Annotated in this window: 56 protein-coding genes (2 of these 56 running past the window's edge); 46 read left to right on the top strand and 10 right to left on the bottom strand. The window is 64.5% G+C overall.

Features of this window, described 5'->3' with window-relative positions:
• Together ACX80Z_RS10500 and ACX80Z_RS10495 are read left to right on the top strand one after the other, a co-directional pair.
• Window positions 1–909 carry the 3' portion of an alpha-ketoacid dehydrogenase subunit beta gene (locus ACX80Z_RS10500; RefSeq protein ID WP_019483497.1) on the top strand. 99 nt of this gene lie to the left of the window's left edge, so only the last 909 of its 1,008 coding nucleotides appear in the window; its start codon lies off the left edge, out of view; the stop codon is at window positions 907–909.
• A gap of 8 nt (window positions 910–917) precedes the next feature.
• Window positions 918–2,357: a dihydrolipoamide acetyltransferase family protein gene (locus ACX80Z_RS10495; RefSeq protein WP_459315846.1), complete on the top strand. Its 1,440-nt coding sequence runs from the start codon at window positions 918–920 to the stop codon at window positions 2,355–2,357.
• Between the two features lie 132 nt (window positions 2,358–2,489).
• On the opposite strand, the gene ACX80Z_RS10490 is transcribed toward ACX80Z_RS10495, so the two are convergent.
• On the bottom strand, window positions 2,490–2,957 hold the full coding sequence (locus ACX80Z_RS10490) for a GNAT family N-acetyltransferase (protein ID WP_019483495.1): 468 nt from the start codon (window positions 2,955–2,957) through the stop codon (window positions 2,490–2,492).
• A 50-nt stretch (window positions 2,958–3,007) separates the two neighbouring features.
• Window positions 3,008–3,616, bottom strand: a complete 609-nt coding sequence (locus ACX80Z_RS10485) for a TetR/AcrR family transcriptional regulator (protein ID WP_035748099.1) — start codon at window positions 3,614–3,616, stop codon at window positions 3,008–3,010.
• 161 nt (window positions 3,617–3,777) lie between these two features.
• On the opposite strand from ACX80Z_RS10485, the gene ACX80Z_RS10480 reads away from it, so the two are divergent.
• The 18 genes from ACX80Z_RS10480 to ACX80Z_RS10395 all read left to right on the top strand — a co-directional run bounded on the left by ACX80Z_RS10480 (window position 3,778) and on the right by ACX80Z_RS10395 (window position 22,227).
• Window positions 3,778–5,382 carry a carboxyl transferase domain-containing protein gene (locus ACX80Z_RS10480; RefSeq protein ID WP_459315845.1) on the top strand — a complete coding sequence of 535 codons (1,605 nt, stop codon included), beginning with the start codon at window positions 3,778–3,780 and terminating at the stop codon, window positions 5,380–5,382.
• 5 nt (window positions 5,383–5,387) lie between these two features.
• Window positions 5,388–7,481 carry an acetyl/propionyl/methylcrotonyl-CoA carboxylase subunit alpha gene (locus ACX80Z_RS10475; protein WP_459315879.1) on the top strand — a complete coding sequence of 698 codons (2,094 nt, stop codon included), beginning with the start codon at window positions 5,388–5,390 and terminating at the stop codon, window positions 7,479–7,481.
• 16 nt (window positions 7,482–7,497) lie between these two features.
• Complete coding sequence (locus ACX80Z_RS10470) at window positions 7,498–8,658, top strand: acyl-CoA dehydrogenase family protein (RefSeq protein WP_459315844.1); 1,161 nt, start codon at window positions 7,498–7,500, stop codon at window positions 8,656–8,658.
• 34 nt (window positions 8,659–8,692) lie between these two features.
• Window positions 8,693–9,538, top strand: coding sequence for a CoA transferase subunit A (locus ACX80Z_RS10465; protein ID WP_024477009.1), 846 nt, complete (start codon window positions 8,693–8,695; stop codon window positions 9,536–9,538).
• A gap of 3 nt (window positions 9,539–9,541) precedes the next feature.
• On the top strand, window positions 9,542–10,195 hold the full coding sequence (locus ACX80Z_RS10460; protein ID WP_459315843.1) for a CoA transferase subunit B: 654 nt from the start codon (window positions 9,542–9,544) through the stop codon (window positions 10,193–10,195).
• A complete protein-coding gene (locus tag ACX80Z_RS10455; protein WP_459315842.1) occupies window positions 10,188–10,694 on the top strand; it encodes a MaoC family dehydratase in 507 nt (168 codons plus the stop codon). The genes ACX80Z_RS10460 and ACX80Z_RS10455 overlap by 8 nt, the downstream gene beginning before the upstream one ends.
• Window positions 10,691–11,518, top strand: coding sequence for an HpcH/HpaI aldolase/citrate lyase family protein (locus tag ACX80Z_RS10450; protein WP_459315841.1), 828 nt, complete (start codon window positions 10,691–10,693; stop codon window positions 11,516–11,518). The genes ACX80Z_RS10455 and ACX80Z_RS10450 overlap by 4 nt, the downstream gene beginning before the upstream one ends.
• A 27-nt stretch (window positions 11,519–11,545) precedes the next feature.
• Window positions 11,546–12,217, top strand: a complete 672-nt coding sequence (locus ACX80Z_RS10445) for an NAD(P)-binding oxidoreductase (protein ID WP_024477006.1) — start codon at window positions 11,546–11,548, stop codon at window positions 12,215–12,217.
• A gap of 150 nt (window positions 12,218–12,367) precedes the next feature.
• Window positions 12,368–13,585 carry a 1-deoxy-D-xylulose-5-phosphate reductoisomerase gene (gene dxr, locus ACX80Z_RS10440; protein WP_019483484.1) on the top strand — a complete coding sequence of 406 codons (1,218 nt, stop codon included), beginning with the start codon at window positions 12,368–12,370 and terminating at the stop codon, window positions 13,583–13,585.
• A gap of 15 nt (window positions 13,586–13,600) precedes the next feature.
• On the top strand, window positions 13,601–14,965 hold the full coding sequence (locus ACX80Z_RS10435; RefSeq protein WP_459304189.1) for a M50 family metallopeptidase: 1,365 nt from the start codon (window positions 13,601–13,603) through the stop codon (window positions 14,963–14,965).
• An 87-nt stretch (window positions 14,966–15,052) separates the two neighbouring features.
• Window positions 15,053–15,652 carry a MarR family transcriptional regulator gene (locus ACX80Z_RS10430; protein ID WP_459315840.1) on the top strand — a complete coding sequence of 200 codons (600 nt, stop codon included), beginning with the start codon at window positions 15,053–15,055 and terminating at the stop codon, window positions 15,650–15,652.
• Window positions 15,653–15,757: 105 nt separating this feature from the next.
• Window positions 15,758–16,300: a hypothetical protein gene (locus ACX80Z_RS10425; protein ID WP_459315839.1), complete on the top strand. Its 543-nt coding sequence runs from the start codon at window positions 15,758–15,760 to the stop codon at window positions 16,298–16,300.
• Between the two features lie 19 nt (window positions 16,301–16,319).
• Window positions 16,320–16,610, top strand: coding sequence for a YciI family protein (locus ACX80Z_RS10420; protein WP_019483480.1), 291 nt, complete (start codon window positions 16,320–16,322; stop codon window positions 16,608–16,610).
• Window positions 16,611–16,655: 45 nt separating this feature from the next.
• A complete protein-coding gene (gene ispG / locus ACX80Z_RS10415; RefSeq protein WP_116779093.1) occupies window positions 16,656–17,822 on the top strand; it encodes a flavodoxin-dependent (E)-4-hydroxy-3-methylbut-2-enyl-diphosphate synthase in 1,167 nt (388 codons plus the stop codon).
• Entirely contained in the window at window positions 17,776–18,714 is a 939-nt protein-coding gene (locus tag ACX80Z_RS10410; RefSeq protein WP_459315838.1) for a GNAT family N-acetyltransferase, read from the top strand. Before ispG ends, ACX80Z_RS10410 begins: the two co-directional genes overlap by 47 nt.
• The gene (locus ACX80Z_RS10405; RefSeq protein ID WP_459315837.1) at window positions 18,711–19,508 is read left to right on the top strand and encodes a hypothetical protein; all 798 of its coding nucleotides are present in this window, start codon (window positions 18,711–18,713) and stop codon (window positions 19,506–19,508) included. Before ACX80Z_RS10410 ends, ACX80Z_RS10405 begins: the two co-directional genes overlap by 4 nt.
• Window positions 19,509–19,614: 106 nt before the next feature.
• On the top strand, window positions 19,615–21,414 hold the full coding sequence (locus ACX80Z_RS10400) for a proline--tRNA ligase (RefSeq protein WP_459315836.1): 1,800 nt from the start codon (window positions 19,615–19,617) through the stop codon (window positions 21,412–21,414).
• A gap of 9 nt (window positions 21,415–21,423) precedes the next feature.
• On the top strand, window positions 21,424–22,227 hold the full coding sequence (locus tag ACX80Z_RS10395; RefSeq protein ID WP_459315835.1) for a sulfite exporter TauE/SafE family protein: 804 nt from the start codon (window positions 21,424–21,426) through the stop codon (window positions 22,225–22,227).
• An 18-nt stretch (window positions 22,228–22,245) separates the two neighbouring features.
• On the opposite strand, the gene ACX80Z_RS10390 is transcribed toward ACX80Z_RS10395, so the two are convergent.
• Window positions 22,246–23,283, bottom strand: a complete 1,038-nt coding sequence (locus ACX80Z_RS10390; RefSeq protein WP_459315834.1) for an aminoglycoside phosphotransferase family protein — start codon at window positions 23,281–23,283, stop codon at window positions 22,246–22,248.
• A gap of 79 nt (window positions 23,284–23,362) precedes the next feature.
• Entirely contained in the window at window positions 23,363–24,508 is a 1,146-nt protein-coding gene (locus tag ACX80Z_RS10385; RefSeq protein WP_459315833.1) for a DUF4439 domain-containing protein, read from the bottom strand.
• Between the two features lie 105 nt (window positions 24,509–24,613).
• Here ACX80Z_RS10385 and ACX80Z_RS10380 point away from each other — a divergent pair, with 105 nt between their 5' ends.
• The 5 genes from ACX80Z_RS10380 (at window position 24,614) to rbfA (ending at window position 30,448) form a co-directional block, all read left to right on the top strand.
• The gene (locus ACX80Z_RS10380; RefSeq protein ID WP_459315832.1) at window positions 24,614–25,282 is read left to right on the top strand and encodes a ribosome maturation factor RimP; all 669 of its coding nucleotides are present in this window, start codon (window positions 24,614–24,616) and stop codon (window positions 25,280–25,282) included.
• On the top strand, window positions 25,283–26,254 hold the full coding sequence (nusA, locus tag ACX80Z_RS10375; RefSeq protein ID WP_019483472.1) for a transcription termination factor NusA: 972 nt from the start codon (window positions 25,283–25,285) through the stop codon (window positions 26,252–26,254).
• A gap of 147 nt (window positions 26,255–26,401) precedes the next feature.
• Complete coding sequence (locus tag ACX80Z_RS10370; RefSeq protein WP_237715314.1) at window positions 26,402–26,653, top strand: YlxR family protein; 252 nt, start codon at window positions 26,402–26,404, stop codon at window positions 26,651–26,653.
• A 152-nt stretch (window positions 26,654–26,805) separates the two neighbouring features.
• Window positions 26,806–29,745 (top strand): translation initiation factor IF-2, encoded by a 2,940-nt coding sequence (infB, locus tag ACX80Z_RS10365; protein WP_459315831.1) that lies wholly within the window; start codon window positions 26,806–26,808, stop codon window positions 29,743–29,745.
• Window positions 29,746–29,995: 250 nt separating this feature from the next.
• Window positions 29,996–30,448, top strand: coding sequence for a 30S ribosome-binding factor RbfA (rbfA, locus tag ACX80Z_RS10360; protein WP_459315830.1), 453 nt, complete (start codon window positions 29,996–29,998; stop codon window positions 30,446–30,448).
• A gap of 80 nt (window positions 30,449–30,528) precedes the next feature.
• Here rbfA and ACX80Z_RS10355 read toward each other — a convergent pair whose 3' ends face one another.
• Together ACX80Z_RS10355 and ACX80Z_RS10350 are read right to left on the bottom strand one after the other, a co-directional pair.
• Complete coding sequence (locus ACX80Z_RS10355; RefSeq protein WP_459315829.1) at window positions 30,529–31,716, bottom strand: ScyD/ScyE family protein; 1,188 nt, start codon at window positions 31,714–31,716, stop codon at window positions 30,529–30,531.
• 176 nt (window positions 31,717–31,892) lie between these two features.
• Window positions 31,893–33,062 (bottom strand): pyridoxal phosphate-dependent aminotransferase, encoded by a 1,170-nt coding sequence (locus tag ACX80Z_RS10350; RefSeq protein WP_459315828.1) that lies wholly within the window; start codon window positions 33,060–33,062, stop codon window positions 31,893–31,895.
• Between the two features lie 69 nt (window positions 33,063–33,131).
• On the opposite strand from ACX80Z_RS10350, the gene truB reads away from it, so the two are divergent.
• The 8 genes from truB to ACX80Z_RS10310 all read left to right on the top strand — a co-directional run bounded on the left by truB (window position 33,132) and on the right by ACX80Z_RS10310 (window position 41,053).
• The gene (truB, locus tag ACX80Z_RS10345) at window positions 33,132–34,019 is read left to right on the top strand and encodes a tRNA pseudouridine(55) synthase TruB (RefSeq protein WP_443110860.1); all 888 of its coding nucleotides are present in this window, start codon (window positions 33,132–33,134) and stop codon (window positions 34,017–34,019) included.
• The gene (locus ACX80Z_RS10340; protein WP_019483466.1) at window positions 34,016–34,387 is read left to right on the top strand and encodes a hypothetical protein; all 372 of its coding nucleotides are present in this window, start codon (window positions 34,016–34,018) and stop codon (window positions 34,385–34,387) included. Before truB ends, ACX80Z_RS10340 begins: the two co-directional genes overlap by 4 nt.
• Entirely contained in the window at window positions 34,384–34,863 is a 480-nt protein-coding gene (locus ACX80Z_RS10335) for a hypothetical protein (protein WP_459315827.1), read from the top strand. The genes ACX80Z_RS10340 and ACX80Z_RS10335 overlap by 4 nt, the downstream gene beginning before the upstream one ends.
• A gap of 53 nt (window positions 34,864–34,916) precedes the next feature.
• A complete protein-coding gene (locus ACX80Z_RS10330) occupies window positions 34,917–35,588 on the top strand; it encodes a DUF4345 domain-containing protein (RefSeq protein WP_459315826.1) in 672 nt (223 codons plus the stop codon).
• 60 nt (window positions 35,589–35,648) lie between these two features.
• The gene (locus ACX80Z_RS10325; RefSeq protein WP_459315825.1) at window positions 35,649–36,641 is read left to right on the top strand and encodes a bifunctional riboflavin kinase/FAD synthetase; all 993 of its coding nucleotides are present in this window, start codon (window positions 35,649–35,651) and stop codon (window positions 36,639–36,641) included.
• A 118-nt stretch (window positions 36,642–36,759) separates the two neighbouring features.
• Complete coding sequence (gene rpsO / locus ACX80Z_RS10320; RefSeq protein ID WP_019483462.1) at window positions 36,760–37,029, top strand: 30S ribosomal protein S15; 270 nt, start codon at window positions 36,760–36,762, stop codon at window positions 37,027–37,029.
• Between the two features lie 283 nt (window positions 37,030–37,312).
• Window positions 37,313–39,583 carry a polyribonucleotide nucleotidyltransferase gene (locus tag ACX80Z_RS10315; protein WP_459315824.1) on the top strand — a complete coding sequence of 757 codons (2,271 nt, stop codon included), beginning with the start codon at window positions 37,313–37,315 and terminating at the stop codon, window positions 39,581–39,583.
• A 3-nt stretch (window positions 39,584–39,586) separates the two neighbouring features.
• Window positions 39,587–41,053, top strand: a complete 1,467-nt coding sequence (locus tag ACX80Z_RS10310) for a M16 family metallopeptidase (protein WP_459315823.1) — start codon at window positions 39,587–39,589, stop codon at window positions 41,051–41,053.
• A gap of 101 nt (window positions 41,054–41,154) precedes the next feature.
• On the opposite strand, the gene ACX80Z_RS10305 is transcribed toward ACX80Z_RS10310, so the two are convergent.
• Both ACX80Z_RS10305 and moaA read right to left on the bottom strand, forming a co-directional pair.
• Window positions 41,155–41,418, bottom strand: a complete 264-nt coding sequence (locus ACX80Z_RS10305; RefSeq protein WP_019483459.1) for a MoaD/ThiS family protein — start codon at window positions 41,416–41,418, stop codon at window positions 41,155–41,157.
• Window positions 41,419–42,498 carry a GTP 3',8-cyclase MoaA gene (gene moaA, locus ACX80Z_RS10300; protein WP_019483458.1) on the bottom strand — a complete coding sequence of 360 codons (1,080 nt, stop codon included), beginning with the start codon at window positions 42,496–42,498 and terminating at the stop codon, window positions 41,419–41,421. It abuts the gene before it with no gap.
• Between the two features lie 126 nt (window positions 42,499–42,624).
• Between moaA and ACX80Z_RS10295 the strand changes: the two genes are divergently transcribed.
• The 7 genes from ACX80Z_RS10295 to ACX80Z_RS10265 all read left to right on the top strand — a co-directional run bounded on the left by ACX80Z_RS10295 (window position 42,625) and on the right by ACX80Z_RS10265 (window position 48,351).
• The gene (locus ACX80Z_RS10295; protein WP_459315822.1) at window positions 42,625–44,181 is read left to right on the top strand and encodes a molybdopterin-dependent oxidoreductase; all 1,557 of its coding nucleotides are present in this window, start codon (window positions 42,625–42,627) and stop codon (window positions 44,179–44,181) included.
• Between the two features lie 78 nt (window positions 44,182–44,259).
• A complete protein-coding gene (locus ACX80Z_RS10290; RefSeq protein WP_459315821.1) occupies window positions 44,260–45,627 on the top strand; it encodes a molybdopterin molybdotransferase MoeA in 1,368 nt (455 codons plus the stop codon).
• A 24-nt stretch (window positions 45,628–45,651) separates the two neighbouring features.
• A complete protein-coding gene (gene moaC, locus ACX80Z_RS10285) occupies window positions 45,652–46,137 on the top strand; it encodes a cyclic pyranopterin monophosphate synthase MoaC (protein ID WP_019483454.1) in 486 nt (161 codons plus the stop codon).
• Complete coding sequence (locus ACX80Z_RS10280; RefSeq protein WP_459315820.1) at window positions 46,134–46,616, top strand: MogA/MoaB family molybdenum cofactor biosynthesis protein; 483 nt, start codon at window positions 46,134–46,136, stop codon at window positions 46,614–46,616. Before moaC ends, ACX80Z_RS10280 begins: the two co-directional genes overlap by 4 nt.
• Entirely contained in the window at window positions 46,606–47,058 is a 453-nt protein-coding gene (locus tag ACX80Z_RS10275; RefSeq protein WP_019483452.1) for a molybdenum cofactor biosynthesis protein MoaE, read from the top strand. Before ACX80Z_RS10280 ends, ACX80Z_RS10275 begins: the two co-directional genes overlap by 11 nt.
• A gap of 43 nt (window positions 47,059–47,101) precedes the next feature.
• Complete coding sequence (gene dapB / locus ACX80Z_RS10270; protein WP_459315819.1) at window positions 47,102–47,860, top strand: 4-hydroxy-tetrahydrodipicolinate reductase; 759 nt, start codon at window positions 47,102–47,104, stop codon at window positions 47,858–47,860.
• Window positions 47,861–47,868: 8 nt separating this feature from the next.
• Window positions 47,869–48,351 carry a hypothetical protein gene (locus tag ACX80Z_RS10265; RefSeq protein ID WP_024476252.1) on the top strand — a complete coding sequence of 161 codons (483 nt, stop codon included), beginning with the start codon at window positions 47,869–47,871 and terminating at the stop codon, window positions 48,349–48,351.
• 5 nt (window positions 48,352–48,356) lie between these two features.
• Here the strand turns inward: ACX80Z_RS10265 and ACX80Z_RS10260 are convergent, their stop codons facing one another.
• Window positions 48,357–49,529, bottom strand: a complete 1,173-nt coding sequence (locus ACX80Z_RS10260) for a heparan-alpha-glucosaminide N-acetyltransferase domain-containing protein (protein WP_459315817.1) — start codon at window positions 49,527–49,529, stop codon at window positions 48,357–48,359.
• An 89-nt stretch (window positions 49,530–49,618) separates the two neighbouring features.
• Between ACX80Z_RS10260 and dapA the strand changes: the two genes are divergently transcribed.
• The 6 genes from dapA (at window position 49,619) to ACX80Z_RS10230 (ending at window position 57,058) form a co-directional block, all read left to right on the top strand.
• On the top strand, window positions 49,619–50,566 hold the full coding sequence (dapA, locus tag ACX80Z_RS10255) for a 4-hydroxy-tetrahydrodipicolinate synthase (RefSeq protein ID WP_459315815.1): 948 nt from the start codon (window positions 49,619–49,621) through the stop codon (window positions 50,564–50,566).
• The gene (locus tag ACX80Z_RS10250; RefSeq protein ID WP_459304174.1) at window positions 50,563–52,254 is read left to right on the top strand and encodes a ribonuclease J; all 1,692 of its coding nucleotides are present in this window, start codon (window positions 50,563–50,565) and stop codon (window positions 52,252–52,254) included. The genes dapA and ACX80Z_RS10250 overlap by 4 nt, the downstream gene beginning before the upstream one ends.
• Window positions 52,255–52,421: 167 nt before the next feature.
• Window positions 52,422–55,337 (top strand): FtsK/SpoIIIE family DNA translocase, encoded by a 2,916-nt coding sequence (locus tag ACX80Z_RS10245; RefSeq protein ID WP_459315814.1) that lies wholly within the window; start codon window positions 52,422–52,424, stop codon window positions 55,335–55,337.
• A 9-nt stretch (window positions 55,338–55,346) separates the two neighbouring features.
• A complete protein-coding gene (pgsA, locus tag ACX80Z_RS10240; RefSeq protein ID WP_459315813.1) occupies window positions 55,347–55,973 on the top strand; it encodes a CDP-diacylglycerol--glycerol-3-phosphate 3-phosphatidyltransferase in 627 nt (208 codons plus the stop codon).
• Between the two features lie 11 nt (window positions 55,974–55,984).
• On the top strand, window positions 55,985–56,497 hold the full coding sequence (locus ACX80Z_RS10235; protein WP_459315812.1) for a CinA family protein: 513 nt from the start codon (window positions 55,985–55,987) through the stop codon (window positions 56,495–56,497).
• A 120-nt stretch (window positions 56,498–56,617) separates the two neighbouring features.
• Complete coding sequence (locus tag ACX80Z_RS10230) at window positions 56,618–57,058, top strand: helix-turn-helix domain-containing protein (RefSeq protein WP_024476255.1); 441 nt, start codon at window positions 56,618–56,620, stop codon at window positions 57,056–57,058.
• Between the two features lie 81 nt (window positions 57,059–57,139).
• On the opposite strand, the gene ACX80Z_RS10225 is transcribed toward ACX80Z_RS10230, so the two are convergent.
• Window positions 57,140–57,352: the final stretch of a MarR family winged helix-turn-helix transcriptional regulator gene (locus ACX80Z_RS10225; RefSeq protein ID WP_019483442.1), read on the bottom strand. It continues 261 nt past the right edge of the window; 213 of the gene's 474 nt are visible here — the last part of the coding sequence; its start codon lies beyond the right edge, outside the window; it ends in the stop codon at window positions 57,140–57,142.

Here is a 57,352-nt window from a genome sequence, read left to right as displayed (position 1 = left end):
CTCGGCGGTGTTTTCCGGATTACCGAGGGCCTGCAGAAGGATTTCGGGGAGCACCGTGTTCTGGACACTCCGTTGGCGGAGTCGGCCATCATGGGGACCGCCGTCGGCATGGCATACCGCGGGTACCGGCCGGTGGTGGAGATCCAGTTCGACGGATTCATCTACCCCGCTTTTGACCAGATCGTCTGCCAGGTGGCCAAACTGCATTACCGGACCCAGGGTGCAGTCAAAATGCCGATTACCATCAGGGTGCCTTTCGGCGGCGGCATTGGTTCGCCCGAGCACCACTCGGAGTCGCCCGAAGCCTATTTCACCCACACCTCGGGGTTGCGAGTGGTCAGCGTTTCCAACCCGCAGGACGCCTACACGATGATCCAGCAGGCCATCGCCTGCGACGACCCGGTACTGTACTTCGAGCCGAAACGGCGCTACCACGTCAAGGGCGAGGTGGATGAGTCGATTGAGCTCGCAGCATCATCGATGGAAGACGCCCATGTGGTCGCCGAGGGTGACGAGGTCACTCTGGTGACCTACGGTCCGCTGGTTCCCACCGCCCGTGACGCTGCAATCGCGGCGTCGGATGAAGGTATTTCCGTCGAGGTCATTGACTTGCGGTCGCTGGCTCCCATCGACTTCGCCACCATCGAAGCCTCGGTGCGTAAAACCGGGCGGCTGGTCATCACCCACGAGGCAGCACAGTCGGGTGGGCTGGGTGCGGAAATCGCTGCCAGCATCACTGAACGCTGCTTCAACTATCTCGAGCATGCACCGGTCCGGGTTACCGGCTTCGACATCCCCTACCCGTATTCCAAACTTGAATTCCATCACCTGCCCGATCTGGACCGGATTCTTGACGGCGTTGACCGCGTCATGGGACGAACCAATTCGCTGAGCGGGATCGAAAGGTAGTGGCAACCGTGATTAAGGAATTCAGGCTCCCGGACCTTGGCGAAGGTCTGACCGAGTCGGAAATTGTCAGTTGGCACGTAGCCGAGGGCGACGTCGTCGAACTCAACCAGATCATTGCCGATGTGGAGACCGCCAAGGCAGTGGTCGAGTTGCCGTCCCCCTACGCGGGAGTTGTTGCGCGGCTGCACGAGCAGCCCGGCACGGTGGTGGAGGTCGGCGCCCCGATCATTTCCTTCGACGTTCCAGCCGCTGCGGGTGCGGAGGGCGGCGTCGGGGGACCTGCTGCGGCGGATTCCGAGGGGGCCGTCGCTGTTACGAGCCCCGCCGACGACGTCGCGCCCGCCAAACGCGAACCCAACCTGGTCGGTTACGGCGCAGCAGTAGAGAAGGGGGGCAGGCCAGCCCGGCGTGCCCGCGTCGGATCCGCTGTCAGTCCTGCGGCACCGGCTCCGGCTCCAGCTCCGGACCGGGCGCAGTCGCCCGCGGTCAGTGAGACAGCACCGGCTCCGGCAGTGAATCTATCGGCGTCCGAACGGCCCCGGTCCACTCCGCCGGTGCGGAAACTCGCGCGCGACCTCGGGGTCGAGCTGGAATCAGTGGCCGGGACCGGCCCCGGCGGACTGATCATCCGCGACGATGTGCTTGCAGCCGCCGGAAGCCATGCGGAAGCGTCCTCGGCCTCCGCCGGTGCTCCGGCGACAGCCGCTGCCGTGCCGGTTTCAGCGGCCCACGAACGGTCCGCCGACCAGCGTGAAACCCGGACGCCGATCAAGGGAGTCCGCAAGCACACCGCGGCGGCGATGGTGGCCAGCGCGTTCACCGCGCCGCACGTCACTGAGTTTCTGACCATCGATGTAACTCCGACCGTGGAACTTGTCGCGCGCTTGAAAGCCAGTCGGGCGTTTACCGATGTGAAGATTACACCGCTCACAGTGGTGGCCAAGGCGCTCTGTATCGCGGTGGCCCGAAACCCGACGGTCAACACCCGGTGGGACGACGCCAGTTCTGAGATTGTGCAGCACCATTTTGTGAATCTTGGCATTGCAGCGGCAACACCGCGGGGTCTCATGGTGCCGAACATCAAAGACGCCGATCGGCTCGGCCTGAAAGAGCTCGCCCAGGCGTTGACCGGTCTGGCGGAGACCGCGCGAGCCGGCAAAACAACCCCGGCAGACCTCTCCGGCGGCACCATCTCCATCACCAACGTGGGGGTGTTTGGGATCGATGCGGGGACGCCGATCCTCAATCCGGGGGAGGCAGCCATCCTGGCGATGGGTGCAGTCCGTCGCACCCCGTGGGAGTACCAGGGCGAGATTGCCTTGCGCTCAGTAATGACGCTGAGCCTGTCCTTCGACCATCGGCTGGTGGACGGCGAGCAGGGATCGCGGTTCCTTGCCGATATCGGAACCATCCTGTCCGATCCTGGCATGGTCCTCACCATGATCTAGCGAGGGCGGCGCCCCGGCGGGCTTCGGCGTTGGCGGGCTTCGGCGTTGGCCTGCACCGACGCTGGCCTGCACCGACCTCGGTAGTCGGGCGCCGGCGTCGCAATCACGCGCCACGGAAGCCGGGACGTGGAGCTAGCGGAGCTCGAGGACCAGTTCCTTGACGACCGCGCCGCGGGCGTTGGCGAATCCCTGAACCTCACCAATGTGCTCGAAACCGTAGCGCTCGAGGATCCGGATGGAGTTGACGTTGTCGACGACGGCGCGGGCACGGATCGGCCGATCGGTGAACTCCTCAAGGAATAGCCCGACGGCGTCCGTGGTGATGCCCTGGCCCCAGCTGGCCTTGTCAATCCAGTAGCTGATCTCGGGGGTCTCGTCATTGCGGTAGGCGAGGATGCTGCCCACCACTGCGCCGTCGTGAAGGATGGTGCGCACGGTGATCTGGGGATCGTTCAGGATGTTCTGCCAGTGATGGTTGAACACCCCGCGGTCCGCTGGGTTCTTGGCCGTGAATGCGGCCATGTGGTTGGCACTGGGATCGAGTTGATGGGTGAAAAACTCGTCCAGGTCGGAGGGTTCAACGGCGCGTAGTGAAGTCACATCGAACTTTCGGTTAGATGGCGGGTAGGAACAGGTTACTAGGCAATGAGCTATGCATTAAGCGCCGACCATGCCATTTTCTCCAGCAGGAGCCGCAGGTCGGCAATGTCGCTGCTGCTTTTCCGGCGGGGAGTTGTGTGCGGAGTCGAATTGATCAGTCCGAAGGCCGCGTGAGCCTTCCGTCGAAGTTGGGCGGGGTCGTCGTCGGGCAGGAGTTTGGCCATGACATCCACCCACACTTCCACATATTGACGCTGCAGGAACCGCACGGTGTGCTCATCTTCGGGGGTCAGGCTGTTGAGGTCCCGGTCCTGCACCCTGATCACATTGGCATTACGCAATGCGAAGTCCACCTGGAACTCGATCAGCCCGCGGAGCGCCGACGCCGGGTCCGGAGCATTGGCGACCACCGCGTTGCTGCCATGGAGCAGGTCTTCGCTGACCCCAGCCAGGAGGGCACCAAGCACTGCCGGTTTATTGCTGAAGTGACGGTACACCGCCGGACCGCTGACGCCGGCGGCGGCGCCGAGGTCCTCGATGGAAACGCCGTTGTAGCCGCGATCGGCAAACAACTGGGCCGCGGCATCCAGCAGCGCGGCGCGGCGGGAAGCCTTCGCCATGCTGCGGCCGGTGATCCGGCTCGGAGCAGAAGCTTCCATTGATGCCCCCATCTCGTGCGGCCTAGTGGACCGGTCATCCCATTTTGGTGGACAAGTCGGTTATTAGCTACTAACCTAATCTCAGTTAGTACATACTAACTGAAAATGCTTCCAAACAGACGGTCCGCTCGCCGACGAGCAACCAGTCAGGGAAAGACCCCATGCAGACGCTGACATCCCAGGTAGATCCCACCAGCCCCGGCTTTCGCGAGAACGATACTGCACAGCGCCAACTGGTCACCGAATTGCGCGAACGCCTCGCAGAGGCTTCCCTCGGCGGACCGCAGCGGTCACGGGAACGTCATGTCGCCCGCGGCAAGCTCCTGCCGCGGGAGCGCATTGACCAACTGCTCGACGACGGCAGCCCCTTCCTGGAAGTCGCACCGCTGGCTGCCAATGGACTGTACGACGACGAGTGCCCCGGGGCCGGGGTGATCGCCGGCGTCGGCCTGATCCACGGGCGCCACGTGCTGGTGATTTCCAACGACGCAACCGTCAAGGGCGGTACCTACTACCCCCTGACGGTGAAGAAGCATTTGCGAGCCCAGGAAATTGCGCTGGAAAACAACCTGCCCTGTGTCTACCTGGTGGACTCCGGCGGAGCGTTCCTACCCAAACAGGACGAGGTGTTTCCGGACAAGGAGCACTTCGGCCGGATTTTCTTCAACCAGGCCACCATGTCTTCCCGGAAGATCCCGCAGATTGCTGCGGTCATGGGGTCCTGTACCGCCGGTGGAGCGTATGTTCCGGCCATGAGCGATGAGACGGTCATCGTCCGTAACCAGGGCACCATCTTCCTCGGCGGCCCGCCCCTGGTGAAAGCGGCAATCGGCGAGATCGTCACCGCCGAGGAGCTGGGTGGGGGAGACGTTCATTCGAAAATTTCGGGGGTCACCGATCACCTGGCGGAGAACGATACCCACGCGCTGGAGATCGTGCGTGACATCATCTCGACCCTGCCGCGGAACCCGCAGGCCTGGGAGATTACGGCCTCCACCGAACCAGCTGTCGACCCCGACGAGGTCTACGGAGCGGTTCCCACCGACGTCAACGCCTCCTATGATGCCCGCGAGGTTATTGCCCGGCTCGTCGACGGCAGCCGGTTCCACGAATTCAAGAAAGAATACGGCGCCACCCTGGTCACCGGTTTCGCGACCTTGCACGGCCATCAGGTGGGCATCGTCGCCAACAACGGCGTCCTGTTCAGCGAGTCGGCACTCAAGGGCGCCCACTTTATCGAGCTCTGCGACCAGCGGGGAATCCCGCTGATCTTTCTGCAGAACCTGTCAGGGTTCATGGTTGGCCGCGATTACGAGGCCGGGGGCATTGCCAAGAATGGCGCCAAGATGGTGACGGCGGTCGCCACCTGCCGGGTCCCCAAACTGACGGTCGTTGTCGGCGGGTCCTTCGGTGCTGGAAACTACTCGATGTGCGGGAGGGCCTATTCGCCGCGATTCCTGTGGATGTGGCCTTCCAGCCGGATTTCGGTGATGGGCGGGAACCAGGCCTCGGCGGTGCTGGGCACAGTGAAGCGGGATCAGCTTGAGGGCCGCGGCGACGAGTGGAGCGCCGAGGACGAAGAGGCGTTCAAAGCCCCGATCCGCGACCAGTACGAGGAGCAGGGAAGCCCCTACTACTCGACGGCCCGACTCTGGGATGACGGCATTATTGACCCCGCGGATACCCGCACGGTGCTCGGCCTCGCCTTGGACATTTGTGCCAACGCGCCGGTCCGGGACACCTCCTTCGGCCTTTTCCGGATGTGAGCGAGATGTTACCCATCGAACCAACCACTGACGCTGCCCTGTTCGATACCGTGCTGGTCGCCAACCGCGGGGAAATTGCGTGCCGGGTGATCCGCTCCCTCCGGGCGCTGGGCATTCGCTCTGTCGCGGTCTATAGCGACGCCGACGCCGGTGCCCTCCACGTGCGTGAAGCTGATGTGGCGGTGCGGATCGGGCCCGCGTCGCCAGCGCTGAGCTACCTGTCCATCGACGCGATCCTCGACGCCTGCCGACGCACCGGCGCGCAGGCGGTGCACCCGGGCTACGGGTTCCTCAGCGAAAACCAGGCCTTCGCCCAGGCCCTGAGCGACGCAGGCATCGCCTTCATTGGTCCGTCGGTGCATGCGCTGAATATCATGGGCGACAAGATCAGGTCCAAGAATCATGTGATGGATTATGGTGTGCCGGTGGTGCCCGGCATCGCCCGGCCCGGCCTGACCGATCAGCAACTGCTGAACGCTGCAGCCGACGTCGGATACCCGCTGTTGATCAAACCCTCGGCCGGCGGCGGCGGGAAGGGAATGCATGTCGTTGAACGGGAGGAGGACCTCGCCGGGACCCTGCCGACCGCGCGCCGCGTTGCCGCCTCGGCTTTCGGCGACGACACCCTGTTCCTGGAACGCCTGATCCTCACGCCGCGACACATCGAAGTCCAGATCCTCGCCGACAACCACGGGAACGTGATTCATCTGGGCGAGCGGGAGTGTTCGCTGCAGCGCCGGCACCAGAAGGTCATCGAAGAGGCTCCATCGCCGCTGCTTGACCAGGCGACCCGGGCCCGGATCGGCGAAGCTGCATGCAACGCGGCCCGCAGCGTTGACTACAGCGGAGCGGGAACCGTCGAGTTCCTCGTATCGGCCGATGCGCCCGATGAGTTCTTCTTTATGGAAATGAATACGCGTCTCCAGGTGGAACACCCTGTCACCGAGATGGTTACCGGCGTCGACCTGGTGCAGTGGCAGGTGCGGATCGCTGCCGGTGAGAAACTCACCCTGTCCCAGGACGACGTCGTACTCACCGGCCACGCGGTCGAAGCACGGGTCTACGCCGAGGACCCCGAAGCCGAGTTCCTGCCGTCGACCGGCGTCGTGAGCCAGCTCGCCGAACCGGGCGGCGAAGGGATCCGCGTTGACAGTTCGCTGCTCGGCGGACTGGAAATTTCGGCCAGCTACGACCCGATGCTGTCCAAGATCATCGCCTGGGGGCGCAACCGCACTGAAGCCCTGAACCGTCTCGATCGGGCGCTCGCCGACACCGTGGTGGTGGGGGTCAAGACCAACATTGAGTACCTCAGGCTTCTGATCAACGACGACGACGTCCGCGCCGGCCGGCTCGACACCACCATGATCGAACGCAAGCTGCCCGGGCTGGAGTTCCGCCACATTTCCGATGAGGAAATCGCAGTCCTCGCAGCAGTCGAAGCTGGCAGCTCGACGTCCGAACCGGCGAGTTTCCACCCAGTCGGCTCGCCCTGGGCCCGCCGGGACGGGTGGCGGATGGGGACGCCGCGACCTCGAACGCTGCATCTCGCCGTCGCGCCCGGCGATGTGCGGGAGGTGCTCGTGCAGCCCACCAGTGCGGGGTATGACGTCCGTCTCGGCGACGGTGGCGACGGTCCAGTACGGTCCGTCAGCTATGACCGGGCACGGGGCGCTGCAACGGTGGATGGCATCCGGCGTCGGGCGGTAATCGAACGTTCAGCGTCAACCGACCACCACGGCAGCACCCTCTGGTATTCCGACGCCGGATGGTCGACGTCGGTACGGATCCTGAACCGGACCGAGCGGCTCGAAACCCAGCTTTCGCAGCTTGCTCGCGCTGAGGGGACGACTGACCCCGAAATTCGCTCAACCATGCCGGGAACGGTCACCTCGGTATCTGTTGCCGACGGTGAGACGGTCGAGGCCGGCCAGACGTTGCTCAGCGTCGAGGCCATGAAGATGGAACACCAGCTGACCGCCTCGGTCGCCGGAACCGTATCGATCCACCTCCAACCCGGCGACCTGGTCAAAGCCAACCAGATCGTTGCACGCATCCACGCGACAGAAATTCAGCCCGACGCTGCAGGAACACCCGAATGAAAGAAGAACGCAAGTCATGAACTTTGAACTCAGCGAGGAATACCAGGATCTGGTAGACACCGTCCGCGATTTCGCCGACGAGGTTGTTGCGCCAGTATCGGCCAAGCATGACGAGGAGCACAGCTTCCCGTACGCCGTCGTCGACCAGATGGCCGAGATGGGCCTGTTCGGGTTGCCCTTCCCCGAGGAATACGGCGGCATGGGTGGGGACTACTTCGCCCTCTGCCTCGCCTTGGAGCAGCTCGCCCGGGTCGACCAGTCAGTGGCCATCACCCTCGAGGCCGGCGTGTCACTCGGTGCGATGCCGGTCTACCGGTTTGGCAGCGAGGAGCAGAAGCGTCAATGGCTGCCGCTGCTGGCCAGCGGAAAGGTGCTCGGCGGCTTTGGCCTGACCGAGTCGGAGGCCGGTTCGGATGCGTCAGGGACCAAGACGACGGCGAAGCTCGAGAACGGCGAGTGGGTCATCAACGGCACCAAGGAGTTCATCACCAACTCCGGTACCGATATCACCCAGCTGGTCACCGTCACCGCGGTCACCGACACCACCACGCGCGATGATGGCTCCGTCAAGAAGGAAATCTCGACCATCCTGGTGCCGACCAATACGCCAGGCTTCAAGGCCGAGAAGGCCTACAACAAGGTGGGCTGGAACGCCTCGGACACCCACCCGCTCACCCTCACCGATGTCCACGTTCCCGAAGCGAATCTGCTGGGTACCCGCGGCCGCGGCTATGCGAATTTCCTGCAGATCCTCGATGAGGGACGTATCGCGATTGCGGCGCTCGCCACCGGTGCCGCCCAGGGCTGTGTCGAAGAGTCAATCAAGTACGCCAAGGAGCGTCAGGCCTTCGGCACCAATATCGGATCTTTCCAGTCGATCCAGTTCAAGATTGCGCGGATGCAGGCGCGTGCGCACACCGCGCGGTTGGCCTATTACGACGCCGCCTCGCGCATGCTCGCCGGCAAGCCGTTCAAGACCGAGGCTTCCATCGCTAAGCTGGTGGCTGGTGAGGCTGCCATGGACAACGCCCGCGATGCTACCCAGATTTTCGGTGGATACGGGTTTATCAACGAGTTCACCGTGTCACGTCACTACCGCGACTCGAAGATTCTCGAGGTGGGTGAAGGCACGACCGAGGTTCAGCTGATGCTGATCGCTCGGGAACTCGGTCTATAGCAGCACGCCCCACGCCAGTACCTAAGGAGTTACAGTGATCGACAAAGTTGTTGCGACCGCCGCCGAGGCAGTGGCCGATATCCCCGATGGTGCATCACTGGCCGTGGGCGGGTTTGGGCTCTGCGGGATTCCGGTGGCCCTGATCGACGCGCTGCACCAGCAAGGCACCACCGATCTCGAAACGATCAGCAACAACTGCGGGGTGGACGACTGGGGCCTCGGCGTCCTGCTGTTTGACGGACGGATCCGTCGCACCATCAGCTCCTATGTGGGGGAGAACAAGGAGTTCGCCCGCCAGTACCTTTCGGGTGAACTCGAGGTCGAGTTGACTCCGCAGGGCACGCTGGCCGAGCGGCTGCGCGCCGGCGGCGCCGGGATTCCCGCCTTCTACACTCCTGCTGGCGTTGGCACGCAGGTGAGCGAAGGTGGCTTGCCGCAGAAGTACGACGACGCCGGTAACGTCACCGTCGCCTCAGCGCCAAAAGAGGTGCGCACCTTCGGCGGGCAGGACTATGTGCTTGAGGAGTCGGTCAACCCCGATTTCGCTCTGGTTCATGCCTGGAAGGGTGACCGGCACGGCAACCTTGTCTTCCATGCCACAGCAATGAACTTCAATCCGCTCTGCGCCCAGGCCGGGAAGATCACCATCGCGGAGGTCGAGGAGTTGGTTGAACCCGGCGAACTTGATCCGGCGCAGGTACACATCCCTGGAATCTTTGTCCAGCGGGTGGTGCTTGCTGCTGATCCGGAGAAGCGAGTCGAAAAGCGCACGGTGTCGCTTGCGGCCGAGCAGTCAGAGCCTTCCGGCCCGGCACAGTCTTCCGAGCAGGCGCTGTTCTCCGAAGCATCCGATAGTTCCAACCCGGCGAAGGCGGTCTGAGACATGGCACTGACACGTAACGAACTAGCAGCGCGCGTTGCCCAGGAACTTGAGAACGGGCAGTACGTCAATCTGGGTATCGGCATGCCTACCCTGATTCCCAACTACATCCCCGTGGGCGTCGAGGTGGTGCTCCACTCCGAGAACGGTATTCTCGGCGTCGGGCCCTATCCCACCGAAGCGCAACTTGACCCGGATCTGATCAACGCCGGCAAGGAAACCGTGACCGTGAACGCCGGGGCTGCCTTCTTCGATTCGGCTGCGTCCTTCGGCATGATCAGGGGTGGGCACGTCGACGTGGCTGTGCTCGGCGCCATGGAGGTTGCGGCGAATGGTGACCTCGCGAACTGGATGATTCCCGGAAAGATGGTCAAGGGCATGGGCGGAGCCATGGACCTGGTCTTTGGCGCGAAGCGGGTCATCGTGATGATGGAACACGTCGACCGCAGCGGCAAGCCCAAGATTGTCAGCTCCTGCTCACTTCCGTTGACCGGAAAGGGGTGCGTCAACCGGATCATCACCGATCTCGCGGTGATCGACGTCGACCCCAACCGCAACGGTGGCACCCTGGTGCTGCGTGAAACGGCGCCCGGAGTGAGCGTCGATGAGGTCATCGCCGCCACTGGCGCTCCACTGGAGGTCGACCTGAATGGCTGAGCAGCCGGCGGACCCACAGCGGACCGTCATTGAACAGCGCGGGCTGTACTTCGATGAGCTCGACACCGAAGTGATCTATTCGCACAAGCCGGGGCGGACCCTGACCGAGACTGACAACGTGCTGTTCACGACCATGACAATGAACACCCAGGCCCTCCACCTCGATGCAGCGTGGAGTGAATCCCAGCCTTTTGGCCAGCGTCTGATGAATTCAATGCTGACCCTGGCAACTGTTGTCGGGCAGTCGGTTCCGCAGCTGACTCAGGGGACCATCGTCGCGCAGCTGGGTATGACCAATGTGCGTTTCCCTCACCCGTTGTTTCATGGCGACACCCTGTACACGGAGACTGTGGTGATCGAGAAGCGGCTGTCGTCGTCCAGGCCCGGTCAGGGCATCGTCACGATGGAACATACCGGCCGCAATCAGGAGGGTACCGTCGTCGCGACGCTGACCCGGAGTGTGCTGATGTGGACCAGGGAAGGACACTCGGATTCATGACCAGTTTCACCATGGGACCAGCCCTTTTGTTCTGTCCGGCGGACCGTCCGGAGCGATTTGGCAAAGCGGCCGACCGGGCAAGTGCGGTGATCCTCGATCTTGAGGATGCAGTGGCTCCCGGGGATAAGCCGGCGGCACGAGAAGCGGTGGCCGCGAGCCAGCTGGACCCGAAACGTACCATCGTCCGGGTCAACCCGGCCTCGACAACCGACTTTGCTTTGGACATCGAGATGCTAAAGCACACGGCGTACCGCACGGTGATGTTGGCGAAAACCGAATCTGCGGCCGATCTGTGGGGGTTGAGTGCTTTTTCGGTGATCGCTCTGTGTGAGACGGCTACCGGTGTGCTCAACGCTCAGGCGATTGCAGCCGAACCCAATGTGGTGGCGTTGATGTGGGGTGCCGAGGACCTGGTGGCATCGTTGGGCGGGTCCTCGAGCCGTAACGAGGACGGGTCGTATCGTCAGGTTGCGTTGCATGCCCGGTCCCATGTGCTGCTGTCGGCTGCAGCTGCAGGCAAGGCGGCAATGGATGCGGTCTATATCAACATCGGCGATCTTGACGGGTTGACCGCAGAGTCGCGGGATGCTGTCGCTTCAGGGTTCGGCTCGAAGGCGTGTATCCATCCAAGCCAGGCGCCAATCATCAGCGAGGCTTATCTGCCGTCTTCCGAGGAAGTCGACTATGCCCGGTCCATCCTGGCCGAGGCAGCCAGCAGCGGCGGTGTCTTCCAATTTCGGGGTCGGATGATTGATGGTCCGATTCTCCGTCACGCCGAGCAGACCCTGGCGAGGTCCGGCGACATTCAGGCTCCCGGGAATTAGGCGGGCCCCATTCGCCGTTACCCCAGTATGAGAACAGTGATAGCAGGAGCCCACGGAAAAATTGCCCGCGAACTCACCCGCCAACTTGTTCAACAGGGTCACGAGGTTGTCGGATTGGTGCGCAATCCGGACCACAACAAGGACATTGAGAACGACGGCGGCACGCCAGCAGTGGTCGACCTCGAGTCGAGCACAGCAGACGAGCTCGCCAAAGTGCTATCGGGAGCAGACGCAGTTGTCTTCGCAGCCGGAGCTGGTCCAGGGAGCAGCGCCGAGCGCAAGGACTCAGTCGACCGCGGAGCATCGGTGCTGCTGGCCGATGCAGCTGAAGTCGCAGGGGTCAAACGATTCGTTCAGGTGTCATCGATGGGAGCCGACTCCGTTCGAGACGGTCAACGCCCCGACGGCCTTGACGACATCTTCTACGCCTACCTTCAGGCGAAACTAGCCGCAGAAGAGGATCTGGCGGCACGCTCGTCCTTTAGCTGGACCATCGTCCGGCCCGGCGGACTCACCGACGACGCAGCAACTGGTCGGGTGCGCCTCTCGTCAAAGACCGGGCAGGGATCGGTGCCGCGCAAGGATGTGGCAACCGTCATCGCGGCTCTGCTTGAGACGAAGCTGGGGGACCGGCAAGTACTCGAGGTAATCTCCGGCGAAGAAACCATCGCGGACGCGCTGGCGTCCATCAACCGCTAGGCCAACCGGCCAAGTAGACGCCCGTAGCCAAAGAAACGGCCCGTAGGCTCAGAAACTGCCCTTCCAACGGGCGGTCCTGAGCCTGCGGGCCGTTTCTGCGGCTGAGAGACTCCGCCGGCACGGCACATCCGCGTGCGCGATACTTAAACCATGGAATTCACTGCCCCTGACACAGGACGCCGCCGGATTGTCATCCTCGGATCCACCGGCTCGATCGGAACGCAGGCCATCGACGTCATCCGCCAGGCGCCCGAACGGTTCATCGTCACAGCCCTCGCAGCCGGTGGTGGAAATCTGCCGCTTCTGGCCGAGCAAGCCGTCGCTACCAACGCCCAGGCAGTCGCCTCAGCCACCAGCACCGAAGCTGAACTCAGCGACGCCATCCGCACAGCAGCCGCCAAAACGTCGTCCGCCAAGAACTATTCCCCGGTCCTGTTCACTGGCCCCGATGCCACCACCCACCTCGCCGCCTGGCCCGACGCCGACGTCGTCCTCAACGGCATCACCGGATCCATCGGACTTGCCCCTACGTTGGCGGCGCTAAAGGCCGGACACCTACTCGCCCTTGCCAACAAGGAATCCCTCATTGTCGGCGGTCAGCTGGTCCAGGATGCCGCAGCCGACGGCCAGATCGTCCCAGTGGATTCCGAACACTCGGCCATCGCCCAGTGCCTCCGCTCCGGCGCAGCAGGCGAAGTGGACCGGCTGATCCTGACCGCTTCCGGCGGCCCTTTCCGCGGCAAAGCGAGAAAAGACCTCGAAAATGTCACCCCGCAGCAGGCCCTGGCGCATCCCACCTGGGACATGGGCAAAATGGTCACCACCAACTCCGCCACCATGGTCAACAAGGCGCTTGAGGTTATCGAGGCGCATCTGCTCTTCGGCATCCCGCTGGAGCGGATCGACGTCGTCGTTCATCCCCAATCGATCATTCACTCAATGGTGCAGTTCAGCGACGGGTCAACGATCGCCCAGGCCTCGCCCCCGGATATGCGCCTGCCCATCGCCCTCGGCATCGGCTGGCCACACCGCGTCCCGGGAGCGGCAACCCCCTGCGACTGGACCACGGCCGCGACCTGGACTTTCGAGCCCCTCGACGAAGAAGCGTTCCCCGCCGTTAGGCTCGCCAAAGCGGCCGCGCAGCGGGGCGGAACGGCAATGGCGGTCTACAACGCAGCCAACGAGGAAGCTGTCGAGGCTTTTCACAGCGGAGCAATAGGTTTCACTGAGATTGTGGATACGGTAGAGGCCGTCACCGCCGAGCATGACGACGGCGGGCCGCTCACTCTCGGCAGCGTGCTCGACGCCGAGAAACGGGCACGCACACTCGCCCGAATTCGTTGTGGTGTGCAGGATCAGTACAGCTAAGCCAAAGGAACCACGTTGTCCATTCTGCTCTTCGTTCTGGGAGTGCTTTTCGTCGCAATAGGTATTGCGGCGTCCATCGCGCTCCACGAAGTGGGGCACCTTGTCCCCGCCAAGCTCTTCAAGGTCCGGGTCACCCAGTACATGATCGGGTTCGGTCCAACGCTCTTCTCCCGCCGCCGCGGAGACACCGAGTATGGGCTCAAGGCCATTCCCCTGGGCGGGTACGTCTCGATGGTCGGCATGTTCCCTCCCGCCAGGGTCGACGACGGCGACGGCACCGGCACCGGCACTGCCGTCCGCCCCTCCAGCACGGGAATGTTTCAGCAGCTCACTACTGACGCACGGCAGGCGGCCGCGGAACAGCTCCGTCCTGGCGATGAGGACAGGGTTTTCTACAAGCTGCCGATCTACAAACGCATCATCATCATGCTCGGCGGGCCGGTGATGAACCTGATCATCGGCGTGATCATGTTTGCCATCCTCATCATGGGGTTCGGCTCGCCACAGGCCACCACCACGGTGTCCGAGGTCTACGAGTGCGTGGTGCCAGCCAGCCAGCAGGCCTCCACCGGTCAAACTGCCTGCACCGACGAGGACCCCGCCGCCCCCGCGTTCGACGCGGGCCTGCAACCCGGTGACCGGGTGGTGAGCTACGACGGTCAGGATGTGACGGACTGGACCCAACTGTCCGCCTGGATCCGCGACACGGCGGGCGACGAGACCGCCATCAGCTACCTCCGCGACGGCGAAACCGTCAGCACCACCATCACCCCGCTGCTGACCGAACGGCCCGTCCCCGACATTGACGGACGGCCTAAACTCAACGCCGATGGCACCCAAGTCCTCGAAGCCGTCGGGTTCATCGGCGTCGGCTCACAGCAGGAACTGGCTCCGGGTCCGCCAAGCGACGTGCTTCCCGCGGTGGGGGATAACATCGTCGCAGTAACCGGTGTGGTGATTAATCTCCCGCAGCGTGTTGTCGAGGTGGGGCAGGCAGCGTTCTCCGATGCACCCCGCGACCCGGAAGGCCCCATCAGCGTGGTGGGCGTCGGTCGGATTGCCGGTGAGGTTTCGGCGATGGACGAGATTCCTGTCGAATCCCGCCTGGCAACCCTCGTGGGGCTGGTGGGCGGTGTCAACATTGCGTTGTTTGTCTTCAACCTCATCCCTTTGCTGCCCCTCGACGGCGGACACATCGCCGGGGCGCTCTGGGAAGGCGTCCGCAGGACCGTCGCACGGTTGTTCAAACGTCCGGATCCCGGTCCCTTCGACATGGCCAAGCTCCTGCCGCTCACCTATGTCGTTGCAGTTCTTCTAATGGGAATGGGCGCGTTGCTGATCTACGCGGACATTGTGAAACCGGTGAATCTCTTCGGCTGACGGGCAACGCCGGCCCCAAAGTGGTTGTAAATCAATTTGAGCGCTAAATAGGTTGTTATTTGATTTACACCCGCATAAGGTTGAACCATGTTTGTGATGACAATCGATCAGAAGGGGAGCTCACAGGCCGACGACGGCGTCCCCGGCCTGCTCGACCTGTTGCGCCAGGTCCCATCCGTCGTACCCTTCGAACGCTCCGTGGGCGATGAAGCACAGGGTGTTCTCGACTCTCCAGAGGCAGTGGTCGACGCCACGCTGCTCTGCCTGCGGGCCGGCAACTGGTATGTGGGGATCGGGGTAGGCGACGTCGAACTGCCGCTACCAGCCACCGCGCGGGAGGGGAGGGGCGACGCGTTTGTCGCTGCGCGCGCGGCGGTCGAACGGGCCAAGAAGGCAGGGGATCGTGCCACTGTTGCGGTGGAGGGTGGTTCCGGGACTGCCGAAGCCGAAGGAGTCCTGATGCTGATTGGGCTGCACGTCATGAAACGGACCGCAGCCGAGTGGCGCATCCTGGACCTCCTGGAACCAGGCAAGTGGGGGACCCAAACCGTCGCAGCGCGGCACCTCGGCATCACGTCCCAGGCCGTCAGTAAAGCCGTGGCCCGCTCGGCATGGGTGGAGGAATGGGCAGCCCGACCCGCAGCCGCCGTGCTCCTGCGCCGGGCTGATGCTGCTCTCCGGAAATAGCTCCGGACGTGGAACGTCAGGCATAGCCCCGAAGAGGCTCCGGAAGTGGAATGTCGGACGCGGACTGTAGAGTCCCGGTGTAACGACAGGAAGACGAGGGCCGACATGGAAGTGCTGTGGGTGATACTGACCCTGCTGGTGGCAGCCGGCGTTGGCTGGCCGGTAACCGTAGGCGTGCTGAAGCTCGCTCGCTCAGTCGACGAACACGAGAAGGCGCCGGGTGGCGAGGAAACGGCTGAGCGCCAGGGAACGGTAGATCAGCAGGGGCCTGCAGCGCCTGTCGTGGTTGAAAAGACCCCGGGAATTGTGATTCCCGACCCGCCGGAAAACGACCCAGTGACACCGGCGCCGGCAACACCGGCACCAGCAAGACCGGCACCAGCGACACCGGGGGGCCTGCCGGCACCTCGACCGGGTGTTCTTCGTGGCGGGCTCGTCATCGGCATTCTCGAACGTCTTGGTGTTGCGGGGGCCATCCTCGCCAACGAACCGGTGGCGATCGCGTATGTGGTGGCCATCAAAGGTCTCGGCAGGTACGCAGAGCTGAAAGAAACCCCTGCAGTTGCCGAGCGTTTCATCATCGGGACCCTGACATCGCTGTTATGGGCCGCCGGGGTTGCCGCCTTCGCGGCGGCGTACCTGTTGTAATCACGTATAAGGTGGTTCTATGAGTGTTTTCGCAGTGGAATATGTATACGGCCCTGATAGCTCCGACCTACGCGACGAGCACCGACCGGCTCACCGCGACTGGCTCAATAGCCTGGTGAGCGACGGGCGGGTGCTCTCCGCCGGCGCCTTCACCGACGGAGCAGGAGCCCTTCTGATCTTCACCGCCGACGACGAGCAGTCGCTCAACGACCTCCTCCGCCAGGATCCGTTCGCGCTCGAGGGCGCCATCGCCGCAGTCAAGGCCACCGAGTGGAAGCCCGGCATCGGCCAGTTCTCGCAGTATGCCTGAGCCCACAAAATTCGTTGTACCGATGAACTACACATGGAGGATCCTTTGACCTCGGTCAGTTTAGGAATGCCAGCCGCACCACCGCCCGTCCTTGCCCCCCGCCGGAAAACCCGGCAGATTAAAGTGGGTTCAGTGGGGGTGGGATCGGATTCGCCTATCAGCATCCAGTCCATGACCACCACCCCGACCACTGACATCAACGCGACGCTGCAGCAGATCGCTGAACTGACCGCCACCGGGTGCGACATCGTGCGTGTTGCGTGCCCATCGGCCGACGACGCCGCAGCACTGCCGATTATCGCCAGGAAGTCGCAGATCCCCGTCATCGCCGACATTCACTTCCAGCCGAAGTACGTCTTCGCAGCGATCGACGCCGGCTGCGCGGCGGTTCGGGTCAACCCCGGCAATATCCGCAAGTTCGACGACCAGATCAAAGAGATTGCCGCCGCGGCCAAGGACGCCGGCACCTCGATCCGCATTGGCGTCAACGCCGGCTCGCTCGATCCTCGTCTGATGGAAAAGTACGGCAAGGCAACACCCGAGGCGCTGGTGGAATCCGCGGTCTGGGAAGCGTCCCTCTTCGAGGAACACGACTTCCACGACTTCAAGATCTCCGTCAAGCACAACGACCCGGTGATCATGGTCCGCGCCTACGAGCTGCTTGCCGAACGCGGCGACTGGCCCCTCCACCTCGGCGTCACCGAGGCAGGCCCCGCCTTCCAGGGCACCATCAAATCAGCCACGGCCTTCGGAGCGCTCCTGTCCAAGGGCATCGGCGACACCATCCGTGTGTCCCTGTCGGCCCCTCCAGTCGAGGAAATCAAGGTCGGAAACCAGATTCTGCAGTCGCTGAACCTGCGCCCCCGCAAGCTGGAAATTGTGTCCTGCCCTTCCTGCGGCCGCGCCCAGGTGGACGTGTACACCCTCGCTGAGCAGGTAACGGCGGGCCTTGAGGGAATGGAAATCCCGCTGCGCGTGGCAGTGATGGGCTGCGTCGTGAACGGCCCAGGCGAAGCGCGTGAAGCCGATCTCGGCGTCGCCTCCGGCAACGGAAAAGGCCAGATCTTCGTTAAGGGACAAGTCATCAAGACTGTTCCCGAAGACCAGATTGTTGAGACACTCATTGAAGAAGCAATGAGAATAGCTGAGGAGATGGGGGAAGCCGATGGCGAGACTGCTGGCCAGGGTGGCCCCATGGTTACCGTCAGTTAGGGCACACTCCGGGCAGCTCGACACTTCCGGACGGGTCGGGGCACCTGATGCGGTTGTGCCCGACGGGTTCGTGACGCTCGACAAGGAACACAACGAAGCACTCGGGCGCCTGGTCGACCGTGATCCCACCGCCAACGTGTTCATCGCCTCGCACCTGGAAGCCTCCCGCGGCCTCTCGCCGTCCTACGCCGGCGGCGAGGTGATCGGCGTTTTCAGGAACGGCGACCTGGTTGCAGCGTGTTGGGCGGGCGTCAACCTGGTACCCATCGGGGTTTCCGAGGCCGATGGCGCAGCGTTAGGCACCCACCTGGGCAAGTCAGGGCGGAAGTTCTCCTCCATTTTCGGGCCAGCCGAAGCCGTCCTGGCCATCTGGTCCACGCTGCGCGAGTACAGCCCCGAGCCATTTGATGTACGCCCCTCCCAGCCGTTGCTGGCGATCACTGGGACACCCAAGGTGGAACCCGCCGCGGGCCTCAGATTCACCCGGGATGACGAACTGGACGTCATAGTTCCGGCGTGTGCCGCCATGTTCGAAGAAGAAGTGGGATATTCGCCCTTCACTGGCGGGGGAGAACACTACCGGCGTCGGGTGGCGTCACTGGTCAGACGGCAGGCGTCGCTCGCCGATTTCGACGACGACGGCCAGGTAATCTTCAAAGCCGAACTGGGTACTGTCTCAAGCACCACCGTCCAGATTCAGGGTGTCTGGATGAACCCGGCGTACCGCGGACAGGGCCTCAGCGCCAGCTACCTTGCCGCCGTCGTCCTCGCTGCACAGCAACGCGCCCCGGTGGTGAGCCTGTACGTCAACTCATTCAACAGCCGGGCCCTGGCCGCCTATCAGACGGTTGGGTTCCGCGAAGTGGGGACCTTCGCAACGGTCCTCCTGTGAGCACCGCAGGCCGGCGTTGGCTGACTGTTCTATCCTGCGCCGTCCTGATCGTCGGCACCGGCTGCACCGCGGATGAGGGAACAGATGAGCTGCCCGCCCCTGCCACCCTGCCCGCCGCACCAACCCCAGCAGAGCCGACTGAAGACGCAGACCCGCCGGTCGGCGCCGACCCGGGCAGCGCCCCGACGCCCGGCCAGGACAACGAGTACACGGCAACCGAGCTAGAGATGGCACTGGAAGCGGTCGATGAGCAGGAATCCCTTGCCGGGGTTATCCTTGACGATTCGGCCATTCGGGAGCTCGTCAACGGGGCCGACGATGGAACAAGCGACCTGACCGTGACCCCGGAGGAATGCGACGTGTTCGCCGATCCGAACCTCGCCGGGCAGGCCCTGAGCGCCACCCTCGGCGTGATGACCTTTGCCGGGGCCTCTTCCCTGCAACCGGATTCGGTCAGCCTGACCAGCCAGAAATCGGACGAATCAATCCAGGATCAAATCGAGGCCAACCGGACCCAGCTCGCCGAGTGTTCGGCGTTCGACATGGAGATCAGGGGAGAGGAGGTCTCGGTGGCGGTGACGGAGCTGACGGCCAGCACCAATGCCGATGAAACCTTCGCGGTCAGGACCGTGGTGCAGGTTCCCGGGACAATTCAGGAGACCGTGTCACTGACCGCCTTGATCGGAACCACCACCATCAACGTGACGATCGGCAGTTCGGGTGACGTTGCGCAGGATCTGGCCCGCGGCGAAAGTCTCGTCGACGCGACAATAACCGCACTGCGATCCCTGTAATCGCCTGCGGCGAGGGTGCGTGTCACCGGGCGCTGCCCGAAACGGATAGATTGGTATCTGATTAAGCTGCCTTGGCAGCCAGTGCTGAAGAAACGGATTTAAACGCGTGGTCCTTCGACTCTCAACCCTTTTCCTGCGCACCTTGCGCGAGGACCCCTCCGACGCCGAGGTAGCCAGTCACCGGCTCCTCGTGCGTGCGGGCTACATCCGCAGGGCTGCCCCCGGAATCTACAGCTGGTTGCCGCTCGGCCTGAGGGTGCTCGGCAAGGTGGAGACCATTATCCGTGAGGAAATGGCAGCCATCGGCGCCCAGGAAGTGCATTTCCCTGCGCTGCTCCCCAAAGAGCCCTACGAGGCAACCAACCGTTGGACCGAGTACGGCGACGGCATCTTCCGGTTGCAGGACCGCAAGGGCGCGGATTATCTCCTGGCCCCAACCCATGAAGAGATGTTCACGCTGCTGGTCAAGGACCTGTACAACTCGTACAAGGACCTGCCGGTGAGCCTGTTCCAGATCCAGTCCAAGTACCGGGACGAGGCGCGGCCGCGCGCCGGCCTGCTGCGGGGACGCGAATTCATCATGAAGGACTCCTACTCCTTCGACATCGACGACGCCGGCCTGGAGCGCAGCTACCAGCTGCACCGCAGCGCTTACCTGCGGATTTTCGAGCGGCTCGGGCTGACAGTGGTCCCCGTGGCCGCGACTGCCGGTGCGATGGGTGGATCCAAAAGCGAAGAGTTCCTGCACCCCTCCGAAATCGGCGAGGACACGTTCGTCGCATCCGAAGGCGGTTACACCGCGAACGTTGAGGCCGTCACCACCGTCGTGCCCGAGGACATCGATTTCTCCGACGCGGCCCCGGCAGAAATCAGGGACACACCCGACACCCCAACCATCGACACGCTGGTCAGCCACGCGAACGAGGTCCTGGCGCGGGACGCCGGCCCCTGGACGGCTGCTGACACCCTCAAGAACGTCGTATTGGCAGCAGTCCTGCCCACCGGTGAACGCCGTCTGGTTATTATCGGGCTGCCCGGTGATCGCACCGTCGATCTGAAGCGCGTCGAAGCGAATCTCGCGCCGCACCTCGAGGTCGGTGGCGAAGTGATGGTGGAGCCGGCCTCCGATGAGGACCTGCGGAAACACCCGGGCCTGGTCAAGGGTTACATCGGGCCGGGCCTGAGCCTTGATGCTCCGGTACTCGGCGCGGACGGGCTCACCGGGATCCCCTATCTGGTGGACCCACGGGTGGTCTCCGGCACGTCCTGGATCACCGGTGCCAACGTCTTCGGCAAACATGTGTTCGGCCTGGTCGCGTCCCGCGATTTCGCCTGGGATGGGGTCATCGAGTCAGTCGAGGTTCGCGACGGCGACGAAGCGCCCGACGGCTCCGGACCGCTGAAGGCCGCCCGCGGCATCGAAATGGGCCACATCTTCCAGCTCGGCCGCAAATACGCTGAAGCGCTAGGACTGAAGGTCCTGGACCAGAACGGCAAACTTGCCACCGTGACCATGGGCTCCTATGGGGTGGGGGTGACCCGTGCGATTGCGGCGCTTGCCGAATCCAACCGGGATGACAAGGGCATCATCTGGCCTCGAAACGTAGCCCCGGCCGATATCCACCTGGTCGCTACGGGCAAGGGCGAGGAAATCTTCGCAGCAGCCAATCAGCTCGCCGAAGACCTGACGGCCGCCGGTCTTGACGTCATGTACGACGACCGCCCCAAGGTGTCCCCGGGGGTAAAGTTCGGTGATGCCGAGCTGATCGGCGTACCGACCATCGTCGTCGTCGGGCGCGGTCTGGCGGATGGAGTGGTGGAGGTCAAGGACCGCCGCAGTGGCGAGGCAGAGAACGTAGCAGTGGCTGAGGTAGTGGAATACCTTCGCCGCCTCGTCAGCGCCTAGCAGGACAGCTTGAATTCCGGGCTGGAGGAGATCCAGCTCGCGACGATCCTGCTGGTGGTGGTTGCAGGGTTCGCTGCGGGCTGGGTCGACGCGGTGGTCGGCGGTGGGGGGCTGCTGCAACTCCCCGCCCTCCTTTTAGTACCCGGGATTACCCCGGTGCAGGCGTTGGCCACCAACAAGATGGGTTCGCTTTTCGGCACCACCACCAGCGCAATCACCTACTATCGACGGGCCAGACCCGATCTCAAGACTGCGTTACCGATGGCAGGAATCGCCCTGGTCGGTGGGTTCGGTGGCGCGATCATCGCGACGTCACTGCCGTCGTCGGTCTTCAAGCCCATCATCGTCGCCGCTCTCATCGCCGTCGCGGTGTTCACCGCGTTCCGTCCAACCGTCGGCACCCTGACAAAGTTGCGCCACACCGGCGGGCGACACTATGGAACAGCCGCGGCGATCGGGCTGGTCATTGGCTTCTATGACGGGCTGATCGGCCCCGGTACCGGATCATTCCTGATCATCGCGATGGTCACCCTGCTCGGCTACAGCTTCCTGGACGCCAGCGCCAAATCCAAGATCGTGAACCTGGCCACCAACTTTGGTGCGCTGATGTTTTTCCTGCCCAACGGGTCGCTGCTCTGGGGTCTCGGGCTGGTACTCGGCCTGGCCAACATGGCCGGCGGCTATCTCGGATCGAGGATGGCCATCACCCAGGGCAGCAAATTCATCAGGATCGTCTTCCTCGTGGTGGTCGCGGCGCTGATCGCCAAACTCGGTTACGACGTCTGGGTCGAGAACATCCGACCGGCACTGTAGATCCAGTCCGGATGCGGGCTAGGGGCTGACCAGGTCCGCTGGCGACGGCAGTTCGGGCAGGGGCCGACGCAGCAGCGTACTTGCCACCCAGAGGGAACGCTGCGCGTCGTCACGGTTCCCCGACTCCACGGCCGAAAGTGCGTTTTGCACCTCACGGACCACCGACCAGTCCCTCGCCAACAGCGGGTCAAGATCAGCGGCGAAAGCCAGATCGGAGCACCGCTCCCGCAGATGGCCCGCAGGATCACCCGGAAACAGGTCTCCAGTCCGGTTCCATAGCATCGGTGCGACGGCGAACTCCGCGTCCCCGACAACCGGCTTCGGATCGATGGCCACGTAGCTGGGAGCAGGCGCCGGGGCATCCGCCACACCGACCGGAACGATCGCGCCGGCGGGGAAAGGGCGGGCCCGGATATTGAGGTAGTGGAGGTCGGAGTGCAGCAGTACGTCCCGCTCAGAGCGTCGTCCAACAGCTCCGCGCACCTGGCAGACCTCCAGGGCACACTCAAGAAGCCAGCGTTCAAACGGACGGCCCAGCCGGTCCCAGTCTGCCGGGAGAGTGTCCGTCCACATTTCCGCTTGGGCGGCCACCGATGGAATGTCCTGCCAGAGCTCACCGCTACCCGGAGCCAACGCCAGATCCTTCACCAGGCCACCCCAGATCCCGGCTGTCTCTGCCAGCGGCACCCCTGCGAGAGATTGGTCCCCGTCGAGTCGCTCCAGCAACAGAACGTAGTCCTCCCGGCTGGCTTCCAGCAGTTTGACGGCCCCGCAGCCAGCCCAAAGCTTCAGAGCGTCGGGCTCGGGGAGTGCTTCATCGTGGGGGACTGTGACCTTCAGGACCGCCCGGCTACCGTCAGCCCGGTGCACGGGCAGCACGACGGCGGCGCTGCCGAACCACGGGCGTCTCCCGCCGGGTAGATCGAGGGTCAGCTCCCACTCAGCCAGCGCGCTGTGAACCAGGTCCTGCCACCGGCTCAGCCAGGCGCGCCCGCCGGGCAGCCGTGAGGCGTTGCGAACCAAGGCCGCCGGGAGTTCAATTCCAGGGAGTTCCACGAGGCCAAGTCTAGGCTTCAGGTGTTGCCCGGTGCGGCATTGCCCAAGGCTGGTCGCACCGCGGGTTGCCCTTGGCAGGTCAGTTGCGAATGCCGGGAAACGCTTCAACAGCGTCGGTGGCCAGGTGTTGATGGTGGGCAAGATCACTGAATCGTTGGACGGCCCAGCGCCGGGCGGGGCCGTCGGTCAAACCGACCATGTCGACGTACATGGTCATGAGCTCAGTGTTCAGGGCGGCGAGCGTCGCCTCAGGGTCGTCGAAGAACGCCGCGTCGAGGGCAAATGCCGGCGCCTGGGGGCCGGGTTGAGGGCAGGTGATGGTCCGCAGCAGGGTCTCGCCGGCGCCGGCAGCGCTGGCGTGCTCGGCCGCGAACTCGACCAGGGTCGACGGCTCAGCCCCACGGGCCGCAGCGACCTCGTACGCATAGGCGGACCGGTGTTCGGCGGCAACCGCCTCGCCAAGCAGATCAGCCTCCGGATGATCTTCGGGGCTAGTTCCAGCGCGCGGGGTGGAGCCGCCCGCAGTCCCGTTTCGAGGTATCGGGGCAGGGCAGGTGGGCGACGGCCCAGCGGCGACGCTCGGCAACGGTCCCGGTGGCGGCGATTTCAGGCCCTGCAGGTCGGCGAGTGCTAACGCCTGGCGTCGTTGACTGGCGCCAACCGACGCGAGTAGCCGTGCGATCCCTGGTTCCGCCGTCACAGCAGCGTTGAGGTTCTGCTGTGCGGAGCTGAACAGGTCTGCCACGAAACCGGCCGGTGTGGGTGTCGGGGTGGGAGCTGCCGTTGACTCGGCTGCGACGGTGGGTTCCGACAAACCTGCGGCAGTGGGAGCGGAGGTGACGGGCGGGTCCGAAAGTACCGGGTGCCAGAGGGCATCGGCTTGCTCCTGAAGGATGCCAGCCGTTTCGGCATAGGTGCCGCTCAGTTCGGATTCGGCACCGTCTGAAGAGGCTCCGTCTGAAGCGGCACCGCCCGAAGAAACAGCGACCGAAAGCGCTGTCGCAGCAGCAGCCAGGTCCGCTGCCCGGGATTCTGCACCCAATTGCGCTTCTTCAGTGAAGGACAGCGGTGGCGGACCATCAGCGGGGGGACCATCCAGGTTCAATCCCAGTGCAACCACCAGAGTGAAGGCGAGAAGGAGCGCGACCGTCCGTAGGGTTCGCCGTGCGAGAGTACGCAGGGTGCCGCGGAAGCCGGAACGCCGGGTGTCAGCAGAATCCTTCACAACTCTTGATGATGTCATGATCCCCGGTCGTTCTCCGGCTGATACACCGTACGCGCCGGAAAGTCGGTACCCTAGAGCTACAACATCATCGAGTGGGAGGCAGTAATGGCGGTTCGGCCGGGCAATGACAGTCCGCCTGCGGCAAACACGCTGCAGCAACAAGCTCCTGACGCGGACGTCGAGGCGGAATCGGTGAGGCTCACAGCGCTGCTGCTGCCCACGGTCGAGGGGCACGGGCTCTTTCTGGAGGCCGTAGAGATCAAATCCGCGGGATCGGACCGTATCGTCAACGTGGTGGTAGACCTGCCGGAGAATCAGACTGGGTCAGTCAACCTGGACCTGATCTCGGATGTGGCCCACGACGTCTCACTCGCGATGGACGCCGACCCACACGACCATGGGCGTCCGTACAGCCTCGAGGTGTCTTCCCCGGGAGTCTCCCGCCCCCTCTCGCAGCCCCGGCACTGGCGGCGCAACAAGGGACGCATGGTCACGGTCCGCCGGCTCAAGGGCGACGACGTGACCGGCCGGCTGCTGGAAGTTGACGACGACGGCATCCGGTTGTCCCCACAGATACCAGTGAAAAAGGGGATGAAGCCCAAAACCGGCGACCCCCTGACGCTCTTGTTCACCGAGATCCGTAAGGGCACCGTCCAGGTCGAGTTCACGCATCTTGACGACACGCATCTTGACGACACGCATCTTGACGACACCGGGGACGAAGGCATCCAGCACGATGCCCGCCCCACCAAAAATACAGCTTCGGAGGCCTAAATGGATATTGATATGAGTGCGCTAAGGCTGCTGGAACGAGAACGGGAAATTCCGCTTGAGCTCCTGATTCCGACCATCGAGCAGGCCCTCCTGGTGGCCTATCACAAGACCCCCGGATCGCAGGATACCGCGCGGGCGGAACTGGACCGCAAGAGCGGCCACGTCACCATCTGGGCAACTGAGACCGACGACGACGGCGCCGCCGTCGGCGAGTTCGACGACACGCCCACCGGTTTCGGCAGGATCGCTGCGAGCACCGCCCGCCAGATCATCCTGCAGCGGCTCCGGGACGCCGAGGACGACAACATCCTTGGTGAATTCCGCGGCAAGGAGGGCGAACTGGTTGCCGGCATGATCCAGCAGGGCACCAACCCCCACATGATCCAGGTCAACCTCGGATCGGTCGAGGCGTTGCTGCCGCCGCCGGAACAGGTGCCAGGCGAGAAATATCTGCACGGTTCGCGGCTGCGAGCCTTCGTCGTCGACGTTCACCGCGGTATGAAGGGCCCCTCGATTACCCTGTCACGCTCGCACCCGGGGCTCGTCCGCAAGTTGTTCGAACTGGAAGTGCCGGAGATCGCCGACCACACGGTCGAGATTGTGGCGCTGGCCCGCGAAGCAGGACACCGCACAAAGATTGCTGTGAAGGCTCAGGTGCCTGGGGTCAACGCCAAGGGGGCATGCATCGGCGAGATGGGCTCACGCGTGCGGGCAGTCATGAACGAACTCAATGATGAGAAGATCGACATCGTTGACTACAGCGACGATCCGGCCACCTTCATTGCCAGTTCCCTCTCCCCGTCCAGGGTGTCGTCGGTGACGATCACAGATGAGAGCACCAGGTCGGCACGCGTTGTTGTTCCCGACTATCAGCTCTCCCTGGCCATCGGCAAAGAGGGGCAGAATGCGCGGCTGGCAGCCAAGCTGACCGGGTGGCGGATCGACATCGTGTCCGACGCCGCCAAGGCCTGAACAACCCGGTAGTGCCGCAGATGCGGCCTTGCCAGCTGAAAAGCGCTAGAATGGAAGAGGCTTAGGTCATTGCCATCCCAACAAACCGCCATTAGAACGTGCGTAGGTTGCCGGAAGCGTGATGACCAGGCTGTTTTGCTGCGGTTGGTGAAAGGAAATCTGGACGGCTCCAATGCCGTTGTGATTGACGATCGCCGCCGACTCTCCGGTAGAGGTGCGTGGTTGCACCCCCAGCCGGCGTGCATGGAGCAGGCCCTCAAACGCGGTGCGTTCAACCGTGCCTTCCGGGGCCAGGTTGAAACTCGCGACGTTGAGGATCGACTTCACGCACTCAAGGAAGCTTCACTAGGAAGCCACCCTAAACAAACCGTCCTCCCTGAAAGCGGGTCAGAAAACTGATGGATTCCCGATGAGTACCCAGCGATGAGTGCCCAACGATGAAAAATCTGTTGAGCTTTGCAAATGGCTTTTCGGTTGCCCCGGCAACTGTGGTCTGCAGTAGGAATTAGACGGTTCGTGCCTGACTCGGTGCGGACCGAGACAGGAGAAATGTGGCTAAGGTCCGCGTACACGAGCTCGCCAAAGAGCTCGGAATTACTTCAAAAGATGCAGTAGCCAAACTGCAGGAACTGGGCGAATTCGTCCGTTCCGCCTCATCAACGATTGAGGCGCCCGTCGTGAAGAAACTTCGCGGCGCTTTCCCAGCAGCGGCACCGGCAGCAGCTCCAGCCGCACCGGCACCAGCCAAGTCTGCGGCCGACCCAGCGCCCGAAAAGGCAGCTTCGGCACCCGCAGCAACCCCGGCGTCCTCCACCCCCGCCGCACCGAAGGCTGCCACACCGAAGGCAGCAACATCGGCCACTCCAGGGCCGAAGGCACCGGCGAAGGATCGCCAGGAGACCCCAGCAGCGGCGCCCGAGCCAGCGGCTACGGCACCAGCGGCTGCGGCACCAGCGGCACCGCAGGCTCCGGCAGCGGAACCAGCAGCCCAGCCAGCGGCCAAGGAAGAATCGTCGGCAGCCAAGCCGGGCGCTCGCCCGGCACCGAAGCCAGCCGAGGCGCAGGCTCCAGCCGCGCGTCCCGGTGCGGCTCGCCCCGGTGCACCGCGGCCAGGCAACAACCCGTTCGCACCCTCACAGGGCATGCCCCGTTCAGGGCGCGGCGACGGCGATCGTTCAGGCGGACCCCGGCCAGGCAACAACCCGTTCGCACCATCACAGGGCATGCCTCGCCCAGGACGTCGCGACGACGAGCGTGGCCAGCGCCCAGCAGCGGGTGCAGGTGGCCCACGCCCAGCGGCCGGTGCAGGTGGCCCACGCCCCGCAGCGGGAGCAGCCCGTCCGGGCGGTCCCCGCCCAGCAGCCGGTGCAGCAGGTTCACGCCCCACACCGGGGATGATGCCGAACCGCACCGAACGCCCAGCAGCACCCGGTCGCGGTGGCGCAGCCCGTCCAGGCGGCGGACCGGGCCGTGGCGCCCCAGGTGGCGCCCCCGGTGCAGGTGGAGGTGCACCCGCAGGCGGTGGCTTCGGTAAGGGCGGTCGCGGACGCGGCGGCACTGCCGGCGCTTTCGGTAAGGGCGGTGCAGGACGCGGCAAGCAGCGCAAGTCGAAGCGCGCGAAGCGTCAGGAACTGGAGCAGATGTCAGCTCCGTCCCTGGGCGGCGTCAGCGTACCCCGCGGCGACGGCAACACCATTGTTCGGTTGCGTCGCGGCTCATCACTCTCCGAATTCGCCGAGAAGATAGATGCGAACCCGGCGGCACTGGTCACGGTCCTGTTCCACCTCGGTGAAATGGCTACCGCTACCCAGTCCCTCGACGAAGGTACCTTCGAGGTGCTCGGCACCGAACTGGGCTACAAGATCCAGGTCGTTTCGCCGGAGGACGAGGAGCGGGAACTCCTGGGCAACTTCGACATCGATATCGACGCCGAACTCGAAGCCGAGGGCGACACCCAGCTCGAGGCCCGGCCACCAGTGGTCACCGTCATGGGTCACGTTGACCACGGTAAGACCCGACTGCTGGACGCGATCCGTAAGTCGAACGTCGTCGAAGGCGAACACGGCGGGATCACCCAGCACATCGGTGCCTACCAGATCGACCACGAGCATGAGGGCACCGAAAGGGCCATCACGTTCATTGACACCCCCGGTCACGAGGCGTTCACCGCTATGCGTGCCCGAGGTGCCAAGGTCACCGACATCGCGGTTCTCGTTGTCGCAGCCGACGACGGCGTCATGCCTCAGACGGTTGAGGCGCTGAACCACGCTCAGGCAGCCAATGTGCCGATCGTTGTCGCGGTGAACAAGATGGACCGTGAAGGAGCGAACCCTGACAAGGTCAAGGGCCAGCTCACCGAATACGGTCTGGTTCCCGAAGAATACGGTGGCGACACCATGTTCGTTCATGTGTCGGCGCTTCAGGGCGACGGCATCGACGAACTGCTCGAAGCGGTCCTGCTGACCGCCGATGCGGCACTGGACATGCGAGCCAATCCGAACAAGGACGCCCGCGGTATCGCTATCGAAGCGAACCTGGACAAGGGTCGCGGCGCTGTCGCAACGGTTCTGGTTCAGTCCGGAACGTTGCGCGTCGGCGACACGATCGTTGCGGGTGTGGCTCACGGACGCGTCCGTGCCATGTTCAACGAAGACGGCGACAACGTTATGGTGGCTGGCCCGTCCCGCCCCGTGCAGGTGTTGGGTCTTTCCACGGTGCCTCGTGCCGGTGACACCTTCCTGGTGACGCCTGACGAGCGGACCGGTCGCCAGATCGCTGAGAAGCGTGAAGCAGCCGACCGCAACGCAGCCCTGGCGAAGCGCCGCAAGCGCATCAGCCTCGAGGACTTCGATCAGGCCGTTGCAGACGGCAAGGTCGACACCCTCAACCTCATCCTCAAGGGCGACGTCTCGGGTGCTGTCGAAGCACTCGAAGACTCACTGCTCAAGATCGATGTGGGCGATGGAGTTGCTCTGCGGGTTATTCACCGCGGTGTCGGCGCCATCACGCAGAACGACGTCAACCTGGCGACCGTTGACTCAGCGATCATCATTGGGTTCAACGTCCGGCCAGCCGAGCGGGTGGCAGATCTTGCCGACCGCGAAGGCGTCGACCTGCGCTTCTACTCGGTCATCTACGCAGCAATCGATGACATCGAAGCAGCGCTCAAGGGCATGCTCAAGCCAGAGTACGAAGAAGCACAGCTCGGAACCGCAGAGATCCGGGAAGTCTTCAGGTCATCGAAGTTCGGCAACATCGCCGGGTCGATCGTCCGCTCGGGCGTCATCCGCAGGAACTCCAAGGCACGCCTGGTCCGCGACGGGACGGTTGTCGGCGACAACCTCACCATCGAGTCCCTGCGTCGCTTCAAGGACGACGCCACCGAGGTCCGCACGGACTTCGAATGTGGTATCGGCCTCGGGTCCTTCAACGACGTCAAGGCAGGCGACATCGTTGAAACCTACGAGATGCGCGAGAAGCCGCGCGTCTAGGTTGTGAGCTAGGGCGCCCCGGAATCCGGGGCGCCTTTGCCCACTTCGCGCCCGCACGCGGACTTCGTCCGGAGCGTTCGCTCAGACGCCCACCAACCATAGGCGCCCCGGATTCCCGGGCGTCCGAGTGGGGCGGTCAGGCTTTCTCGGCTTGGCGGCACGTTCGGGGGCTTGCGACGACGACAGTCCTCGCCGGCGTCCTTGAAGTTCCCGATTTATAGGTAAGTATTTTAGGCAAGAGGAGTTAGTTATGGCAGATCCGGCCCGGGCCTCACGGCTTGCACAACGGATTAAGGTAATTGTTGCTGAGGCGTTGCGCCGCCGGGTCAAAGATCCACGGCTTGAGGCCGTCACCATCACCGACGCACGCGTGACCAACGACCTCCAGCACGCGACCCTGTACTACACGGTGTTCGGCGACGCGGACGAACAGGCTGCTACCCGCACCGCCCTCGAGTCGGCGCGAGGAGTGCTGCGGTCAGAGGTGGGCAAGAACATTACCGCACGGTTGACTCCGACGCTGGAATTCGTCCCCGACGAGATTCCGGTCAACGCAAGCCATCTCGAAGAGCTGCTGCGCACTGCGCGGGAACGCGATGCAGAGGTGGCGGCCATTGCCCAGGGCGCGAAGTTCGCTGGCGACGCTGATCCGTATCGCAAGCCGGACGAGGACGCCGACGCCGACGAGGTTTCGTCGAAGTAACGGTTAATAACCAGACACCATGACAGCAGGGTGGGACCGCACACGCGGTCCCACCCTGCTGTCCTTAAGTTCGCCGGGAACTAGTCCTGGTTGAGGTCGGCGTTGTCGCCGGTCGGTTCAACCCCCGATTTGTCCCAGTGGTGACCACCCTTCAGTTTTACCCTGATGATTTTGCCGTCCGGGGGAGTGTCCTCGCCCGGGAGCACATCAGTGGTGGCGTACAGGGTGGAGCCGCGCAGTTCCACGTCTCCGGGCAGGGTCGCTTCGAGCAGTGGTTGCGGCTCGGAGGACCCGCGAGGGATAAGAGAGATCCGGTTGGCAAACAACTCGGCAACGTAGAGGTTTCCACTCTTGTCGATGGCCAGACCGGTGGGCGACACCAGGCCGCTGGCCACCTGTCTGGTGGTGCCCTGCCAGGCGTTGACGGAGAACACCGATCCCAAGGCGCCCAGCGAAGGATCCCCAGGTCCGCCCGGCAGCGAGGTCACATACAGCCTGCCGTTCCAGCCGATTTCAATGTCGGTGGGGACGGGTTCCAGATAGTAGGTGAAGCCAACAGCACACGAATCGATGCCGAGTGCGGCGGCCTTCTCCTCGGTGATTTTGACCGGAATAGCTGGCAGCAGCGCCACCGTCGACACGTTTCCTCTCCGGTCGACCTTGAAGATCGCGTTGGCTCCCGCGTCAGCGACGAAAATGTGGCCCCGCATCGCTACGGTGGCGTAGGGATTGGAGTCCTGTGCGCCGGGGTAGCGGGCGAACGGACCCAGATTGATCTGCGCGGCCAGGCACTCCTCGTCCAGATCCCTGAACCCGTAGATGGTCCCACCGTCCGGATTCGCCGCACGCTCATACGCGGCGATGTCGGCGATGGTCCTGATCTTGCCCCGCTTGTCGACCGACTTCAGGAGCGATTCATTGGCCTCCGGTACACCCTCACCCGCACCGACAGTCATCGTGTAATAGGTAGTCCCCCCGAAGCGGGACACTGATCCGGAAAAGTAGCCGGGCATGGCATCGAGTTGCTGGATCGAACCATCCGCCGTGACGCGGTCGATGGTCCCGCCGAAGGACTGGGCGACGTCGACCGATTTCCCATCTCCGAGGGCCAGCCTCAGGGGTGACAGGAGTCCATCGGCCAGGGTGGTGGTCTTGCCAGGCGTGGGGAGGGGTTTGCTGTACTCCCGGGAATGCGCGGGGCCGGCTCCAAGGCCCAGGGTCGCCGCAAGCGCAATTGATGCGAGCGCGGCGGAGGTTGCTTTTTTCACGGTGTATCTCCTCGACATTGACGAAATTAACAACGTGAGACCCTTGTCCTGGCGAGTACGCAGCGCACCCCATGTTTCCTCTGTCCGCGCGAGCGTCGCCTAAGACGGTAAAACACCTGAAACACTCACAGGATAAACCCAGTCAAAATCTATGTAAATATCAGCAAAGGTGATTCTCAGGCAGCGGAGTGGTCGCCGCGAGGCCGTGCCGGAAGGCGGGAGAGACCGTCGATGAGTTCGGCTGAGTCGCCGCAAAGCGAAATGCGGATCCACCCTTCGCCAATCGAACCAAACGCGGTCCCGGGCGCCACCGCCACGCCCTGTTCGCGAAGCAGCACGTGCACCCACTTCCGGACGTCGCCGTCCGTGGCGTGCGACAAGTCAGCCCACAGGTAAAAGGCGCCCTCGGCGTCCAGGAAGTCGATGCCCAGCGATTGCAGCACAGCCGAAGCCGCGTCCCTGTTGCTCCGGTAGTGGCTCAGCGCCGTCGCCACATAATCCTGCGGGCCGGTCAGCGCTGCCAACGCCGAATACTGCGACGACGCCGCCACGCAGGACACGATCGATTCCATCACGTTGTCGAGCTGCTGTTGCATGCCCGGGGGCGTAATGAGCGCTCCGACCCGAATCCCGGTGAGCCCATAGGTCTTGGACAGGGTGATGGAGGTGAAAACCCTGTCTGCTCCCGCCCTATCGAAACGGGCGGGGCTGACATGCGGGACGTCATAGGTGAACGATTCGTAGCACTCATCGGAGATAACCCAGAGGTCGTGGGCCTGGGCGAATTCCATCAGCTCACGGGTCAGGCCTTCGCTGAAGACAGCACCGAGCGGGTTCGACGGGGAGTTCAGGACGATGACCCGGGTGCGGGAGCTCAGGAGTTCCTCGAGGTCCTTCACCCGGGGCTGGAACCCGTGCTCGGCGTGCAGCGGGTACTCCACGGGTACGGCGTGCAGCAGACCGGCAGTCATTCCAAACGTGGGATAACCGGGATTGGGGATCAGCACCTCGTCGCCGACGTCGAGCAGCAGGCTCATGGCCAGGTGTAGTCCCTGCTGGGCCCCCGCTGTCACGTAGACCCGACCCGGGTCCACGTCGACCGCATTCTGTGCGCTGAACCGGGCGGCGAAGGCTTCCCTCAGGGGGGCGATGCCAGCATTGGGTGTGTAGTTGGTCTCGTCCCGGTCCAACGCCGCCATCCCGGCTTCCAGAACATGGCGAGCCACCGGAAACCCCGGTTCGCCGATGCTCAGCACAATTGCACCGGGCGTCGCCCAGGCAGCTTGAGTGATTTCACGGATCTGGTTGGCTGGGAGCGAATCGGCGTGGGACGAGATCTTCGGCATTGGGCAAGCGTATCCCCGCGTCGCCCTATACTGAGAGGCGTGAATTCCGGGCAAGTCCACTCAGGACTAATAATCGTGGACAAGCCTCAGGGCTGGACCAGTCATGACGTCGTCAGCAAAATGCGCGGTATCGCCGGGACCCGTAAGGTGGGCCACGCTGGCACCCTCGATCCGATGGCAACAGGCGTGCTGGTGGTCGGCATCAACCGGGCCACCCGGCTGCTCACCTATGTGGTCGGTACGTCCAAAACCTATACGGCCACCATTCGGCTGGGGCAGTCGACGGTGACCGACGACGCTGAGGGCGACGTGGTTACAACCGCCGACGCCGCGGGCATCACCGCCGAGGCCGTCCGTGCCGGGGCGGAAGCGCTTACCGGTGAAATACAGCAGATACCCAGCAGCGTGAGCGCCATCAAAGTCAACGGGCAGCGCGCCTACACCCGGGTTCGCTCCGGGGAGGACGTCGTCCTCGCGGCACGCCCGGTCACCATCCACCGCTTTGATATCCACGACATCCGGCCCGTGACGAGCGCGGAGGGCGATGGAACGTTGCTGGACATCGATGTCACAGTCGAATGCAGTTCGGGGACCTATATTCGGGCGCTGGCCCGGGACCTGGGCGGTTCACTGGGCGTCGGCGGACATCTGACGGCACTCCGCCGGACCCAAGTGGGTCCGTACTCGCTGGAACAGTCGGCAACCCTGGAGGAACTGGCCACCGATCTCCGACTGTTGCCCATCAACGATGCGGCGCGGGTGCTCTTCACCCCCCGCGAACTTTCCGCGGCCGAAGCACTCGATCTATCGCATGGGCGTTTCATCCCGGCCGGGCCCGACGACGGTCCGGTGGCCGCGTTCGCCCCCGACGGCACCCTGATCGCCCTCCTCAAGAACTCGTCAGACCGGGCCCGCCCCCTGCTGGTTTTCGCTCCCGGGAACGGCTCTGCCCAGTGATCGTTGACGGGTTCTTTATCGCCGGCGTCATAGTGTGCCTGGCGTCGGCCGTGATCTGCTTCGGTGCTGCGGTGATCCGGCAGCCACCGAATGACATCACCATCCTCTCGGTCGCAGCTGTTGAGTTGTTTCTCCTGGTTTATGGGGTGGCAGCCATCATCAGGCAGGCCGGTGGTGAGGCAATCGCGGGGGAGGCCTGGGAGTTCTGGGGCTACCTGTTGACCGCACTGTGCATCCCCGTGGCCGGGTTCTGGTGGGCCATCCTGGAGCGCAGCAGGTGGAGCAACCTGGTGCTGGGCGCCGTCGGGATCACTGTCTTCGTTATGCTGTTCCGGATGGAACAAATCTGGGATCGGGTGCCCCTGTGACCGACAACAGCACCGACCACAGCCCCGAGAACAGCGCTGCTGTCTCCCGGCACCGCAACAGCGGGCCGGGACGCCTGCTGATTGCCGTGTATGGGGTCTTCGCCCTCGCGGCAACCGCACGCGCAGCCTTCCAGATCGGCACCAAATTCGGTGAGGCGCCACTCGCCTACCTCCTGACCGCGCTTGCCGCGGTCGTCTACGTCCTGGCGACCGTGGCCCTGGCGATGCCGGGGAAACGCTGGTACTGGATTTCAGTCGGTGCGGTGGGTCTGGAACTCGTAGGTGTCCTCACGGTCGGGCTGTTCAGCCTCCTCGACCCGGAGGCATTTCCCAGTGACACGGTGTGGTCCCTGTTCGGCAGGGGATACGGCTTCGTGCCGCTGGTTCTGCCGATCCTTGGCCTCTGGTGGCTTTTTCTGAATCGGCCGGGAACACCAACGGTGCAGACCACCGAGCGGATCAGCCCCGCTGCGTGAGAGTATGACTGCAGGAGTACCAATTAATGCTGGAGCCAGTTAAAGGGAGCATCATGTCCAGTTCAGAGAACCACCCCACCGGCAATCCGCAGGACAGCACCCGCCCGGCCTCGGGTAGCGCGCCGGGAAGCCCCTCCGCCGGGCAGCCACGGCCAACGGGCGCTCAGGCTCCGGGCCATGCCGCCGGGCGGACCGCGGGCCAGCCCGCCAGCCCGGCCGGAGCGCAGGCGAAGGCAGGGACGCCGTCGTCGGCACCCAAAACCGCTGCGAAGAGCGGAAAGAAGACCGCCAAGCCCAAGTCGCCCAAGGGGGAGTGGGGCGTCTTCAGGACTGTCGTCGTCCTGGTGGGTCTGATCCTCGCCGGTTTCGGCGCCTTCTACCTGATCACGGGAACCTCGGGCGTGCCTGACACCGATATTGGGAACCCCAGCCCCACGCTCGAAAGCCAGTTCCGCTTTTTCTCGGCGATGATGGTCGGTGTGGGAGCCGCGTTTATCACCATTGGCGTGAAGTTTGAGTGGGCCAACATGCTCTGGATGGTCTGCCTGATGGTCTTCATCGGCGGTATCGGCCGGGTCCTGTCCTGGGCGTTCTCCGGCACCCCCCACTACATGATGATCATCCTGATGGTCATTGAACTCGCCTTCCCGGCAGCATTGCTGGTGTGGCACCGGTACATCGCCAAGACCACCGAAATCCGCAACGAGTACGCAGCACGCGGCTAAGACCGGCGGTCAGCGCTGCACCCCGGGCCCGGGGGCGGTTTACAACGAAAGAGGAGATGCGTGTACTACTGGAATGACCTGACCAGTGTTCCGAATGGTTTTGGTCCATCGGTGGTCACCATTGGCAATTTCGACGGTGTCCACCTCGGCCATCAGCGGGTGTTGCAACAGCTGGTCGCCGCGGCAAGCGACCGCGACGCCGCAGCGGTAGTCATCTCGTTTGAGCCCCACCCCGCCAAGGTGCATCGGCCGGAGCAGGCGCCGGAACTCATCATGGGTCTTGAGGACCGCATCGAGACCCTCGCCACCACCGGGATCCAGGCGTTGCTGATGATGCATTACACGCTGAAACTGGCGGCAAACACGCCGGAAGAGTTCGTCCAAAAGGTCTTCGTCGACGCCCTCAACGCCCGCGCCGTGGTGATCGGTCACGATGTCCGCTTCGGTCGGGACAATAGCGGCGACCTCGGTACGATGCGCGAACTGGGACAGAAACTCGGTTTCGAGGTGATCGTCATCGACGACTTCGGCGCCAGCCCGACCGATCCCACCGAGGCCGACGGCGATCGGCGCTGTTCCTCCACCTGGGTCCGCGAGGCCCTGGAAGACGGGGACGTGGCAACTGCCGCGCGGATCCTCGGACGGCCACACCGGATGCGCGGCGAAGTGGTCCACGGCGCGGCCCGCGGCCGTGAACTGGGCTACCCGACCGCCAACCTGTCACCAGCCTCCGGCGGCTATATTCCCGCCGATGGGATCTACGCCGGCTGGCTCGTCGACGAAGCCGGCACCCGCTGGCCCGCAGCCATTTCGGTCGGATCGAACCCCACCTTCGAAGGCGTCAGCCGCCACGTCGAAGCACACGTCATTGATCGCCCCAAGGAAGACGTTTCCGACTTCGACCTGTACGGACAGATCATCATCGTGGAGTTCACCCGTCGGTTGAGGGGAATGGTGGCCTACACCGGGCCCGACACGCTGATCGCCCAGATGCGGCTCGACGTCGAAGAGACCCGCGAGGTCCTTTCGACAGAACAACGCCTCAGCAGGTAAACTGGACCGTGGATCCGGCTGCAGTCCGTGGTGGCTGGATCTTTCTGTGTCTTTGGTTCGGCAGGCGACTGTCGGCAAGACCAGGGAACTTGTTCACGGTACAACTCTAGGAGTTATTGTGGCCCTTGACGCCGCTATCAAGCAGGAAATCATTAAGGAATATGCAACCGGGGAAGCCGACACCGGCTCACCTGAGGTGCAGATTGCGATGCTGTCCCGCCGTATTCTCGACCTCACCGAACACCTCAAGATGCACAAGCACGACCACCACACGCGTCGTGGCCTGCTCTTGATGGTTGGACGCCGTCGTCGTCTGCTGGACTACCTGCGTAAGACTGACATCACGCGCTACCGTACGCTCATCGAGCGTCTCGGCCTGCGCCGCTAGTAACACACGTGGGGCGGGTCCTTCCTGAGGGAAGGAGCCGCCTTCCACATGTGGCCACCGGCCACACAAACAACTAAAAACACATGGAGCCAGGCAGGCACCGCGCATTCGCGGTCCTCGGTAGTGGTCTCCGGGAGCAGACGACCGTGCAGCGCAGAACAGTGCAGAGCACGCGTGAGTCCCCGTGGATCTCGATCGAAGACCGGGTGCGAGCATCACCGCATTGAACGGTGATCAGGTTCCGGCAGGGCACCAGCCCAAACAGAAACGGAGGTGACTCTCTATGGAGGGTCCCGAAATTCAATTCGCCGAAGCCGTTATTGACAACGGCCGGTTCGGCAAGCGCACCGTACGGTTCGAGACTGGCCGCCTTGCACAGCAGGCAGCCGGCGCCGCAATGGTTTACATCGACGAAGACACAGCGCTCCTGTCAGCAACGACCGCTGGCAAGCACCCCCGCGAAGGCTTCGACTTCTTCCCCCTGACCGTCGACGTTGAAGAGCGCATGTACGCCGCAGGGCGCATCCCAGGCTCCTTCTTCCGCCGCGAAGGCCGTCCCTCCACCGAGGCGATCCTCGCCTGCCGGCTGATGGACCGCCCGCTGCGCCCGGCCTTCGTGAAGGGCCTCCGCAACGAGGTCCAGATCGTGGTCACCGTCCTGGCGATCAACCCCGACGTGCGATACGACGTCGTTGCCATCAACGCCGCCTCGATGTCCACGCAGCTCTCCGGCCTCCCCTTCTCCGGTCCGATCGGTGGTGTCCGCGTGGCACTCGTCTCCGATGGCAGCGGCCAGGATCAGTGGATCGCCTTCCCGAAGCACTCCGAACTGGAGAACTCGGTCTTCGACATGGTCGTTGCCGGCCGTGTGGTCAGTGGACCCGAGGGTGACGACGTCGCCATCATGATGGTGGAAGCTGAAGCCACCGACAACTCGTGGAAGCTCATCAAGGAAGACGGTGCCACCGCACCGACCGAAGAGATCGTCGCCGACGGCCTGGAAGCGGCAAAGCCGTACATCCGCGCCCTGTGTGACGCCCAGGCTGACCTTGCCGGCCGCGCAGCCAAGCCAACCGTCGACTTCCCGGTCTTCCTTGACTACCAGGACGACGTCTTCGCAGCAGTAGAGTCGGCAGCAGCAGCCAAGCTGACCGAGGTCTTCCAGATCGCTGACAAAAAAGAGCGCGACACCGCCTCGGACGCCCTCAAGGACAGCGTCACCGCTGACCTCGCCGGGCAGTTCGAAGGACGCGAGAAGGAACTCTCTGCCGCGTTCCGGTCGGTCACCAAGAGCGTTGTCCGCCAGCGCATCCTCAAGGATCAGATCCGTATCGACGGCCGCGGCCTGAGCGACATCCGTCAGCTCACCGCCGAGGTCGAGGTCCTGCCTCGCGTTCACGGTTCTGCGATCTTCGAGCGCGGCGAAACCCAGATCATGGGAATCACCACGCTGAACATGCTCAAGATGGAGCAGCAGATTGATTCGTTGTCGCCGGTGACGCGCAAGCGCTACATGCACAACTACAACTTCCCTCCTTACTCCACCGGTGAAACCGGTCGCGTCGGTTCGCCGAAGCGCCGCGAAATCGGTCACGGTGCCCTCGCCGAGCGCGCCCTGATGCCGGTCCTGCCGACCCGTGAGGAATTCCCTTACGCGATCCGTCAGGTCTCCGAGGCGCTGAGCTCCAACGGCTCGACGTCGATGGGCTCGGTCTGTGCTTCAACCCTGTCGCTGCTCAACGCCGGTGTGCCCCTGAAGGCACCCGTCGCTGGTATCGCCATGGGCCTGGTGTCCGACGTCGTCGACGGTCAGACCCGCTACGCGGCACTGACCGACATCCTTGGCGCTGAAGATGCTTTCGGCGACATGGACTTCAAGGTTGCCGGTACCGCCGAGTTCGTCACAGCCATCCAGCTGGACACCAAGCTCGACGGAATCCCCGCCTCAGTGCTCGCCGCAGCCCTGAAGCAGGCCCGTGAAGCCCGCCTGCACATCCTGGGTGTCCTTGAGGCAGCCATCGACGTGCCGGACGAGCTTTCCGAGTTCGCGCCACGCATCATCTCGGTGAAGATCCCGGTTGACAAGATCGGCGAGGTCATTGGCCCCAAGGGCAAGATGATCAACCAGATCCAGGAAGACACCGGCGCTGACATCTCCATCGAAGATGACGGCACGGTTCTGATCGGCGCCACCAACGGTGGTGCGGCCGAGGCTGCACGCGCCGCAGTGAACGCCATCGCCAACCCTCAGGTTCCTGAGATTGGCGAGCGGTACCTGGGTACGGTCGTCAAGACCACCACCTTCGGTGCCTTCGTGTCGCTGACCCCGGGCAAGGATGGGCTGCTGCACATCTCCGAGCTGCGCAAGCTGGCCAACGGCAAGCGCGTCGACAACGTCGACGACATTGTTTCGGTGGGCCAGAAGGTCCAGGTCGAAATCACCAAGATCGATGACCGCGGAAAGCTTTCGCTCTCCCCAGTGGTTGCCGACGACGCTGCTGACGCGGACGCTTCGACTGTCTCAGTTGGCTCAGCAGAGGGTGACGACAACTAGCGAATGGTTGTATCAGCTAACAATGCCTCCGGTCCTGTTCCCGACACCACGTCGGGAGCAGGGCCGTTGGCCGTTTCACACGAGAACCGCACTGGGCCGACGTCGATCGTCCTGCCGCTGCTGCCCACCCCTGCGCCTTCCGCGGACAGTGCGGGTGCCGGCCACGATCCCACGCTCGTCGCTGGGACGCTGGGCGGCGCCGTGGTCCGCCGGTCGGTACTTCCCGGCGGGGTGCGCGTCCTGACCGAGGCAATGCCCGGCCAGCGGTCCGCGACCATCGGTTTCTGGGTGGGGGTCGGATCCCGGGATGAGGCCGAAGGCCAGCACGGGTCCACTCACTTCCTTGAACACCTGCTCTTCAAGGGCACCACGCGGCGCACTGCGCTCGAGATTGCCGAAGCGTTTGACGAGGTGGGCGGTGAATCCAACGCTGCCACGGCGAAGGAGCACACGTGCTATTTCGCCCGGGTGCTTGACGCTGATCTGCCCATGGCAATCGACGTGATCGCCGACATGGTGACCAGCGCCGTGATTGACGCCGACGAACTTGAGCAGGAACGCGACGTCATCCTCGAGGAAATCGCGATGGACAGCGATGACCCCGCCGACGTCGCCCACGAAGAATTCGTCGAAGCGGTGCTCGGGTCCCATCCACTGGGTCGCCCCATCGGTGGCACCCCCGACGCCATCAAGGCAGTGCCCCGCGACTCGGTCCTGGCTCACTACCGCCAGTATTACCGACCATCGGAACTGGTCGTCACCGCGGCCGGGGGACTGGACCACGAAGTGGTCTGCGGGCTCGTCCTCGACGCGCTGCGGACCGCCGGCTGGACGCTGGAGAACGATGCACTGCCCGTGGCCCGTCGTTCCGATACGCCGGTACCGATTGAAAGCACCGGAGGAATCCGGGTCATTCGGCGTGCGGTGGAGCAGGCAAACATTCTGGTCGGCTGCCCGTCAATCACCGCCACCGACGACCGGCGGTTCGTGATGAGCGTGCTGAACGCCGTCCTGGGCGGCGGGATGTCATCACGGCTTTTCCAGGAAATCCGCGAGAAGCGCGGGCTCGTCTATTCGACCTACTCCTTCTCCGCCTCCTACGCCGACGCTGGCTACTTCGCCATGTACGCGGGGTGCTCACCGGCGAAGACCGGTCAGGTCATTGAGCTGCTCGGTGCCGAGCTGGACCGGCTCGCCGCAGACGGGATTTCCGCCGATGAGCTGCGTCGAGCCGTCGGGCAACTCTCCGGCGGCATGGTACTGGCACTGGAGGACAGCGGGTCTCGGATGTCACGCCTCGGCCGGGCAGAACTGGTGTCGGGGGAGTTCCTCGGCCTCGATGAGGTGCTGGCACGGGTCAACGCCGTCACCGAGGAACAGGTGCGGGAACTGGCTGCCGAACTGGCTGCCGCCCCGCGCACGATTACCGTTGTGGGCCCGTTCGACGCCCCGGCGGACTTCGGCCACTAGCGGTCCTGCACAGCTGTTAACCATCAATGACGCACCCCGAACGTCAGGGGCGCGTCATTGATGGTTAAGGCTGTCTGCCCAGCGCGGCTGGGCGTGTGCTGCTAGCCCCCGGCGAAGGGCGGCAGAATATCCAGGACGTCGTCGGCGGCCAGCACCCGGCCGCGGTCACGGGCAGCCACCTCGTTCAGCAGGAAGCTGCTCCGGGCGATGACCTCGGGCATCGCCGGCCCGCCCACCCGAACCGGCAGCGGGTACCGGGCGGTGAGGTGTGCCAGGACCGTCTCGAGCGTCGCTGCGTCGAGGTCGAGTCGTTCTTCTGCCGTACCGGCTGCGGCCTGCGCGGCGCCGAAATATCGAATCAGCATCTAGCCGCCGATCGCGCTCATGCTGCGGTCCGGCTGGACAAAATCGTCCGAACCCAGACCCACGTGGCCCATCCCATGCGCTTTCGGCTTGGCCCACATGGCGTCCTGCCAGCGTGCGGCGATCGCGTCGTCGTCGGCGTCCGACCGCAGCAGATCCCGTAGATCGGTCTCCTCGCGGGAAAATAGGCAGCTCATGATCTTGCCCTCGGCGGTGACGCGGGTTCGCCGGCAGTCGGCACAGAACGGCTCAGTCACCGAGGCGATAATGCCCACGGTGCCGACGACGATGTCAGGGGCCGCGATTCGGCGTACCTCCCAGCGCTCGGCGGGGGCGCCGTCCCGGTTGCGCGGATCCGGGGTCAGCACAAACTGCTGCTCCAGCAGGGTCCGCATCTCGAGGGCAGTGATCATGCCGTCGCGGGTCCAGCCGTGGTCCGCGTCGAGGGGCATCTGCTCGATAAAACGCAGCTCAAATCCCTTGGACACCGCCCATTCGAGGAGTTCGGGCGCCTCATGGTCGTTGATCCCGCGCATCAGGACGGCGTTGATCTTGACCAGGCCAAGCCCCACCTCCGCCGCAGCTTCGATACCCCGCAGCACCCGGTCGAGGAACGGCCGGCGGGTCAGTTGGGCAAACGTATCGGGGTGGAGCGAATCCATCGACACATTGATCCGGCTCAGGCCCGCGTCCTTGAGGGCTTGAGCCTTTTTGTCCAGGCCCAGGCCGTTGGTCGTCATGGAGATGGGCAGGTCCGCGTGGTTGGCGCGGATGTCGCCGATGATCTGCAGCAGGTCGGCACGCACCAGCGGTTCGCCACCCGTCAGGCGCAATTCACGCACCCCGAGGGAATCAACGCCGATCCGCACCAGCCGGACGATCTCCTCACGGGAGAGCACGGCTGACTTTTGCAGCCAGTCAAGACCCTCGGCGGGCATGCAATAGGTGCAGCGCAGGTTACATTTGTCGGTCAGCGACAGGCGCATGTCAGTGGCCTTGCGGCCGAAACTGTCAATCAGCCCCGGCCCGGCATCAGAGGGACGCTGGACCCCGATATGCGGCATACCCAGTTCAATTCCCATCCCTCGAGATTACGCCCTTTCAGCTAGGGTCACTATTCGGTGGAGGCTTATGCACGCCCGGCGAACCGATGATGGGGCGCAGACGTTGGGCTAAATGACTGACACATCACAGAAAGGGTGACCGGCGTGAGACGGACCAACGGATGGGCAGCACTTTCCGGGCTGGTTGCTGTCCTGCTCGCTGTGATCGCCGCCGAGCTGACCGCCGCGCTGGTCAGCCCCTCCCTTTCCCCGGTGACCGCCGTCGGGTCGATCGTCATTGATGTGCTGCCACCCGGCGTCAAGGACTGGGCCATTGAGACGTTCGGCACCGCCGACAAGCTGGTGTTCCTCGGCACAATGTTCCTCATCATCGCTTCAATGGCCGCCGCCGCCGGAATCCTTGAATACAGGTGGCGTCGGGCCGGAGCCGCAGTCGTGCTGGCGTTCGGCCTGGCGGGGATCGCCGCCGTCGCCGCACGGCCGCAGTCCTCAACGCCCGCCTTCGCGGCGCCGGTGGTCGCCCTGGTACTAGGCGTCATGCTGATCAGCGTCATGATCGACCGGCTGGCGGCCTGGCACCCCCGCACGGCGGCCGACGGCGGCGTTCCAGGGCCGGTGGCCCGCCGCCGGTTCCTCGTGGGGGTGGGAGTGGGCGGCGTCGTCGCGGCAGTATCGGGGGCCGCAGCGGCGGGGGTGCGCAACAGCCAATCCCTGGTGACCGTCGCCAGGGAACAGATCTCCCTGCCAAGGCCGTCGGCGAGCGCGAACCGGGCTTCGGCGGCAGCAGTGCTTCCCGCAGGGGCGGATCTCGGCGTCGACGGCGTTTCACCGCTCGTGACCCCCAACGACAACTACTACCGGATCGATACCGCCCTCGTGGTGCCGGTAGTGGATCCGGTCACCTGGCGGCTGCGGGTGACCGGCATGGTGGATCGGGAGGTCGAGCTGTCCTTCGACGAGCTCCTGACCAAGCCCCTGATCGAAAGCTATATCACCCTCGCCTGCGTTTCGAACGTGGTGGGCGGTGACCTGATCGGCAACGCAAAATGGCTCGGCTGGCCGGTCCGCGACCTGCTGGCCATGGCGGGCGTCCAGGAGGGGGCCGATATGGTGCTGTCGCGCAGCATCGACGGATTCACCGCCAGCACTCCGCTGGAAGCCATGACCGACGACCGGGACTCACTGATCGCCGTCGGAATGAACGGCGAAACCCTCCCTGTTGAACATGGTTTCCCCGTCCGCCTGGTGGTTCCCGGGCTGTACGGTTTCGTCTCGGCGACCAAGTGGGTGACCGAGCTGAAAGTGACACGGTACGACGACGACGTCGCCTACTGGTCTACCCGGGGCTGGTCAGAACGTGGGCCGGTCAAAACCTCCTCACGCATTGACGTCCCCCAAAACAATTCGACGGTGCCCGCCGGGACGGTCGCGATCGCCGGCTACGCCTGGGCGCAACACCGGGGGATTGAGCGGGTCGAGGTGAGGGTGGACGGGGGCAGATGGCAGAGCGCCCGGCTGGGAACCGAGATCTCCCGGGACACGTGGCGGCAGTTCTCGGCCGACATCCAGCTGGACCCGGGATCACACACGGTGCAGGTACGGGCCGTCGATGCGACGGGGGCGGTGCAGGTGGACCGGGTGGCACCGGTGACCCCCGACGGCGCCACGGGACTCCACACCGTGTCGTTCACGGTTTCCTGAGCACGGTTGCCTGAGCACGGTTTCATGGGAGCCTAAGGTGGAGCATCAGAGCTAACCGTGAGGGCAGGTAGGGATCCCATGATCAGAAGCGTCGAGGAACATCAGCAAGCCGTGCTGGGGCTGCTGCGCTACAGCAGCGGCTACCCCACCGACAATCTGGCCGATAGCCGGGCAGAGTCGAACAACGACCACCTTCCGCTGGCGGCGGCGCGCGGCCGGGTGCTGGCCACCGATCTGCCCGCCCCGGTGAGTCTGCCTCCGTTCGATAACTCGCAGATGGACGGTTACGCCATCCATGAGGCCGATGTGGGTGTGATCAGCGACCATCGGGGGCTAACCCTCAGCGTCGGAGCTCCCATTCCGGCTGGCATCGAACCGCCGGACCTGGTTCAGGGGACCGCCGCGCCCATCATGACCGGCGCCATGATTCCCCGCCACACCGGTGCCGTCGTCCCAATCGAACGGGTCACGCCCGCCCAGTTCTATTCGGCTGCGGACTACGCGTCAGGCGTCGCCCTGACCGTTGACCTCCCCGGGACGGTCGAGCCCGGAGCCTTCATCCGCCGGATCGGCAGCGACATCGCGGCCGGTACAGCGGCCGTCACCGCCGGGACACTCCTCGGCCCGGCCCAACTGGGCCTCCTCGCGGCCTGCGGCGTGGCAACCGTCCCGGTGCGCCGTCCCTTCACCGTCCTGCTGCTGACCACCGGGGACGAAGTACAGGAGCCCGGCAGCACCCCGCAACCCGGCAAAATCTTCGACGCCAACACCACACTGCTCGAAAGCGCACTCCTGGACGCGGGCGCCGCCGTCGTCCGCCACCGACTGATGGATGACAATCCTGCCCTGCTGCGGGAGGCGTTCGCGGCGGTGGCCGACAGTGGCATCCACCTGATCCTCACCACCGGTGGCATCAGTCAGGGCGCGTATGAGGTGGTGAAGCAGGCTCTGGCCAATAGCAGCGTCGAGTTCCTCTCGGTCGCCATGCAACCGGGCGGACCGCAGGCGTTGGGGACCATCGGCGGTGTCCCGTTCCTGGGGTTCCCGGGCAACCCGGTCAGCGCGCTCGTCTCCTTCGAAATGTTCCTCCGCCCAGCGCTGACCGCCGTCGCGGGGACCCCTCATCCTCGGGTCGCGCTGACCGCCGCGCTCGAAGAGGAGGTCACCTCGCCCGAGGCCAAACACCAGGTCCGGCGGGGCTGGTACACGCCCCGGGCGGCAGCGGGCGAAGCGCTCGGAACGGTTAGGCTGGTAGGCGGCCCGGGATCGCACCTGATCCATGCGCTGGCCGAATCAAACGTGCTGGTCCACCTACCGGCTGGCACCGGTTGCCTGGCCGCGGGGGATCTGGTTACCGTCTGGTTGGTGGATGGGGTGCACGGCGCACCAGCCTTTGGGATTCCCGCAGCGAGCCTCCTCGCCGTGGCCGGGCCAGAGCACAGCTAAGTATCGAGAACCAGTAAGGACAGCATGACCGAGAACCCCAGCCCGTCGTCGTTGAGCCACGTCCGCGCAGACGGCAGCGCCCACATGGTCGATGTGTCGGCGAAGGCTGAAACCACCCGCGAAGCCACTGCACAGGCCATCCTGCACACCACCGCGGAGGTGGTCGGACTGATCACCGCCGGTGGCCTGCCCAAAGGCGACGCACTCGCCGTCGCGCGGGTGGCCGGCATCCTGGCTGCCAAGCAGACGTCCGCACTGATCCCGCTCTGCCACCCCCTGCCCTTGAGCAAGATCACCGTGGATTTCGAGGCCGCCGAGAACGCCGTGACAATTACCTGCGCGGTCAAGACAACGGCAGTCACCGGCGTCGAGATGGAAGCCCTGACCGGTGCCTCCCTGGCAGCCCTCGCGCTCTACGACATGATCAAGGCAGTGGACAAGCGGGCCATCATCACTGACACGAAAGTGCTGGCGAAGTCCGGCGGCAAGAGCGGGGACTGGACGGCATGAGCGCCCCGCGCACCGCAGCGGTGATCATCGCCTCGACCCGCGCAGCCGCCGGGGTTTACCAGGACGAGTGCGGTCCACTCATCCACAGCTGGCTGCTGGAGAACGGCTTCGCGCCGCAGGAAACCCTGGTGGTGCCCGACGGCGACGCCGTGGGCCAAACGATCGGTGACGTGCTCAAGGGCTCACCGTCGGTGGTTATCACCAGCGGCGGCACCGGGTTGAGCCCCGACGATGTCACCCCCGAACAAACCGCACCCTACCTTCAGCGCCACCTGCCCGGCGTGATGGAAGCGCTCCGGCGCCTCGGTACCGAGAAGGTCCCAACAGCAGCACTGAGCCGTGGTCATGCTGGCACCGCCGGAAGCACCTTCGTGATCAACCTGCCCGGCTCACCCGGCGGGGTCCGGGACGGGTTGGCAGTGCTCAAACCACTGCTGGGGCACATCTGCTCCCAGCTGGAAGGAAATAATGAACACTAGCCACGTGGTGCATGTGTCCCTCGCGCAGCAAAGCATCAGCCTCGATGAGGCCCTCGCCCAGGTCGACGCACCGGACTGTGGAGCGGTAGTGGGTTTCGGCGGGGTGGTGAGAAACCACGACGGCGGCCGCGATGTCACGTCGCTGAGCTACTCGGCGCACCCCAGCGCTGAGCGGATTATCGGCGAGATCGCCGACGGGATCGCCGCCCGGTACCAGGGCGTTCGGATCTGGGTGGCGCACCGCGTCGGTCCGCTAACCATTGGTGACCCTGCTCTGGTGGCAGCTGTCGCCTCCGCCCACCGGGGCGAAGCCTTCGCCGCCTGCTCCGAGCTGGTGGACACCGTCAAGGAAAAGGTCCCCATCTGGAAGGAACAGTTCTTCACCGACGGGACCGTCGAGTGGGTGGGTGCCGGATCCGCAGCCACCGCGGGGGACTCCTGACCCAAATGGGCAGGGGAGTGCCTGATCAGTAGGGTTGGGTGTTATGACTGAACAACTTGCCGTGGCCGTACTCGGCGCCGCCGGCCGCATGGGGGCGGAGGCCGTCAAGGCCATCGACGCCGCAGCGGACCTGAAACTGGTGGCAGCCCTCGGGCGCGAAGACACCCTGGACACCATTGTCGCGGCCGGCGCGCAATGCATCGTCGACCTCTCCGTCCCCGACGCGACCTTCGACAACGTGGTGTTCGCCGTGGAGCGCGGCATCCATGCCGTCGTCGGGACTACCGGGTGGGACGAATTACGGCTGCAGCAGCTCGGCAGTCTGCTCGCTGATCACCCGACCACCGGGGTGCTGATCGCCCCGAACTTCGCGGTCGGCTCGGTGCTGGCCTCAGCGTTCGCCGCGCGGGCAGCCAAATACTTCGAGTCGGTTGAGATCGTCGAACTGCATCATCCGGACAAGGTGGACGCTCCCTCGGGCACCGCCGTGCGGACCGCGAACCTGATCGCGCAAACACGCCGGGAAGCCGGCCTTCCCGCCAGCCCCGACGCAACCACCGCCGAGCTCGACGGCGCCCGCGGCGCCGACGTCGACGGCGTCCGGGTGCACTCGGTACGGCTGCGCGGTCTGGTCGCGCACCAGGAGGTGCTCCTCGGTGGCGTTGGCGAGCAGCTCACCATTCGCCATGACTCCTACCACCGCGAATCATTCATGCCCGGCGTGCTGCTGGGCGTGCGCGGTGTCGCGTCCCACCCCGGCCTGACGGTCGGGCTGGACGGCTACCTCGAACTGGAAGCGTGACCTCCCCCATGGCCGAAACAGCTGGATTTCTTGACGCAGTAAAACGCCACCGGGCCAAAATCGGCGTCGCACTGGTGAGCCTGCTGCTCGTCTTCTGGCTGATCATCGCTCTGCAACGCAGCGTCATTCTCCTCACCGACCCGGACCTGGTCGCCAAGGCACTCGGGCTCGCCTACCTCCTGTTGCCGCTGATCGGCGGGTGGGCCATGATCCGCGAACTGCTGTTCGGGATACAGACCTCAAAGATGGCGTCCGACCTTGATGCCGAGGGAGGGCTCCCCATCGACGACCTGCCCCGTACCCCCGCCGGTCGGATTGTCCGCTCGGCAGCGGACGCACGGTTCCCCGAATACCAGGCGGAGGTTGAGGCGGCGCCGGACGACTGGCGCGGCTGGTTCAGGCTCTCCTGCGCCTACGACGCAGCAGGGGACAGGACCAGGGCGAGGCGCTCCATGCGCACCGCCGGGAAACTGTACAACGCAGCCCGCTAACAGCGTTAGCTGTTCACACCCGCCCGCGCCGCCCGCGACGCTCCGGAGGTCAGTAACTCCAGGGGCCCGCGGGCGTTGATGCGCTGGAAGAGGATGCCGAGGACAACAAACACGACCGCCTGGCCCCAATACACCAGCGCCGGGTCGGGCGCCGGGGTCTGGGCATCGACAACGCTCATGGTCCAGATATGAACCGCGTAGAGGGTCAGGGTCATCGCCCCGGCTGCCGACAGGGGGAGCAGCGCGGATTCAAACCGCCGGGTGGCCAGCAGGCACAGCCCAATCACCAGGGCAGCCGTCCCGCCGGTGTGCAGCAGGTCCAGGGGGGAGCCCGAGTGGGGTGCGCTCACGGCCAGCCACCACCACGAATCGGATTGGTCGACCCCCGTCAGGCTGACGCTCATCATTGCCGCCAGCGGGTATCTGCTGCCGTCGGGGGTCTGCAGCAGTGCCGCCAGACCGCCCAACGGGCCGAGGAGGTAGCCGCTGACGAGTTTCGCCGCCACGGCCAGGGTCGCACCGGACACCACCAGGCCCAGTTGTACCCGTTGGTCCCGGAGTGGTAGACGGCCGATCGCCATGCCGATCAGGATGTAGCTCAGCCACTGCAACGCCGGGTAGTAACCGGTCACGGTGATGTCGGCGAGCAGCGTGGCTGGTTCCAGCAGCGTTTCCCAGAGCGGATTCCCACCAATCGACGGCGGATTGACCGTCTCGGCGATCCAGGGCCGCAGCAAATAGGCGGCGACCGGCGAAAGGAGCAGCCAGCCTGCTGCCCACCAGAGAAGCCGCCTGAACGGCATGGAGACGAACGGCAGCGCCAGCAGGAACAGCACCCCGTAGTGGAAGAGGATGATGGCGATGTTGGTTTCCAGTCCGCCCAGCATCAGCCCGATCACCATGATGACGGCCGCACGTGCCGCGATGCCCCGGCGGTCCATCCCGATGGCGTTGCGGTGGTGGATCCGGTTCCCTCCGGTCAACAGGGCAAGGCCGAGCCCGGCGACGACGGCGAACAGGGCTGATGCCCGGCCGGAGAAAACCAGAGCCACCCATGACGCCTCGGCCGTGCCCGGAACGTACAGGGCAAAAATGTGGGTGCTCATCATCCCAAACAGCGCCACACCGCGGGCGGCGTCGACCCCGCTCAGCCGGCGGGTTACCTTGCCAGATACCATGACCTGATCGTCTCACAGCGGGGAGTCAGCCCCGCGGCGGCGATGTGCAGCGGAAGCTAAACGGTGTCGAACCGGGTAACGTTTTACCCATGGCTCAAACCGACACCCGCACCCTTCCCTTCGGCACCCTGGTCACAGCGATGGTGACCCCGTTCCACGCTGACGGCAGCGTGGACTTCGAGGCCACCGCCCAGCTCGCGACTCACCTGGTCGACGACGGCTGCGACGGCCTGGTGATCTCCGGGACCACCGGTGAGACCTCCACGCTGGAGGACCAGGAGAAGGAAGACCTGTTCCGGGTGGTCGTGGAAGCCGTGGGCGGGCGGGCGAAGGTCATCGCCGGCACCGGAACCAACCACACCTCGCACTCCATCGAGATGGCGCAGCGTGCCGTGCGCGCTGGCGTCGACGGACAACTGGTGGTGACCCCGTACTACAACAAGCCCACCCAGGCCGGTGTGCTGGCCCACTTCGAAGCGATTGCCGCTGCCACCGAGCTGCCCATCATGATTTACGACATCCCAGGCCGGTCCAGCATCCCGATCCAGACCGAGACCATGATCCGGCTGGCGGACAATCCCAGGATTGTCGCGCTCAAGGATGCCAAGGCGGATTTCGCGGAGATCACCAGGGTGCTCGCCAACACCACGCTCGACGTGTACTCGGGCGACGACGGCCTCACCCTCCCCTGGATGATGGCTGGCGGCGTCGGTGTGGTCAGTGTCAGCGCACACGTGGCCACCGCCCAGTTCAGGGCGCTGGTCGACGCCGCGGGCGCCGGGGACGTGGCCACCGCCCGCCGGATCCACTTTGAGCTCGACCCGGTGGTGCGCGCGGTGATGACCCACATCCCCGGAGCCGTCTCGGCGAAGCAAATCCTCAAACGCCAGGGGCTGATCCCCAACGCTGCGGTGCGGCTGCCCCTGGTCGGACCCACCGCCGTCGAGATGGAAACCGTGCTCGCCGACCTGGCCGAAGCGGGGATGAACTTCGACCGCCCGCGCTCCACCCGGACCGCTGACGGAACATCCGCATGACGGTATCGGCCGCCACCGCACTCATCGCCCCACCAGAACTCGCACCGGGCGTTCTGCGCATCGTCCCCCTTGGCGGCCTCGGCGAAATCGGTCGGAACATGGCGGTGTTCGAACTGGACGGAAAACTCCTGATTGTCGACTGTGGGGTGCTGTTTCCCGAGGAGAACCAGCCCGGCGTCGACCTGATCCTCCCCGACTTTTCGTACCTCGAGGACCGGCTCGACGACGTCGTCGGACTGGTCCTGACGCACGGTCATGAGGACCACATTGGCGCTGTTCCGTATCTGCTGCGGCACAAAAAAGACATCCCGCTGATCGGCTCCCAGCTCACGTTGGCCCTGATCGAAGCGAAACTGCAGGAACACCGGATCACCCCCTACACCCTCACCGTCACCGAGGGGCAGATTGAACAGTTCGGACCGTTCGAGTGCGAGTTCGTGGCGGTCAACCACTCCATCCCGGATGCCCTCGCGGTCTTCATCCGCACCAGCGCAGGAAACGTCCTGCACACCGGCGACTTCAAGATGGACCAGTTGCCCCTGGACGGGCGCATCACCGACCTGAGGGCGTTCGCGCGGCTCGGCGAAGAGGGAGTTGACCTCCTCATGGTCGACTCGACCAACGCCGACGTGCCCGGTTTCACCACCGCCGAACGCGAGATCGGACCGGTCCTGAACCGGCTGTTTGGGCAGGTCACCAAACGGATCATCGTCGCGTCGTTCTCGTCCCACATCCACCGGGTACAGCAAGTGCTCGACGCCGCCGAAGCGCACGGGCGTTTCGTCTGCTTCGCCGGCCGCTCGATGGTGCGGAACATGGCCATCGCCGCGAAGCTCGGCTACCTCAGGGTTCCCGACGGCATTCTCGTGGACATCAAAAACGTGGACACCCTGCCGGACGACAAGGTGGTTCTCATGTCCACCGGCTCCCAGGGTGAGCCGATGGCCGCCCTGTCCCGGATGGCCAACGGCGACCACCGGATCACCGTCGGCAAGGGCGACACCGTGATCCTCGCGTCCTCACTGATCCCGGGCAACGAGAACGCCGTGTTCAGGGTCATCAACGGGCTGCTCAAGCTCGGCGCCGACGTCATCCACAAGGGCAACGAAAAGGTCCACGTGTCCGGGCACGCTGCAGCCGGTGAGCTGCTGTACTGCTACAACATCCTCAGGCCCCGGAACGTCATGCCCGTCCACGGCGAAACCCGCCACCTGATTGCCAACGCCCGGCTCGCCGAGCAGACCGGGATCCCGAGCGAAAACGTGCTGCTCACCGACGACGGTTCGGTCATTGACCTGGTGGGCGGGGTAGCCCGCGTGGTCGGGGCGGTGGAATGCGGTTTCGTCTATGTGGACGGGTCGAGCATCGGCGAGATCACCGACGCCGACCTGAAGGACCGCCGGATCCTCGGCGAGGAGGGGTTCATCTCCATCGTCACGGTGGTCAACAGGAGCACCGGCAAGATCGTGTCCGGTCCCGACATCCACGCCCGGGGTTTCGCCGAAGACGACTCGGTGTTCGATGAGATCAAGCCCAAACTCAACGCCGCACTCGAAGAAGCAGTAATGAGCAACAAGGACCACACCGTCTACCAGCTGCAACAGGTGGTCCGCCGGGTGATTGGTACCTGGGTGAATAGGCGCTACCGCCGCCGGCCGATGATCATTCCGGTGGTCCTGGAGGCGTAGCAGCCGAAACCGGCAGCAGGCCTGCTCGCCGGGACTCCCAGCTCACCGGGCAGAGCTGTCGATGCTCGGCGGACGCCCCCACCTGCCGAGCAGCACTGCATGCGGCAACGCAGATCCGGCCGCGTATGTCCGGGGAATCCGGGGCTATGTCCGGTACCGTTGGCACTATGGCGACTCGTACTTCCCCGGGCCCCAGAGGTTCACAGCAGTCGCGCGGTAAGAACACCTCGGCTGCTGCGCGTTCAACTTCGGGCCGTAGCGGCGCAAACAAAAGCGGTGGCAACACCCGGCAACCCACCAAACAGCAGCCCGCGCTGCCCGGGGACACGCTTCCCCTGCCTCTGCGCGCACTCCGGGGGCTGTGGATGGGGGCCGCCCACATGGTCGCCTCAGGTATCCGCAAGTTCGGGCACGACGTCCACCCGGACAAGGAGCTCCGCCGGGACGGTACCGGCCTGTTCCTGATGATCCTCAGCGTGGCAGTCGCCGCAGTCGAGTGGTGGGCGCTCACGGGCCCCGGCGCCGATGTGGTGCACGCTGTCGCCGCTGGAACCTTCGGCTGGATGGCGCTGCTTGTGCCGTTCATGCTGCTGATCGGCGCGGTGCGCCTCTTCAGGTATCCGGAGAACCACCGGGCCAACAACCGGGTGGGCATTGGGATGACCATTGCCCTGTTCGCGGGTTCAGGTATCGCCCACCTCTCGGGTGGAGCGCCAGCCCTCGCAGACGGTTTCGAACGCCTCTGGCAGGCCGGGGGAGTGGTCGGTTTCCTCGTGGCCGGCCCGCTCAGCGGAATCCTGACCGAATGGCCGGTGATCGTGCTGCTCTCGGCACTCATTTTCCTGAGCCTGCTGATCATTACCGCCACCCCGTTCCGCCACATCCCCTCCCGGCTGCGCGCCCTGTATGAGCACCTGATGGGTCAGGACCTCATCGAGCGGGACCAGCAGGGCACCAAGGAACGGGGAACCGACCCGGCCACCGAAAAACATGATCAAAGCTACCTCGACGAGCGCCACTCGGCACCCGGCAGGAAACCCAAACGCAAGATGCGTCTCTTCGGACGCGATCGTGCGGCGGACCGCGCCCAGGCCGAGCTTGACGGGTACGTCGGTGATGAAGCATTCGAGCGGGCAGTCCTGGCCGACGACGACGACACCCAGCACCAGACTCAGGCGCACCAGGCGGCGCCGGTCCCCACCGAACCGCGGGTACCACCGGGCGTCCGGCGGCCCACCCAGCAGGAACGCGCCACCGAGAAGATCAAACAGGATCATGGCATCCCCACAGATCCCAACGACCGCGCCCACGACCCCGGTGGCAACCCTGAACCGGCCACCGAGGCGATGGCGGTCCTCCCTACCCCCGCACCACAGGTACCGTCCAATCCGGTGCAGCCGCAGATCCCGCCGACCCCCATGCCACAGCGCACCGAGCAGCTGCAGCTGGCCGGCGACGTCACGTACACCCTGCCGCCGTCGGACTACCTGCCCGCCGGTACCCCGCCCAAGGAACGGTCCGAAGCCAACGACTCTGTGGTCGCAGCCCTGACCCACACCCTCGACCAGTTCCACGTTGACGCGAAGGTCACGGGGTTCTCCCGCGGCCCCACCGTCACCCGCTACGAAATCGAGCTGGCGCCGGGCACCAAGGTGGAACGGGTGACCGCGCTGTCCAAGAACATCTCCTACGCCGTCGCGAGTTCCGACGTCCGCATCCTGTCCCCGATTCCGGGCAAGTCGGCCATCGGCATCGAGATCCCCAATACCGACCGTGAAACGGTGTCACTGGGCGACGTGCTGCGGTCCGGCAACGCCCGCAAGACCGAACACCCGATGGTGATGGGTGTCGGCAAGGACGTTGAGGGCGGGTTCGTCGTCGCCAACCTGGCCAAGATGCCCCACCTGCTGGTTGCCGGTGCCACCGGTGCCGGTAAATCATCGTTCGTGAACTCCATGATCACCTCGATCCTGATGCGCTCCACCCCCGACGAGGTACGCATGGTGATGGTCGACCCCAAACGGGTGGAGCTCACCGCCTACGAAGGCGTGCCGCACCTGATCACGCCCATCATCACCAGCCCCAAGAAGGCCGCCGAGGCCCTGCAGTGGGTAGTCCGTGAAATGGACACCCGCTACGACGATCTCGCCAACTACGGCTACAAGCACATCGACGACTTCAACAAGGCGGTCCGGAACGGGAAGGTCATCCCGCCCGAGGGTTCCAAGCGCGTGGTGCGCCCGTACCCGTATCTGCTGGTCATCGTCGACGAGCTCGCCGACCTGATGATGGTCGCCCCGCGCGACGTCGAGGACTCGATCGTGCGCATCACCCAGCTGGCGCGCGCCGCCGGCATCCACCTGGTGCTCGCCACCCAGCGGCCATCGGTCGACGTCGTCACCGGCCTGATCAAAGCCAACGTTCCGTCCCGGATGGCGTTCGCGACGTCGTCGGTCACCGACTCCCGCGTGGTCCTGGACCAGCCGGGCGCCGAGAAGCTCATCGGCCAGGGCGACGCGCTGTTCCTGCCCATGGGCGCATCCAAGCCCATGCGCGTGCAGGGCGCCTGGGTCACGGAGTCCGAAATCCACCGGGTGGTGGAACACGTCAAGGGCCAGCTGAAGGCCAACTATCGTGAGGATGTGGCGGTCGAGGCGCCGAAAAAGCAGATCGACGACGACATCGGCGACGACCTCGACGTTCTCCTGCAGGCCACGGAACTGGTGGTCACCACCCAGTTCGGTTCCACGTCCATGCTGCAGCGTAAACTGCGGGTCGGCTTCGCCAAGGCGGGCCGGCTCATGGACCTGTTGGAGTCCCGCGGTGTGGTGGGTCCCTCGGAAGGCTCAAAGGCCCGTGACGTCCTGGTCAAGCCTGATGATCTGGCAGCGGTACTCGGCGCCATGCGCGGTGACGGACCCGTGTCCGTCCCCGACGAGCCGGCGCCCAGTGCCCCGCAGGCACCACCGATCGACCTGGTGGCCGACGATCTCGAGGCTCGCCGCCAGGCGGGCCAGTACCATGACGGCTCGGACGACGACGATGACGGCTCAACTGACGCCTGGAGCCTCACGGGAAGGTAGCCTTATGCCGTGAGTATTCCTCCGGCCAAACAGGTCCCTACGCTGAACATTGCCAACGTCCTTACGGTGGTGCGGATCCTTCTGGTCCCGTTCTTCATCTGGTTTCTGCTCCTGGACGACTCGGCCGCCGATGACTCGGGCGGGCTTTTCCGCTGGCTGGCGGTGGCGGTGTTCGCCGTCGCGATCTACACCGATAAACTCGACGGCGACCTGGCCCGGAGCCGCGGGCTAATCACCGACTTTGGGAAGATCGCCGACCCTATCGCCGACAAACTGCTCATAGGTGCCGCACTGATCCTGCTCTCTGTCATTGGAGAACTCTGGTGGTGGGTCACCATCGTGATCCTGGTCCGCGAACTGGGCATCACCGTGCTGCGGTTCGCCGTCATCCGCTACGGAGTGATGCCAGCCTCGCGCGGCGGGAAACTCAAAACGGTCATCCAGACCTTCGCCATCTTCCTGTACCTGCTGCCACTGGCCGGGGTGTTAGGTGACTGGTATTCCTGGGTGGCCATCACGGTGATGCTGGCAGCCGTCGCCGTCACCGTCGTCACCGGGATCGACTACATTATCCAGGCGATCCGGCTCCGGCGTGATGCGCGTTCAACCGGGCACCCCGGCAGCCCGACGTCGTAAGCGCGGCACCGATGGAACCGCCAGTTCCCGCTGGGCCTGCCGCAGAGGTGATCCGCCAGGCAACAGCCTGTCACCTCACCATCGCCACTGCCGAGTCGCTGACCGCCGGGATGGTCAGCGCCGCGCTGGGCTCGGTGCCGGGCGCATCCGCGGTGTTGCAGGGTGGGGCGGTGACCTACCAGAACCAGATCAAGGTGGACATTCTCGGCGTCGACCCCGCAGGGATCGCCGCGACCGGGGCGGTGGACGCCGTCGTCGCACGCCAGATGGCGGAAGGCGCACGGCGCGTCTTCGACGCCGATCTGGGCGTTTCCACCACCGGAGCTGCGGGACCCGAGCCACACGCCGGTAAGGCGGTGGGCACCGTCTTCGTGGCCGTAGCATCAGCGGCCGGGACGACGGTGAACGAATACCTGTTCGACGGCGACCGGGAGTCGGTCCGGAGGCACGCCTGTGCCGCCGCACTGAATCTGCTGGGCGCCGTGTTACGCGACCAGGCCGCAGGGAACAAATCCCAGGACTGAACAGTTATCATTACTGTCAGCCATTGAACAGGTTGACAGCTTAGGCTTGAAACTACCAAGCCGGTACACCTTCCTAAGGAGACACCGGATCAATTGCAACGAGGGAGCATGGCGATTCAGATGGTAAAGCAACCCGTATCCATTAACGGAGTAGTCCGTTGGCGGGATGTGGGGTTGGCGGAAGATGCACAGCGCAAGCCGAAGGAGCGCAAAATGGTAGTGCTACGCCATGAGATCGGCGATGTCCTGCGGGACGTCCGCCAGCGGCAGGGCCGCACACTACGCGAGGTTTCGCATAGTGCTCGAGTCTCCCTTGGTTACCTCAGCGAGGTAGAGCGGGGCCAGAAGGAAGCATCGTCTGAGCTCCTGTCCTCGATCTGCACCGCGCTCGATGTTCCGTTGTCCCTCATGCTCCGCGAAGTCAGCGATCGTCTCGCCGAGGCAGAGGGCGTATCAGTCCCTGACACGGTGCCCCAGGAATTCGCCCGGGCGTTTGTAGACGACATCCCGGCCGACCTATCCGAGGATTTCAGCCGCGGACTGGCCGCAACGAACCGCTAACTCAGCGTCCATAGCGATTTGACTGAAGCCCGCCGGAACACTCCGACGGGCTTCAGTTTGTTGTCAACAGTGTGTTGTCAATCACCAGTTGTCTTTGGTGTACGTCTCATTGAGTTGGGCAATCAGGGTCCCCAGGGTGGTGAGGTCTTTGACGTCCCAGTCGTCCATCAGGTTGTGGAACGCTTCCTTACGGGCGGTCTGGGCGGCGACCAGCTGCTTCGAGCCGGCGGGGGTCAGGGTAATCGACTGGGCCCGGCCATCGAGCGGGTCGGCTTCCTTCTGGACCAGGCCGAG

The sequence above is a fragment of the Arthrobacter sp. TMT4-20 genome (assembly GCF_054510775.1).
The sequence above is the reverse complement of the archived record's forward strand: the minus strand, read 5'-3'. Positions and strand labels throughout refer to the sequence as shown.

Excerpts from the sequence above, each read along its gene's own strand:
- ACX80Z_RS10485 (WP_035748099.1), bottom strand. The coding sequence starts at position 3,616 with ATGGAAGCTTCTGCTCCGAGCCGGATCACCGGCCGCAGCATGGCGAAG.
- ACX80Z_RS10480 (WP_459315845.1), top strand. The coding sequence starts at position 3,778 with ATGCAGACGCTGACATCCCAGGTAGATCCCACCAGCCCCGGCTTTCGC.
- ACX80Z_RS10475 (WP_459315879.1), top strand. The coding sequence starts at position 5,388 with ATGTTACCCATCGAACCAACCACTGACGCTGCCCTGTTCGATACCGTG.
- ACX80Z_RS10470 (WP_459315844.1), top strand. The coding sequence starts at position 7,498 with ATGAACTTTGAACTCAGCGAGGAATACCAGGATCTGGTAGACACCGTC.
- ACX80Z_RS10460 (WP_459315843.1), top strand. The coding sequence starts at position 9,542 with ATGGCACTGACACGTAACGAACTAGCAGCGCGCGTTGCCCAGGAACTT.
- ACX80Z_RS10455 (WP_459315842.1), top strand. The coding sequence starts at position 10,188 with ATGGCTGAGCAGCCGGCGGACCCACAGCGGACCGTCATTGAACAGCGC.
- ACX80Z_RS10450 (WP_459315841.1), top strand. The coding sequence starts at position 10,691 with ATGACCAGTTTCACCATGGGACCAGCCCTTTTGTTCTGTCCGGCGGAC.
- ACX80Z_RS10445 (WP_024477006.1), top strand. The coding sequence starts at position 11,546 with ATGAGAACAGTGATAGCAGGAGCCCACGGAAAAATTGCCCGCGAACTC.
- dxr (WP_019483484.1), top strand. The coding sequence starts at position 12,368 with ATGGAATTCACTGCCCCTGACACAGGACGCCGCCGGATTGTCATCCTC.
- ACX80Z_RS10430 (WP_459315840.1), top strand. The coding sequence starts at position 15,053 with ATGTTTGTGATGACAATCGATCAGAAGGGGAGCTCACAGGCCGACGAC.
- ACX80Z_RS10425 (WP_459315839.1), top strand. The coding sequence starts at position 15,758 with ATGGAAGTGCTGTGGGTGATACTGACCCTGCTGGTGGCAGCCGGCGTT.
- ACX80Z_RS10420 (WP_019483480.1), top strand. The coding sequence starts at position 16,320 with ATGAGTGTTTTCGCAGTGGAATATGTATACGGCCCTGATAGCTCCGAC.
- ACX80Z_RS10410 (WP_459315838.1), top strand. The coding sequence starts at position 17,776 with ATGGCGAGACTGCTGGCCAGGGTGGCCCCATGGTTACCGTCAGTTAGG.
- ACX80Z_RS10380 (WP_459315832.1), top strand. The coding sequence starts at position 24,614 with ATGGCGGTTCGGCCGGGCAATGACAGTCCGCCTGCGGCAAACACGCTG.
- nusA (WP_019483472.1), top strand. The coding sequence starts at position 25,283 with ATGGATATTGATATGAGTGCGCTAAGGCTGCTGGAACGAGAACGGGAA.
- rbfA (WP_459315830.1), top strand. The coding sequence starts at position 29,996 with ATGGCAGATCCGGCCCGGGCCTCACGGCTTGCACAACGGATTAAGGTA.
- ACX80Z_RS10350 (WP_459315828.1), bottom strand. The coding sequence starts at position 33,062 with ATGCCGAAGATCTCGTCCCACGCCGATTCGCTCCCAGCCAACCAGATC.
- ACX80Z_RS10330 (WP_459315826.1), top strand. The coding sequence starts at position 34,917 with ATGTCCAGTTCAGAGAACCACCCCACCGGCAATCCGCAGGACAGCACC.
- ACX80Z_RS10315 (WP_459315824.1), top strand. The coding sequence starts at position 37,313 with ATGGAGGGTCCCGAAATTCAATTCGCCGAAGCCGTTATTGACAACGGC.
- ACX80Z_RS10310 (WP_459315823.1), top strand. The coding sequence starts at position 39,587 with ATGGTTGTATCAGCTAACAATGCCTCCGGTCCTGTTCCCGACACCACG.
- ACX80Z_RS10305 (WP_019483459.1), bottom strand. The coding sequence starts at position 41,418 with ATGCTGATTCGATATTTCGGCGCCGCGCAGGCCGCAGCCGGTACGGCA.
- moaA (WP_019483458.1), bottom strand. The coding sequence starts at position 42,498 with ATGGGAATTGAACTGGGTATGCCGCATATCGGGGTCCAGCGTCCCTCT.
- ACX80Z_RS10290 (WP_459315821.1), top strand. The coding sequence starts at position 44,260 with ATGATCAGAAGCGTCGAGGAACATCAGCAAGCCGTGCTGGGGCTGCTG.
- moaC (WP_019483454.1), top strand. The coding sequence starts at position 45,652 with ATGACCGAGAACCCCAGCCCGTCGTCGTTGAGCCACGTCCGCGCAGAC.
- ACX80Z_RS10280 (WP_459315820.1), top strand. The coding sequence starts at position 46,134 with ATGAGCGCCCCGCGCACCGCAGCGGTGATCATCGCCTCGACCCGCGCA.
- ACX80Z_RS10275 (WP_019483452.1), top strand. The coding sequence starts at position 46,606 with ATGAACACTAGCCACGTGGTGCATGTGTCCCTCGCGCAGCAAAGCATC.
- dapB (WP_459315819.1), top strand. The coding sequence starts at position 47,102 with ATGACTGAACAACTTGCCGTGGCCGTACTCGGCGCCGCCGGCCGCATG.
- ACX80Z_RS10265 (WP_024476252.1), top strand. The coding sequence starts at position 47,869 with ATGGCCGAAACAGCTGGATTTCTTGACGCAGTAAAACGCCACCGGGCC.
- ACX80Z_RS10260 (WP_459315817.1), bottom strand. The coding sequence starts at position 49,529 with ATGGTATCTGGCAAGGTAACCCGCCGGCTGAGCGGGGTCGACGCCGCC.
- dapA (WP_459315815.1), top strand. The coding sequence starts at position 49,619 with ATGGCTCAAACCGACACCCGCACCCTTCCCTTCGGCACCCTGGTCACA.
- ACX80Z_RS10250 (WP_459304174.1), top strand. The coding sequence starts at position 50,563 with ATGACGGTATCGGCCGCCACCGCACTCATCGCCCCACCAGAACTCGCA.
- ACX80Z_RS10245 (WP_459315814.1), top strand. The coding sequence starts at position 52,422 with ATGGCGACTCGTACTTCCCCGGGCCCCAGAGGTTCACAGCAGTCGCGC.
- ACX80Z_RS10235 (WP_459315812.1), top strand. The coding sequence starts at position 55,985 with ATGGAACCGCCAGTTCCCGCTGGGCCTGCCGCAGAGGTGATCCGCCAG.
- ACX80Z_RS10230 (WP_024476255.1), top strand. The coding sequence starts at position 56,618 with ATGGTAAAGCAACCCGTATCCATTAACGGAGTAGTCCGTTGGCGGGAT.